Here is a 55,734-nt window from a genome sequence, read left to right on the forward strand (position 1 = left end):
CAACTTTGATCCCTCCCACTTCATCTGGCAGGACCTGGATCCGGTGATGTTCCTCCAGGACTTCGCGGACAAGATTTTCCATGTCCACGTCAAGGAATCGGTCCGCCAGCTCAATGGCCGGAACGGCCGGCTTGGCTCGCACCTGCCGTGGGCCGACCCCCGACGCGGCTGGGATTTTGTCACAGCCGGCCATGGCGATGTCGCTTGGGAACCGATTTTCCGCACGCTCAACGCGATCGGCTACGACGGACCTACCAGCATCGAATGGGAGGACGCCGGAATGGACCGGCTGGTCGGTGCCCCCCAGGCGTTGGCCATGGTCCGGGACCTAGCCACGATCCAACCTCCGGCGGCGGCTTTCGATGCCGCTTTCGCCACGCGATAGACACCAACGGATACGCCCCGAAACGAAGGAAACCATGACAAACAACACCAAGAGCTCCCTGGTGGTCCGCGGCGGCTGGGACGGACACCAGCCCGTCGAGGCCACCGAACTCTTCATCCCCTACCTGGAAGCCCAGGGATTCGAGGTCCGGGTGGAAGAGTCGCCAAAGATCTACGCCGACCCCGACTACATGGCCTCAGTGGACCTGATCGTGCAGTGCATGACCATGTCCACCATCGAAAAGGACGAGTTCGAGGGCTTGCGGACGGCGGTAGAGAACGGCACCGGACTCGCCGGATGGCACGGTGGAATCGCTGATTCCTACCGGAACAACTCGGACTACCTCCACCTGATAGGCGGCCAGTTCGCCTGCCACCCGGGCAAGCACCCGGACGAGCGGATCGGCGAACAGTTGGACAATTACGTCCCGTACACAGTGAACCTGCTGCCGGCCGCCGCGGAACACCCCATCACCGCCGGCCTGTCCGACTTCGACCTGGTCACTGAGCAATATTGGGTCCTCGCCGACGACTACATTGACGTCCTGGCCACCACTACCCAGAAGGTCCGCGAATGGGACCCGTGGAACCGCGAAGTCACTTCACCCGCCATCTGGACCCGCCGGTGGGGCAAGGGCCGTATCTTCGTCTGCACCCCCGGGCACCGCGTCGAAGTACTCCAGGACACCAACGTCCGCACCATCATTGAAAGGGGCATGCTGTGGGCAACCCGTTGAACAGCAGCAAAGACCTGAACGTCGGCATCATCGGCTGCGGCAAGATCGTGGAGCAATACCTCACCAACTTCCGCCGCCTCGAGTCGATCAACCTGGTGGCCGTGGCCGACCTCGATTCCTCCCGCGCCCAGGCCGTGGCCGACTCCTACGACGGCGTCCGGGCAATGTCCGTGGAAGAGCTTCTGGCAGCAAATAACATCGACCTGGTGCTGAATCTGACCGTCCCGGCAGCCCACGCAGAGATCGCACTGAAGGCCATCGCCGCCGGGAAATCCGTCTACGGAGAAAAGCCCTTGGCTGCCACCACCTCCGAAGCGCGCCAGGTCCTCGAGGCCGCCCGCGCCGCGGGCGTGGTGGTGGGCTGCGCGCCGGACACCGTCCTGGGTACAGGCATCCAGACGGCCCGCAAGGCGATCGACGACGGCCTCATCGGCGCCCCGGTTTCGGCCACCGCCACCATGGCCACACCGGGCCACGAGCGCTGGCACCCGAACCCCGACTTCTACTACCAGCCCGGCGGCGGACCACTCCTGGACATGGGCCCGTACTACGTCTCGGCGCTCGTGACGCTGCTCGGTCCCGTCGTCTCGGTGCTGGGCGCGGCCAGCCACACGCGGACCGAGCGGACCATCGGTTCCGGTCCCCGCGAAGGCCAGCAGGTTCCGGTGAACATCGATTCGCATGTGACCGGGGTCCTGGTACACGCTTCCGGTGCTTTGTCCACGCTCTTCATGAGCTTCGACGCGGTCAAAACCAAGAGTCCCAACATCGAAATCCACGGCGAAAAGGGGTCGCTTGTGGTGCCGGATCCCAACCATTTCGACGGCGAAGTGCAACTGTTCGCACTTGGCGCCGAGGATTGGGAGACGCTGCCGGTCTCGGCCGGCTATGTGGATTCGGGCCGGGGCTTCGGGATCGCCGACCTCGCGGCAACGCCTGCCGGGCAGGAACCCCGCGCGGGCGGCGAATTGGCCTTCCACGCACTGGAGGTCATGGAATCCGTCCTGGAGTCCGCCAAGTCCGGCCAAGCAGTTTCCATTGGCAGCACGGCCCACCGCCCAGCCGTTGTCCCCCTGACAGAGCTGGCGACGGCGGTACGCGCCTAGCGCCCACACACCACGCCGAGATGGCATTTAGTGGCAGTGTTTCCGCGAAACATTGGCATTAAATGCCATCTCGCGGTGGGTTAGCGGCCTGCCCGGCGAAGCACTGACTCGGCGTGCTTGAGGATAGGCCCATCGATCATCTTGCCCTTGAACTGGAACACTCCTGAGCCTGCCGCCGATGCTGCTTCGAGCAGCTCGGCGGCTTGGGCTGCGGCCTCAGCCGTGGGCGCGTAGGCCTCACGGACCACAGCCACCTGGTTCGGGTGGATGCACGCCTTCGCTCCAAAGCCACTGGCCACGGCGTCCAGGGACTCGGCACCGAGCCCCTCAAGGTCCGGGATGTTCACGTACACAGCGTCGATGGCTTCCTTGCCTGCAGCCTTCGCGGCAAGCAGCACAGCGGAACGGGAGTGCAGCGCAACCGCCCGGTACCCGCCGTCGTCGTTCCTGCTGGACAGGCCACCCAACGACGCGAGCAGGTCTTCGGCACCCCACATGAGTGCCACGACGTTCGGTTCCGCAGCGATCGATGGCGCATTGACGACTCCGGCCGCGGTTTCACACAAGGCAATCACCTGGTAACCCTCGAGGGCCTTTAGTTGCGCGGCGCTCTCCGCCTTGGCCAGCATGACGGTTCGGTAGGGCGTCCCCGCCAAAGCTTCGAGGTCGAGCCCGAACTCGGGCGAACCCACCGGATTGACGCGAACAATGGTCCGGGACGGCTCCAGGCCGCCGGTGCCCTGCTGCGCAAGAATTGCCTCCCGTGCACGCAGCTTGTCCGCCTGTGCCACGGCATCTTCCAGGTCAAGGATCACGGCGTCCGCACGGTCGGCGGCTTTGCCGAAGCGTTCAGGGCGGTCCGCCGGGCAGAACAGGAGGGCTGGGCCCATGGTGAACGGAGGCTGCATGAGGTTCCTTGCTGCTCGAGGATCAGTGACCGGAAACGTGGGACGCGTGGGCGTCCCTGGTCCACATCAGGCAGGTCCTGGTTGCCAGGGCCACCACGGCGCCGTCCTGGTTGCGGCCAGTGTGTTGCATGGTCACCAAGCCTTGGCCCGGACGGGATGAGGAGAGCCGTTTGCCGGTGACCACCGTTTCCGTGTACAGCGTATCCCCGTGGAAGAGCGGGTGCGGGAACGTGACGTCCGTGAGGCCCAACTGCGCAACGATGGTTCCTTGCGTCAATTGCGTCACGGACTGACCCACCATGGTGGACAACGTGAACATCGAGTTCATGAGCCTTTGCCCGAACGGCTGAGTTGAACTCCACGCAGCATCCAAGTGGAGGGCCTGGGTATTCATGGTGAGGGTCGTGAACAGGACGTTGTCCGCCTCTGTCACTGTCCGGCCGGGTTTGTGGGCGTAGACAACTCCTTCCTCCAGCTCGTCGAAATAGAGCCCCCGCTGCTCGACCACCCGCGGATTGGTGTCCGTCATACGGTCAGTTCCTGGTCCTCTTCGAACAGCTCAGCCCCTGTGGCGGCCAGAACGTCGTCGAGCGTCACGTTCGGCGCCAGTTCGCGGAGCACCAACCGCGGCTCTCCTTCGTCCTTGACGACGTCGATCACCGCAAGGTCCGTGATGATGCGGTCCACGCAGCCCTTGCCGGTCAACGGCAGGGCACAGTCCTGCACGATTTTCGGCCGGCCGTTACGGTCCACGTGCTCCATCATCACGATGACCTTTTTGGCGCCGAACACCAGGTCCATGGCCCCGCCCATGCCCTTGACCATCTTGCCCGGAATCATCCAGTTGGCGAGGTCGCCGTTGGCCGCCACTTCCATGGCGCCCAGGACCGCCACGTCCACGTGCCCTCCCCGGATCATGCCAAAGGAGGACGCCGAGTCGAAGAAGGCGGCACCGGCGTTGGTGGTCACGGTTTCCTTGCCCGCATTGATCAGGTCCGGGTCAACCTGGTCCTCGGCCGGATAAGGACCCACGCCCAGGATCCCGTTTTCCGAGTGCAGGATGACTTCCACACCGTTCGGAATGTAGTTCGGGATGAGGGTTGGCATGCCGATCCCCAGGTTCACGTACTGGCCGTTTTCCAGTTCCTGGGCAACGCGGGCGGCCAGTTCGTTGCGCGTCCACCCTTTCGCCTCGTGGTGCTCGACGTCGGCACGCCGGTATTCGTGCCGCACGGCTTCGGGACGGGGCGGTACATCCTGCAGGCTGTTCATTTCCATGGCTACGCTCCCGCCTGGTTGGTCTGGGCCGTGGTGGACAGGGCCACCGTTCGTTTCTCGATCCGTTTCTCCGACGTCGGCGCGAGGACCACGCGTTGGACGAAGATACCGGGGGTGTGGATGTGCTCCGGGTCCAGTTCCCCTGGCTCCACGAGCTCTTCCACCTCAGCGATGGTGGTCCGCGCCGCCATGGCACAGAGCGGATTGAAGTTCATGGCCGCCGCGTGGAAAACCAGGTTTCCGTGGCGGTCCCCCTTCCAGGCGTGAACCAGCCCGAAGTCGGGTGTCAATGATTCTTCGAGCACGTAGTCGGCGTCGTTGAAGGTGCGCACCTCCTTTGGTGCGGACGCGATTGCAATGGTTCCGTCGGCGTCGTACTTTTGCGGAAGGCCACCTTCGGACACCTGGGTTCCCACGCCGGCCTTGGTGTAGAACGCCGGGATGCCCGCACCGCCGGCCCGTAGCTTCTCGGCGAGGGTGCCTTGTGGCGTGAGCACAACCTCCAGTTCACCGGCGAGGTACTGGCGGGCAAATTCCTTGTTCTCGCCCACGTAGGAGCTGATGGTCCGGCGGATGCGGCCATCCTTGAGAAGGATGCCAAGGCCCCAATCGTCCACGCCGCAGTTGTTGCTCACGGTTTCCAGTTCCGTGGTCCCTTGCTGGTGGAGCGCGTCAATGAGGGCTACGGGAATGCCACACAGGCCGAACCCGCCTACTGCGAGCGACGCGCCGTCCGGGATGTCCTTCACCGCTTCCGCGGCGCTGGCAACAACCTTGTCAATCATCCTTGATCCTTCCCCTGCGGTTACAGACCCAGCTCGCGGGCGATGAGCATCAACTGGACTTCCGTGGTGCCTTCCCCGACTTCCAGGATTTTGGAGTCACGGTAGTGGCGCGCCACGGTGAACTCGTTGATGAAGCCATAGCCGCCGAACACCTGGGTGGCGTCCCGCGCGTTGTCCATGGCTGCCTCGCCTGCGACCATCTTAGCGATGGCCGCTTCGGTCTTGAACGGCCTGCCCGCCAGCATCCTGGCCGCGGCGTCGTAGTACGCCAGGCGTGCCGTGTGGGCCCGGGCCTGCATGCGGGCAATCTTGAACTGGATGGCCTGGTACTTGGCGATGTTCTGCCCAAAGGCGCTGCGTTCCTTGGCGTATTTCACCGAAAGATCCACGCAGCCCTGGGCCGCGCCCGTGGCCAAAGCGGCGATCGCGATGCGGCCTTCGTCGAGGATGGACAGGAAGTTGGCGTAGCCGCGGCCGCGTTCGCCCAGCAGGTTGGCCTCGGGGACACGGACGTTGTCCAGGGTCAGCGGATGGGTATCGGAGGCGTTCCACCCCACCTTGTTGTACGGCTTTTCGGCTTTGAACCCGGGCGTCTCCGTGGGGACCAGGATGGTGGAGATCTCCTTCTTGACGCTGCCGTCCGGGCGTTCTTCCTTGCCTGTCACGGCCGTGACGGTGACCAGGGCGGTGATGTCCGTTCCGGAGTTGGTGATGAATTCCTTGTTGCCGTTGATGACCCATTCGCCGTGCTCAAGATGGGCGTGCGTCTTTGTTCCGCCGGCATCCGAGCCGGCCTCCCGCTCCGTGAGGCCGAACCCTGCGAGCGCGCTGCCGGATGCAAGCTGGGGCAGCCATTCCTGCTTCTGTTCCTCGGTCCCAAAGCGGTACACCGGCATGGCGCCCAACGAAACGCCGGCTTCCAAGGTGATGGCGACCGACTGGTCCACCCTGCCCAATTGTTCCAGGGCCAGGGCCAAGGCGAAGTAGTCCCCGCCCATGCCGCCGTACTCCTCGGGGAAGGGCAGGCCAAAGAGGCCCATCTCCCCCATCTGCTTCACGATCGCGTAGGGGAAGCTGTGTTCTTCGTCGTGCTTGGCGGAGACGGGGGCCACCACTTCGTCGGCGAATTCCCGGACGGAATCGCTGAGGTCCTGGTATTCCTCGGAGAGGTCAAAAGTGCTCATGGCTGGACTTCCTTGTCTGTGGCGGCCGCCGGATCTTCGGCGGGTGCCGCACTGTGGATCGTGGCGAGGACCTGGTCTGCTTTGACCTGGTCGCCGGTTGTGGTGGTCAGGTGGACTGTGCCGGACACGGAGGCCACCAACTGGTGCTCCATCTTCATGGCTTCGACGGCGAGCAGCACTTGTCCTTCCTGGACCGGGTCGCCGTCCGCCACTGAGACGGAAACCACTGTTCCGGGCATCGGCGAGCGCACCTCGGGATCGGCGGTGCCTTCTTCACGCTGGATTCCGGCGAGCATCCGCCGAAGCCTCTCGGCGCGGTCCAGCACCTCAAGGCGGCAGGACCAGCCGTCGTTGCCGAGGAAGAGGGCACCATCCGCGGCGCCGAGGGCGAAGGTAACGTGGACGCCGTCGATCTCCAGCTCCAGCCGGTCTGCACCGTGGTCACGTACGGTCACCGGCGCGGCGGCGCGCCCGACGCCAGCACCGGCGTCGACCCTGACGCTCAATTGCCCCTGCTCTTCGGTGACCCAGGCGGTAGCAGTTTCCCCGCCAGGCAGGCCGAACGTGGCGCTCCACGCAGCTGGGGCACCGAGGCGCCAGGAGTCCGGGCTGGCCCACGCGCGTCCGGCCTGAAGGAAACCGGTTCGCCCCAGCCACCGGGCCACCCCGGCGGCCGTCACCTCGTCGGCACCGACGTGACGAAAGGCCATGTCCGGCAGTTTGCGCTCGATCAACCCCGTGTCCAGGTGGCCGGCGCGCACCTCGGGATCGTTGATGAGCAGGCGCAGGTATTCGACATTGGTGTCCACTCCCAGGAGCGTGTATCCAGCCAAGGCGGCATCGAGCGCGTCCAGGGCTTCCGTGCGTTCCGGACCCCAGGCGATGACCTTGGCGAGCATGGGATCGTAGTCGCCGGTGATCTGAAGCCCGCCCCGCATGGCCGAGTCGATCCGGACCCCCGGGTCCGTGCCGCCTTCGTCCAGCAGCTCCACCCGACCCATGGACGGCATGAAGTTCCGCTCCGGCACCTCCGCGTAGACGCGCGCCTCCACTGCGTGGCCGTCAAGCACGACGTCGGACTGCGCCACTGTGAGCGGCTCGCCGGCGGCGATCCGCAACTGCCATTCCACGAGGTCCATGCCCGTCACCATTTCCGTGACCGGGTGTTCCACCTGGAGCCGCGTGTTCATCTCCATGAAGAAGAACTCATCCGGGTGCTCATCGGAGACAAGGAACTCCACTGTGCCGGCGCCACTGTAGTTCACGGAACGCGCCGCATTGCAGGCTGCTTCCCCGATCTTGTCCCGTTGCGCTTGCCCGTCCGGAAGCGAATCGAACAGTGCCGAGGGAGCTTCCTCGATCACCTTCTGGTGCCGGCGCTGGAGAGAGCATTCCCGCTCGCCGAGGTGGATGACGTTGCCATGGTTATCGGCCAGGACCTGGACTTCGATGTGGCGGGGCGTGCTGACCAACCGTTCCAGGAACAATGTGTCGTCCCCGAACGCGGAGGCTGCCACACGGCGGGCTGTGCCAAGGATCGCGGGAAGGTCCTCCGGCCGCTCCACCACATGCATGCCCTTGCCGCCGCCACCTGCGGAGGGCTTGATCAACAGGGGGAAGCCCACGCCCGGGGCGGCGTCAATGAGGTCCTGGTCCGTGAGGCCGGGACTCGCGATGCCCGGCGTGCACGGGACGCCAAAATCCATTACGTGGTTCTTGGACCGGATCTTGTCCCCCATCACTTCGAGCGCCTCGACGCCGGGGCCAATGAAGGTGATGCCTGCAGCGCCCAGGGCCTTGGCGAAGTCCACATTCTCGGACAGGAATCCATAGCCGGGATGCACGGCTTCTGCACCGGTCCGGCGGCAGGCATCGATGATGGCGTCGATCTTCAGGTAGCTCTGGGACGGGGCCGTGCCGCCGATGGCCACGGCGGTGTCCGCGAGCTCCACGTGCTTGGCGTGCTTGTCCGCCTCGGAGTACACGGCCACGGAACGAATCCCCATGTCCTTGAGGGTCCGGATCACGCGGCAGGCGATCTCCCCGCGGTTGGCGACAAGGACTGTGGTGAAGGGTGGGGTGCTGGCCCTGGTCAGTGGCTTCGCAGTGGGTGCTGGCAGTGTCATGGTCACATCCTGAAGAGGCCGAAGGAGGTCTCGGGCAGTTGCTGGCGGGACACCACGTCCAAGGCCATGCCCAGGACCCGGCGAGTGTCCGCGGGATCGATGATGCCGTCATCCCAGAGCCGGGCCGTGGAGTAGTAGGGACTCCCCTGGTCCTCGTACTGCTGTTTGATGGGCGCTTTGAAGGCTTCTTCCTCCTCGGCGGACCATTCCTCGCCGCGGGCCTCGTATTGTTCGCGCTTGACGGTGGCCAGGACGCTGGAAGCCTGGTTGCCTCCCATCACCGAGATCCGCGCGGCCGGCCACATCCACAGGAACCGCGGCGAGTAGGCGCGCCCGCACATGGAGTAGTTTCCTGCCCCGAAGCTGCCGCCGATCACCACGGTCAATTTGGGCACCCGGGCCGTGGCCACTGCGGTGACCATCTTGGCCCCGTTCTTGGCGATGCCGCCCTGTTCGTAGTCCTTGCCCACCATGAAACCGGAGAGGTTCTGCAGGAAGATCAACGGGATGCCGCGCTGGTCGCAGACTTCAATGAAATGCGCGCCCTTCAGGGACGATTCGCTGAACAGCACCCCGTTGTTGGCCACAATCCCCACAGGATGTCCGTGCAGATGGGCGAACCCGGTGACCAGGGTGGAGCCGTAGTCCTTCTTGAACTCGTGGAATTCCGAACCGTCAACGAGCCTGGCGATGACTTCCCGGACGTCGTACTGGGCGTTGACATCCGTGGGAACCACGCCGTAGATCCCGGAAGGATCGACGACGGGCGGCAGGACGACGTCGAGCACGTTCCATACCGGCGCAGCGGGCTTGGGCAACGTCGCCACAATGTCGCGGACGATCTCCAGTGCGTGCTGGTCGTTCTCGGCCAGGTGGTCTGCCACACCGGAAATTTTGGCGTGGACCTCACCGCCGCCAAGTTCTTCTGCAGTGACGATTTCACCGATGGCCGCCTTCACCAAGGGCGGGCCGCCCAGGAAGATGGTGCCTTGGTTGCGGACGATGACCGTCTCATCACTCATCGCCGGGACGTAGGCTCCGCCTGCGGTGCACGAACCCATCACCGAGGCTATCTGCGGAATCTTGGCGGCGGACATTTTGGCTTGGTTGTAGAAGATCCGCCCGAAGTGTTCCTTGTCCGGGAAGACCTCGTCCTGTTTCGGCAGGAACGCTCCCCCGGAATCCACGAGGTAGATGCATGGAAGCTTGTTTTCCAGGGCAATTTCCTGCGCCCGGAGGTGCTTCTTGACGGTCATCGGATAGTAGGTGCCGCCTTTGACCGTGGCGTCGTTGGAGATCACCAGGACGTGGCGTCCGTGGACCAGCCCGATCCCGGCAATGACCCCGGCGCCCGGGGAATCGTCGTTGTACATGCCGTTCGCGGCCAGGGGGGCGATTTCCAGGAACGGGCTGCCCTCGTCCAGCAGGTAGTCGATGCGCTCGCGCGGAAGGAGCTTGCCGCGGGCCACGTGCCGTTCCCTCGACTTCTCCGGTCCGCCCAGGGCCGCCCTGGCTAGCCGCTCCTTCAAGTCCTTCACGAGCGCCGCTTGGGCTTCCTGGTTGGCGTGGAAGGAGCCTGTTGAGGCACCTGCCGTGCTGGCGATTGTCTGCATCGACCACTGATCCATTCCCGGCCCGTTTCTGAGGTGCGGACCATTTCGGTTAGTGCCACGTAACTGAAATTTAGGTTAGTCTGTATTAACTGTGATGTCCAGCACAGCCCCGCGGGGCGGCCGGTGCCAAGGAGGAAAACGTGGTTGGAACGCCCCCTGCCGAGGTGGATGGCACCCGTGCCGCCACCACGCAGCGAAGCCAGGCCAAGGAGGAACGGCGCCTGGCGTTGCTCTCAGCAGCGGCCAGCCTCTTCGCCGACAACGGGTTCAGCAGGGTCTCGCTCGAAGACCTCGGGGCTGCCGCCGGGGTCAGCGGCCCAGCGGTGTACCGGCACTTTCCGGGCAAGCAGGCAGTGCTGGCGGAATTGCTGCTCAGTGTCAGCCGCGACCTGTTAAGCGGTGGGCAAAAAGTCATTGCGGAGGCCGATGACCCATCCTCGGCCTTGCGGGGGCTGATTGCATTCCACGTCGACTTCGCATTGAAGAATCCCGATGTGATCCGTGTCCAGGACCGGGACTTCGGAAGCCTCGGCGAGACCGACCAGGCGGAGGTCAGGTCCCTGCAGCGCTCCTACGTGGAAACGTGGGTCAAAGTCCTGGGGCAACTCCACTCCGGCATAGACACCGCAGACCTGCGCGTCCGTGCCCACGCCGCCTTCGGCTTGATCAACTCCACCCCGCACTCTGTCCGCCAGCACGGCCGGAGGATCGCGGCAAAGGCCGCCCGGCCGATCCTGGAGCAGATGGCGTTCGCTGCGCTGATGGCTGCGGGGCGCGATGATCCAAGGTTGTCCACATAGGGCAGAGTCGGGCTGCTGCTGGCCTCAGCCAGCTGAAAGACTTAAGGCATGGACGGAGCTCAACTGCTACAGGCGACAGACACCGAACAGTCGTCGCCTGCCCCTGAGTACGCTCGCGTCCTGACAACAGGGGTTGAGCCACTTCACGGCCCGGCAGCAGACCCCACCACCGCGCAACTCCTCACAGCTATTGGCATGCTGCAGATTGCAGCAGACAGCAAAATCATGGTCGATCAGTTGCGGGCTCTTGAGGACATGAAGTCGGCGATCTCCGCCTTGCAGGCCAAGATCGCGGTGGCGTTTGACCTGGCACAGCGGCAGGAACAAGCCAACGCCGGGGTCCCGGCCAGCGAGCAGGGCCGCGGCGTGGCCGCCCAAGTAGCCCTGGCCCGGCGCGAATCACCCAGCAAAGGCTCCCGCCTCCTGGGCCTGGCCAAAGCACTCGTCACCGAAATGCCCCGCACCCTGAAAGCCCTCGAAACAGGACAACTCAACGAATGGCGCGCCACCCTCCTCGTAAAGGAAACCGCGTGTCTCTCCGCCGAAGACCGCTGCGCCGTCGACGACGAACTCGCCCCGGACACCGGCACCTTCAACGGCGCCGGAGACAAAACCATCACCGCCGCCGCCAAAGCCGCCGCCTACCGCCGCGACCCCCGCTCCATCACCCAACGCGCAGCCCACGCCACCACCGAACGGCACGTCAGCCTCCGCCCCGCACCCGACACCATGACCTACCTCACCGCACTCCTGCCCGTGGCCCAAGGAGTCGCCGTCTACAAAGCACTCACCAACGCAGCCAGCACCGCACGCTCCAACAGCGACACCCGCACACGCGGCCAAATCATGGCCGACACCCTCACCGAATGCATCACCGGCACCCGCCAAGGCTTCACCGGCATCGACCTGCAACTCGTCATCACCGACCGCACCCTCCTCCAAAGCGACTCCGAACCAGCCCGCCTGGACGGCTACGGCACCGTCCCCGCCGAATGGGCAAGGCAACTCCCCACCAGCAACCCCGAGCTCAACATCTGGCTCCGCCGCCTCTACACCGCACCAACCACCGGCGAACTCCTCGCCATGGACTCACGAGCCCGCTTCTTCCCAGCCGGAATGCGCCGCTTCATCCAAACCCGCGACAACCTCTGCCGCACCCCCTACTGCGACGCCCCCATCCGCCACCACGACCACATCATCCCCTGGTCACAAGGCGGCAAAACCACCCTCACCAACGCAGCCGGACTCTGCGAACACTGCAACCACACCAAAGAAAACCCCGGCTGGAGCACCAAACCCGAACCAGGCAACAGACACCAACTCAAAATCACCACCCCCACCGGCCACACCTACTCCTCCACCGCTCCGCCACTACCCGGGAGTGCAGACAGGAGCCAACGGCAACCACCAAGCCTTGCCTACGCCTGAGCCGCCACCCGCGCCCGCGCTTGGCATGGACTGTCTTTCCTAGGACGCACAGGACCACTTTCGGGGGCTGTCACCGGGTCCGTGTCCACCTAGGCTGAAGTGCAGCGGTTTGAAACGTCACACCTCGGTCCAGGAAGGTCCAGGAAGGGAGCTCATCATGAAGATTGCCGTCACCGGTGGAAGTGGAAAGCTGGGCAGGAGCGTGGTCCGCCGGCTGGGGCAGGATGGCCACACTGTCTTCAACCTTGACCAGGTGGGCCAGCGCAGCCAAGGCTTCGTCACGGTGGATCTCCGGAACTACGGCCAGGTAGCCGACGTCATCCACGGATTGGACGACCGGCACAACGGACTCGACGCTGTGGTCCACTTGGCGGCCATCCCGGCCCCTGGCCTGGCGCCGGACGCAGCCACGTTCGAGAACAATATGCTGTCCACCTACAACGTCTTCCAGTCCGCCCGCCGGGCCGGGATCAAGAAGCTCGTCTACGCCTCCAGCGAGACCGTGCTCGGCCTGCCGTTCGATACCCCGCCGCCCTACATCCCGGTGGACGAGGAGTACCCGGCACGTCCTGAGAGCACGTACTCACTGGTGAAGCACCTGGAAGAACACATGGCCATCCAGCTCACCCGCTGGGACCCCGATTTGAGCATCACGGCACTGCGCTTTTCCAACGTCATGGATCCGGAGGATTACGACGCATTCCCCTCCTTCGACCAGGACGCCAATCTCCGGAAGTGGAACCTCTGGGGCTACATTGATGCACGCGACGGCGCGCAGGCCGTTGCCCGGGCCTTGGAGACCGCCGCTCCGGGCTTCGAAGCGTTCATCATCGCGGCCGCGGACACGGTGATGAGCCGAAGCAGCGCCGAACTGGCCGCCGAGGTGTTCCCCGGCGTCGACGTGGTCAAGGAACTGGGCCAGCACGAAACCATGCTGTCCATCGACAAGGCGCGGCGGATCCTTGGTTTCGAACCCGAGCACAGTTGGCGGCACGTGCATTCCAACCGGACCACGCCCACGGAAGACTGAACCCGCCGGACCAGCAGAACCACCGCACCAGCAGAACCCGCCGACCCGCCCTAGATCATGGTCATGACCATGGCGGGATCGGACAGGATCGCACCCAGGTCCGCGAGGAACCGGGAGCCTTGTTCGCCGTCCACCAGGCGGTGGTCGAAGGACAGGCTGAGGGACATGACCTGACGGACTGCCAGTTCGTCGTCGACCACCCAAGGAGCTTTCCTGACCGCCCCCAGGGCCACGATCGCCGCTTCTCCTGGATTGAGGATGGGTGTGCCCGCGTCGATCCCGAAAACACCGATGTTGGTGATGGAGATGGTCCCACCGGAGAGTTCGGCGGGCGTGGTCTTTCCGGCGCGGGCGGTTTCCGTCAGCTCCGAGAGTTCGGTGGCGAGCCCACGAAGTGAAAGCCCGTGCGCGTCCTTGATGTTGGGCACGGTCAGCCCCCTGGGCGTCGCCGCGGCAATGCCGAGGTTGACGTAGTTGAACTGGACAATCTCCTGCCGTTCCTCATCCCAGCGCGAGTTCAACGTGGGGTTGTTCCGCAGCGCGATCAACACAGCCTTGGCCGCGATGGTGAGCGGCGTCAGCTTCACGCCCTCGAAAGCCTTGCTGCCTTTGAGCCGAGCCAGCAGTTCCATGGTTGCCGTGACGTCAACGGTGAGGAACTCCGTGACATGCGGTGCAGAGAAAGCACTCTGGACCATGGCCGCTGCGGTGAATTTACGGACGCCCTTAATGGGAGTGCGCGTTTCACGGTCGCCGCTCGGAGCTGGCGTTGCGGAAACAGCATCCCCGGACGGCTTCGCCAAGTTCTGGACATCCTCACGCGTGATGAGGCCGCGCGGACCGCTTCCGGCCACGTCTTCGAGGTTGATGCCGAGGTCCCGTGCCAGCTTTCGCACGGGCGGGGTGGAACGCGGCCGCTCTCCGGCTTCGTGCTCCACGACGGACTGTTCGACGGCGGGCTGTTCGACGGCGGGCTGCTGCACGACGGGCTGCTTCGCGGCGGCCGGGGCAGCAGGTGCCGCTGTTTGGGCTTCGACGCGGTCCTGCGGCACGGGCGTCATGGCCTGGCCGCGGACCCGCCGAGTGGGCCGTCCGGTATGTTCGACGACGGCGCCGTAGCCCACCAGGTTCGGCTCGCGTTTGGCGGGGGTTGCCGGAGCCGTGGTTTCCTCAGTTGGGGCGCCGCCGCCGGCCGGCTTGCCGCCGGAGGAACCGGCACCGCTCGTGGAACCAGCACCGCTCGTGGAACCAGCATCGTCCACTTCGAAGGAGACGATCGGCTTGCCGACTTCCACTACCGTGCCTGGCTGCTCATGCAGCGCCGCCACCACCCCCGCGAACGGCGAGGGCAGTTCAACCACGGCCTTGGCCGTTTCCACCTCGGCGATGACCTGGTTCAGCGCCACGGTGTCCCCCACGGCTACTTTCCAGCTGAGGATTTCCGACTCGGTCAGTCCTTCACCAAGGTCCGGCAGCCTGAATTCCTTGATCATGGTGGCGGTCATCCTTCCAGTCCACTCAGTGAGTTGGGACGTCCCAGGGCGCGGTCAACGCCGTCGAGAATCCTGTCCAGGTCCGGCAGGTGGTGCATCTCCACCTTCGAGTAGGGGTACGGAACATCGAAACCGGTGATCCTGACCGGCGCGGTCTCGAGGTAGTTGAAGCAGCGTTCGGTAATACTCGCGGCAATCTCCGCGCCGAGTCCGCCGGACTGCCCGGCCTCATGCGTGATCACCAGCCGGCCGGTCTTGCGGACGGAAGCTTCGACCACCGGATAGTCGACGGGCGCCAAGGACCGGAGATCAATGACTTCCACGGACGTGCCCTCATCGGCCGCGGCCTGCGCAGCGTCCTTTGCGGTCTTCACCAGCGGTCCGTAGGCAACCAAAGTGACGTCCGTACCGGCATTGACCACCGCGGCCTTGTCCAGGGGCATCGCCATGGACAGGTCCAGGCCTTCGTCCACATCACCCTTGTCGTGGTACCGGCGCTTGGGCTCGAAGTACAGCACGGGATCATCGGAGGCGATGGCCTGCTGGATCATGGTGTAGGCGTCCTGGGGGTTGGACACGGCGACTACCCTCAGCCCGGAAGTATGCGTGAAGTAGGCTTCCGGCGATTCCGAGTGGTGCTCCGGCGATCCGATCCCGCCGCCGAACGGAACACGGATGGTGATGGGCATTTTCACCCGGCCCTGCGTCCGGTAATGCATTTTGGCCACTTGGCTGACGATCTGGTCGAAGGCGGGGTAGATAAAGCCGTCGAACTGGATCTCGCAGACCGGGCGGTAGCCGCGGTAGGCCAGACCGACGGCGGTGCCGATAATGCCCGACTCAGCCAGCGGGGAATCGATCACGCGGTGCTTGCCGAAGTCTTTCTGCAGGCCATCGGTGACGCGGAAGACGCCGCCGAGCGTGCCGATGTCCTCACCGATGAGCACCACTTTGGGATCGTTCTCGAGGGATTTGCGGAGGCCGGCGTTGATGGCCCGGGCGAAAGTGAGCTTGGACATCAGAGGGCACCTTCCTCGACTGTTTCGTTGAAGCTGTTCAAGTAGCGGGAATAGTGGTCCTTCTGCCGTTCAATCCACGGGTTCGGGGTGCTGTAGACGTGGTTGAAGACGTCCAGGGGTTCCGGGTCCGGCATGGTGGTGCAGCTGGTGCGGAGTTCGGCACCGACGGCATCGGCCTTGGCCATGACCTGGGCTTCAAGTTCCCCGGTGAGCAGCCCCTTGGCCTCCAGCAGTCTTCGCAGGCGCAGGATAGGATCCTTCGCGGCCCAGTCTTCAAGCTCATTGGCATCCCGGTAGCGCGTGGGATCATCGGCCGTCGTGTGGGGGCCCATTCGGTAGGTCACGGCCTCGATGAACGTCGGTCCGCCGCCTTTGCGGGCCCGGTCCAGTGCTATGCGGGTTGCAGCCATGACCGCCAGGACGTCATTGCCATCCACGCGCATGCTGGGAATGCCGAATCCGGTGGGCCGGTCAGCAAGCTGGATATGGGATTGGAGCCGAACGGGTTCCGAGATGGCCCAGTGGTTGTTCTGGCAGAAGAACACCACAGGTGCCTGGAAGCTGGCGGCAAAGACCATGGCCTCGTTGACGTCGCCCTCGCTGGTTGCCCCGTCCCCGAAGTAGGCAAGGACCGCCGTGCTGGCGCCGTCAAGCTGGACGCCCATGGCATAACCGGTGGCGTGCAGGCTTTGCGAACCGATGATGATCTGCGGAGTAGCCATGTTGATGCGCTGCGGATCCCAGCTGTACAAGGCATTGCCACGCCAGACCTTGGCGATTTCGGAGAGATGGGCGCCGCGGATGTAGGCCACTCCGCTCTCCCGGTAGCTGGGGAACACAAAGTCGTCGTCGCGCAGGCAACGGCTGGAGCCGATCTGCGAGGCTTCCTGTCCCAGGAGGGGCGGCCACAGGGCCAGTTCGCCCTGGCGCTGGAGTGCGGTCGCCTCAGTGTCGATGCGCCGGATAACGGTCATGTCCTCGTAAAGGGCACAGAGCTGCTCGTCGCCGATGTCCTTGATCCACAGATCGAACTCCGGGTGGCTGATCCGCTCACCGTCGGGGGATATCAACTGCAGCAGATTGCCGCCAGTCCGCAATGGATGATGCGCTGTTTGTTCCGGGTCCGGAGTGGCTTGGTCCACTCCCTTTCCCGCCTTATCCGTCAACACAGGTGATCGCGACCTTCCGGCTCGTGTTCGTCGGCCCTCGCCGGACTTGTGATCCAGCCGCAGACCGGCCCCCTGGCACCTTCGCCCGGGTTATTTGTGACCCTACTCACAACGGGCATCGGGTACAACTACCCACGCCGCCATTGAGCATCCTGCCCTGTTTGGAGCGTGCTGCCCGTGCTAATCTTGCGCATTATGCAACCCTTGGATGGCACTGACACCCGGCTGCTTTCGGCGATGGCCAAGGATCCCCGAGGGACCGTAGTGGCTTTGGCACAGAGGCTCGGACTCTCCCGCAATACTGTGCAGGCGCGCATGGCCCAGTTGGAAAAGAAGCACGCTTTCCTATCCTTTGAGCGACGCATCAATCCCGTAGCCCTGGGTTATCCGCTGACGGCGTTCATCAGCGTCCATGTCCAACAGCAAAAGCTCGCCAGCCTGGCGCGGGAACTGGCCGACATTCCCGAAATCCTGGAGGGGCACGGCTTGACCGGTTCCGCGGACCTGCTCCTGCGCGTTGTTGCCCTGGACGCCGAGGACCTTTACCGGATCAACGGCAAGATCCTGGCGTGCGACGGAGTTGAGCGGACGGACACTGCCCTGGCCATGCGGGAAATGATTCCATACCGCGTGCAGCCGCTTCTGGGCAGGCGTTCCGAGGCCTAAGCCGCGCCGGAGTCCTCTTGCCCGGGAACGCAAGCATGCTGTTTGATTCAGATGGACGCATCGGGGGCCGCGCAAAGGCCCCGAACAGGTGGTGGCGCGGCCGCAGGCTGCTGAAAGGGGCACTGTAGTGAGCAACCCGCAAGAACCGAACGGGCGCGAGGACATCCCGCGCAATCCCAACCAACCCGGGCAGTATCCACCCCCACCCGTGCCGCCGGCACCCGGCAAGGGACCGCAGGCGGACGACCCCCACCAAGCTGGACAGCCACAGCATCCCGGGCAGACACAGTACCCCGGACAGCCCGCAGCGCCGCCGCAGTGGCAACAGCCGCCGTCGTACGCCGGTTCCCAAGCCGGCAACCCGCCCTACAGCGGACCCCAAGACACCAACCCCGGCACCCAGAACCCCTACCCACAAGGCCAGTCCGCGCCGGGACAGTACCCGCCCGGCCAATACCCCTATGGCCAGCAGCCCACGCAGCCTGCAAAAAAACGGAAGGTCCTGTGGATTGTGCTCGGCATTGTTGCGGGCGTGATCGTCCTGGCCGTGGTGGGCGTACTGGTGCTGGTGAACGTGGTGGGCAATGCAACGTCGAAGGCGCGGTCGCTGGCGGATGAGTTCACCAACCTGGTGGTCGCCGGAGATACGGAGCGGGCCTACGACAACTACCTGCAGCAGGAACTCAAGGACCAGCTGGACAAACAGTCGTTCGTGGATGGCATCGCCGGCCTGGAACTGGATAGTTCCTGCAAGCCCAATTACAGTTCCGTCAACGTCAACAACACCAACGGCAGGAACACAGCGGACATCTCGGGCACGCTGCAATGCGATGGCAAGAGCATCGACCTCCGGTACGTCTTCGAGGGCACCAACGACCTCAAGATGAGCAGCATCCGCCTCCGGCCGTAGGACCCCACGAAAAAACTTCCAACAATCACCCATCCACCTGGACGCATGGTCCGAACAACCCGTGAAAGCTCCACCCGGAGCTTCGCGACAAAGCCGGAAGCAACCGGCTACCACCGAAAGGTTCGGACCATGCGTACTTCGCCCAATCGCTTGATCGCCACCATCTTCGGAGCCGTGTACCTCCTGGTAGGCGTGCTCGGTTTCTTCGTCACAGCAGGAACCGGGTTCTTTGCCACCGAAGGTGCAACCCTGATCATCTTCGCCGTGAACCCCCTCCACAACGTGATCCACCTGGCCATTGGAGCCGCCTTGCTCTACGCCGGGCTGAACAGCGTCACGTTGTCCAAGACCGTGAACACCACGGTGGGCGGCGTCTACCTGCTGGTAGGCATCCTGGGCCTGTTCCTTGTGGGCAGTTCCTTGAACATCATCGCCCTGAACGGCGCCGACAACGTCCTGCACCTGGCCAGCGCCGTGGTCCTCCTCGGCGTGGCGCTCTCCCAGGACAAGGTCACCGCCGCCTCTGCCCGCGCCTGATCCACGTGATGCAGCCCCACATCGCCCGCCAGGACCAGGAACGCGAGGAGGCCAGCATGGCAGGACAGGACCATCCGACGCTCAAGGCAGCAACCCTGCTGTTCGTCTACTTCGCAGCCATGGCCGCCGGAATGGTGGACTTGTCCCTGTCTGCCGGGTATCTCGCCTCCTCCGGAACCGGCCCGTTACTCGGAGGCATTGCCGCCCTGATGGCCGGACTGGCGTTCCTGGCGTGGTCGTTGTGGGGGTTGCACCGCAATACGCTCGTCTTTCCACGGCTGGTCATTCCAGCCCTGGCTGCAGCGGCAGCCATCCATGTCGCCATGCTGGCAGTGGGCCTCACCTCTCCGGCCCGAACACTCGACATCAGCCACCTGGCCGCCTTGGGGGTAACCCTCATGGCACTGGCCGGCGCGGGCTGGCTGCGGCGACACCTCAAGACCAACGGCGGCGGCACCCACGGCCAGCCAAGGACCGGGCGGCTTCTGGCAGCCGCGTTCGGAGCCGCCGTCGTTGTTGCCTCAGTAGCGACTCCGGGACTGGCCGCCTCGATGGCCGGCCAGCACGCCGTCCCCCACGGAGAACACGGCCAGGCTCCGTCAGAGGGCGTGAACCCGGCGCTCAATCCAAGCCACCACCACTAAGGGTCGCAGGCCCGAAGAGGCTCACCATCAGCCGCGCCCTGTTGATGGTGGGCCTCCTTCGTGGAGGATAGAGCCATGGATCCCGTTGAGGCGCTCGATGAAATCTCCTTCTGGCTGGAACGCAGCCTGGCTCCCACCTTCAAAGTCCAGGCCTTCCGCAAAGCCGCCGACATCGTCCGGCAGCTTCCGCCCGGTGAGCTGCCCCGGTTGGTGGCGGCCAACCGGCTGACGAGCCTCAAAGGCGTAGGGAACCGCAGCGCCGAGGTGATCGTCCAGGCCCTGGAGGGTGGTGTTCCCGATTACCTGGAGGACCTCCGGGAGCGCGGCGCCCAGCCGCTCGCGGCCAACGGCCACCACCTCGCATCCGCCCTCCGCGGCGACCTCCACAGCCACAGCAATTGGTCCGACGGCGGATCACCGATCGAAACCATGGTGGCGGCTGCCCGTACCCTTGGCAGGGAGTACCAGGCCCTTACGGACCACTCCCCCAACTTGACCATAGCCAACGGCCTCAGCGCCGAGCGGCTCGACGAACAACTGGGAATCGTGGACGGCATCAACGCCGGCCAGGACGGCTTCCGGTTGCTCAAGGGCATCGAAGTGGACATCCTGGAAGACGGCACCCTGGACCAGACACCGGAAATGCTGGACCGGCTGGATGTGGTTGTTGCCAGCGTCCATTCCAAGCTGCGCTCCGATCACCAGACCATGACCAAAAGAATGCTCGGCGGCATTTCGGATCCGCACACCAACGTTTTGGGGCACTGCACCGGCAGGCTGGTGCAAGGTTCGCGGGGCACCCGGCCGGAGTCCGAGTTCGACGCGGCGAAAGTGTTCAAGGAATGCGCGGAGTGGGGCGTGGCGGTGGAGATCAACTCACGGCCGGAGCGGCAGGACCCGCCCGAGCGGCTCATCAAGATGGCCCTCGACGCCGGCTGTCTCTTCAGCATTGACAGCGACGCCCACGCCCCGGGCCAACTGGATTTCCTGCAGTACGGCGCCGAGCGTGCGGAGGCCGCGGGCGTCCCCCGGGAACGCATTGTCACCACCTGGCCGCTGCAGCAGTTGCAGGAATGGCTGGCCCTGAAAAAGTAGGCCACGCAAAAGAGCCCCCGCCGCCGGTGGCGGCAGGGGCTCCCGTTCGTGGACGGCTTAGTGGTTCACCGCCTTCTCGGCGCCGACGCCGGTCAGCGAGCGCACTTCCATCTCGGCTTGCTTGGCCGCATCCTCCTTGCGCTTGTCCAGCACGGTTCCCAGCCAGCCAAGGAAGAAAGCCAACGGGATGGAAACGATCCCAGGGTTGCTCAGCGGGAAGAACGCGAAGTTGGCTCCTTGGATCATGGAGGTCTTGGCGCCCGAAACAACAGGCGAGAAAGTGATCAGCAGGATCGCCGCGGCGAGGCCTCCGTACATGCTCCAGATCGCGCCCTGGGTGGTGAACCTCCGCCAGAACAGCGAGTAGATGATGGTTGGCAGGTTGGCTGAAGCGGCGACGGCGAAGGCGAGCGCAACGAGGAACGCAACGTTCTGGCCGTTGGCGAAGATGCCTCCAAGGATGGCCAGGATGCCGATCACCACCACGGTGCGGCGGGCCACCTTGACCTCGGTGGTTGCGTCCGCCTTGCCCTTGGAGATGACATTCGCGTAAATGTCGTGGGCGAAGGACGCCGCCGCGGTGATTGTCAGGCCGGCCACCACTGCCAGGATCGTGGCAAAGGCGACGGCGGAAATGAAGCCCAGGAGCAGCGGTCCGCCCAGGTGGAAGGCCAGCAACGGAGCTGCCGAATTAACGCCGCCGGGGGCCGACTTGATGGTCTCGGCACCTACCAGCGCGGCAGCACCGTAGCCGAGGACCAAAGTGAAGAGGTAGAAGAGCCCGATCAGCCAGATGGACCATACTACGGACTTGCGTGCCTCCTTGGCGGTGGGAACGGTGTAGAAGCGCATCAGGACGTGCGGCAGGGCGGCGGTACCGAGGACCAGGGCCATGCCCAGGGACATGAAGTCCAGTTTGGACGTCTCGGTCTTGCCGTACTGCAGGCCAGGGTTGAGGACTGCGGGGTTGTTGGCGGTTTCGGCAGCGGAGCCGAGGAGGCTGGACAGGTTGAACCCGTAGATGGCCAGGACCCAGGCCGTCATGACAGCTGCGCCGGCGATGAGCAGGATGGCTTTGATGATCTGCACCCAGGTGGTGCCTTTCATGCCGCCGATCAGGACGTACATGATCATGAGGGCGCCGACGACGATGATCACCAGGGCTTGTCCGCCCCAGTCGCTGATGCCCAAGAGGAGCGAAATGAGGCTTCCCGCGCCGGCCATCTGGGCCAGCAGGTAGAAGAAGCAGACAGCCAAGGTGGACAGGGCGGCAGCGATGCGGACCGGGCGTTGCCGCAAGCGGAAGGAAAGGACATCCGCCATGGTGAACTTGCCGGTGTTCCGGAGCAGTTCGGCCACCAGCAGGAGCGCAACGAGCCACGCCACAAGGAAGCCGATGGAGTAGAGGAAACCGTCGTAGCCGTTGATGGCGATGGCACCCGTGATACCCAGGAAGGACGCCGCGGACAGGTAGTCGCCGGCGATCGCCGTTCCGTTTTGCGACCCGGTGAAGGACCGTCCTGCTGCGTAGTAGTCGGCCGCGGTCTTGTTGTTCCGGCTCGCCCGGAAGACGATCACCATGGTGACCGCGACGAAGAGGGCAAAGATACCCATATTCAGGAGGGTGGAGTCTTTCAGGGCAGAAACTTCCACTGCGGGGACCATGGTGTTCATTGGGCTCCCCCGCGGGTCATGGTGCCGGACTTGTCGAACTCGTGGCCTTCGATCTCATTGCGGATTTCGGCGGCGATGGGGTCCAGCTTCCGGTTGGAGTAGCTCACGTACCATGCGGTGATGCCGAACGTGGTGACGAATTGGAGCAGGCCCAGGATCAGGCCGACGTTGATGTTGCCCCAGACCTTGATGGACATGAAGCCCACCGCATAGTCGGCCAGCAGGACGTAGGCGAAGTACCACAGCAGGAACGCTGCCGCCATGGGGAAGACGAAGGTCCTGTGCCGCTTCCTCAGTGTCTTGAACCGTTCCGTTTGCTGGACTTCCTGGAAGTCCACGGACGCCGCGGCGTCCTGGGGTTGGGCTTCGTTACCCATGGGTTCCTCCTGGTTGTGGTGTGTCCACATCGGCACCGTCTGCGTTACAAGCTCCTGCACGCCAATGTGACTCCACTCACTATCGAACGCCGTCCGAGGCTGGTTCCAGCACCCAGGACCAAGCCGTCGCTCAGCGGTCCCGCTCCTGCGCCGAACGGCGGGAGGCGGGTGCCGGCGTCGTACTTTGGCCTGATTGGCTACGCTAGGCTCCATGCCCGATTCCCCGCTCTTCACCGCGGCCGCAATAGCCGTGATCGTGCTGGCCGTCGCCGTGGTGGTGGGTGTTGGCCTGAAAGTGGTGCGTTCCTTCCGGGACCTGGGAACCGATGCCGAGCGCGCCACGTACAACACCCTCCATGCAGCGTCGCGCGCCGGACAGCACCTCCGCGGCGGGTTGACGGAAGCGGGGGCCGCCAAGGCCAGCAAACAGTTGCGGACCCTCCTGGCCTGTGATGCGCTGGCCATCACGGACACCGGGACGGTACTGGCGTGGGACGGGGTGGCAGAAGACCTGAAGCCCCATCTGATGGGCCTTGCCACCAGCGTCCTTACGAGCGGGCGGACGGCGGTTGTCCCGCACGCAGCGAACACCCCGGGAAGCTACAGCGCCGTCATCGCCCCGATTCGTGCCGGTTCCCGCGTGGTGGGCTCCGTCGCGGCGTTGGCACCAGCGGCCGGCGCAGGCCTGGTCCGCGCCACCAGCGAGGTGGCGGACTGGATCGGCACGCAGCTTGAGCTGGCCGAACTGGAATCCTCCCGGACCCTCCTCATGGAGGCCGAGGTCCGCGCCTTGCGTGCCCAGATCAGCCCCCACTTTATCTACAACTCGCTGAACGCCATCGCGTCCTTCATCAACACCGATCCCGCCCGTGCCCGGGAACTCGTGGTGGAGTTCGCCGACTTCACCCGCTACTCGTTCCGACGCCACGGAGACTTCACCACAGTGGCCGAGGAGCTGCGGTGCATTGACCGCTACCTGCTCCTCGAACGGGCGCGCTTCGGTGAACGGGTCCAGGTCAGCTTGCGCGTGGCCCCCGAAGTTCTGAGCACTGTCATACCGTTCCTCAGCCTGCAGCCACTTGTGGAAAATGCCGTCCGGCACGGCCTTGAGGCAAAGGAAGGGCCGGGCCACATCACCATTTGCGCCAACGATTCGGGGGCCTTCGCCGAGGTCACCATCGAGGACGACGGCGTGGGGATGGATCCCGAGCACCTGCGGTCCGTCCTGGCCGGACACATTGACGGGGACCACGTGGGGCTCCGGAACGTCGATGCACGGCTCCGTCAGGTCTACGGCGACCAGCACGGTTTGGTGATTGAAACCGCCCCCGGCGAGGGCACCCTGATCACCATGCGGGTGCCCAAATCCCAACCGGGCCATGATGCGTGAGGCTAGTCTTTAATCATGATCAACGTGCTCGTCGCTGATGACGAACTGCCCGCAGTGGAGGAGTTGGCCTTCCTGCTGGGGCGTGACGGCCGGATTGGTGCCATCCACCGGGCATCATCCGGCGCCGAGGCCCTCCGTACCCTCGAGAACGAGTCCGTTGACGCTGTGTTCCTCGACATCCATATGCCTGCTTTGTCCGGCCTGGACATCGCCCGCGCCATTTCACGCAGCAGCAACCCGCCCGCCGTCGTTTTTGTCACCGCGGACGAAGACTGTGCCCTGGAGGCTTTCGACCTCGCAGCGATCGACTACCTGCTCAAGCCTCTCCGGGCCGAGCGCCTGTCCCGTTCCGTGGACCGGATCAGCGAGCTCATCAAGGATGGTGCCCCGGCTCCGGAGATGATCACGGTGGACCTCGGCAGCACCACCCGGATGATCCGCCGGGACGACGTCAGCTACGTCCAGGCCCAGGGTGACTACGCCCGGCTCCACACGGCCGAGGCGAGTTACCTGATCCGCGTGCCGCTCAGCGACCTTGAACAACAGTGGGCGCAGGCGGGCTTCATCCGGATCCACCGCAGCTACCTGATCGCACTGACCCACGTGGGACACCTGAAGCTGTCGGCGACCAGTCCCAGCGTCACAGTGGCGGGCGCCGAACTGCCCATCAGCAGGCGGCACCTGCCCGCCGTCCGTGACAAGCTGCAGGCCACCCGCCCCCGGCCGCAAGGATGACGCGCGTTCGGGTCACGGCGCCACGGCAGGCGGCCAGGACGGCCCCCGGAAAGTCCCTTGATGCCGCAGAGGACTCCGATGCCGGGCAGGTCTTCATCCGTTCCCTGGTCCGTTCACAATTGCGCCTGGCCTTGGTGGTGGGCTGCGGCTTCCTCCTGATCCTGGCCGCCTTTGCCATCTTGCTGGTGTACGGACCCGGCGTGGCGGGGACCCGCGTGTTCGGGATCCCCCTCGACTGGCTCCTGCTGGGGGCAGGCATCTACCCGGTGATCGGCCTCAGCGCCTGGCTGTTTACCCGGGCGGCCGCAAGGAACGAGGCCCGGTACCGCGATCTTGTGGAGGACAAGTGAATCCTGTGGTTGGCTTGACCGCCTTCGTTGCCGTTTCACTGGCGACGGCGGCAATCGGCTTCTATGGGCTGCGTATCTCCCGCACCACGGGAGACTTCTATGTTGCCTCCCGAACAGTGCGGCCGTGGTGGAACGCTTCGGCCATCGGTGGCGAGTACTTGTCCGCCGCGAGCTTCCTGGGAGTGGCCGGCCTCATCCTGCTGTCCGGGACGGATGCCCTCTGGTTTCCAGTAGGCTACACCGCCGGCTATCTGATGCTCCTGCTCTTTGTGGCCGCTCCCCTGCGGCGTTCGGGCGCCTACACCATCCCAGACTTCACCGAGTCCCGCCTCGATTCGAAAGCCGTCCGCCGGGTCACCAGCCTGGTGGTGGTGGCCGTCGGCTGGTTGTACATCGTTCCGCAACTGCATGGCGCTGCCCTCGCCATCCGCATCACCACCGGACTGCCGTCGTGGGTCGGTTCGACGGCGGTGGTACTGGTTGTGTGCCTCACGGTCGTGGCAGGCGGCATGCGGTCAATCACGTTCGTCCAGGCCTTCCAATACTGGTTGAAACTGACTGCCCTGGCGGTTCCCGTGGTTTTCGTCCTGCTGGTGCTCGCGGGAAACGGCACCTCGCCGGAGGCTCCGCTTCCCGTCAATCCAACCGGCCAGGCTGCCGCGAGCGGGTACCAGAACATCTCGTTGATGGTGGCCCTGCTTTTCGGCACGTTGGGGCTCCCCCATGTCCTGGTGCGCTTCTACACCAATCCGGATGGGCAGTCCGCCCGGCGCACCACCCTGATCGTGCTCGGCCTGCTCTCCGTTTTCTATCTCTTCCCCACGTTGGCCGGGGCCGTGGGCCGTGTGTTTGCCCCCGATCTCGCCCGGGCCGGGCAGTCGGACGCCTTGGTGCTGTTGCTTCCCGGAAGGCTGGTGGGCGGTCCTGCCGGCGACCTTTTGTCCGCGTTGGTGGTGGCAGGGGCTTTCGCCGCCTTCCTGTCCACCACTTCAGGACTGGTGGTCTCGCTGTCCGGGGTCATCAGCCAGGACCTGTTTGGAGGCAGCGTCCGCGGTTTCCGCCTCGCAGCGCTGCTGGCCGCCGTCGTTCCCTTGGGTTTTGCCCTCATGACGGACACCTTGGCACTGGCCGGAAGCGTGGGCCTGGTGTTCGCGTTTACGGCCTCAACCATTTGCCCCGTCCTGCTTCTGGGGATATGGTGGCGCGGACTCACCGACGCGGGAGCCATAGCCGGCATGGTGACCGGTGGGCTGCTGTGCGGCGGCGCCATGGTGGTGGGAACCGCGCTGGGTGCGGCGGTGGCTCCTGCCTGGCTGGCCCAACCTGCAGCCTGGACCGTCCCGGCCGCCTTCGCTGCAACCATCGGCGTCTCCTTGTCCACCAAGGGCAGAATCCCGTCGTCAGTGAACCGCGTGATGACCCGGCTCCACGTCCCCGAACGGCCCGTGGCCACAGAGCGGCCCTGACCGGCACCCGTTGTCCGGGGACCGTACAAGGTGGACAATGTGGCCATGTCCCAACAGCCGGGACCGGCCGAAACCGAACCGCCCGCCGCCCAGCCCCTGTCCTCGCCCAGCATCAGGGCCCAACTGCTGGCCACGGAACACTGGAGCCTGCTGGCTTCCCGAAGCACCACCCAGGGCGAAGTCCTCACCCGCATCAGCATGTTCCTCACCTTCACCTCGGCGAGCCTGCTCAGTGTTGCTTTGGTGGGCAACGCCACCCAGTTCTCGGACGCCTTCCGGGCCTTCGCGCTGACCATCCTCAGCATCGATGTGCTGGTGGGGTTGCTCACCCATATCCGCGTCATGACCGTCGGCATGGAAGACCTCATGTACGTCATCGCCATGAACAGGCTTCGGGCGGCCTATGTGGACCTGGAACCCGGTATCGCACCGTACCTGATGGCCTCCTACACCGACGACGAAGCGGGCGCCCGGCGCACCTATTACTTCCTGGGGGCGCGCAGGGACTTCACGCAGGTTGCCGGAAGCAGCATGGTGTTCATGGGCACAGTCAATGCAGCCCTCATCGGATTGCTGGTGGGGTCTGCACTGCTGATTGCCGGGGTGGCCATGCCACTGGCTGTTGGAATCGCCATCATTGCGGCCCTGGCGTTCTTTGCCACGTCACTGCTGCGTGGAAAGCGGCGGTACGACGAGGTGTGGCGGAACAACCCGCCGATCGCACCTGGTCGAATAAATTAGTCGATGGCGGCCATCAGCTCGACCACGCGGTCCAGGAAAGCATCCACCTGGGCTTCCTCGTAGCCGGCGTCGCCCTTGGCTGCGCGGAACACGGCACGGCGGACGGTATCCACGCTCAAGGCTTGGTCGTTTTCCAGATAGCCGATGAGCTGCATGCAGAGGGCGTCGACGTCCTGGACGTTGTAGCTGCGGACCTTCTTCCGGGCGGGCCGCCGGAAGCGTTCACCGTCCGGCCGGTGCAGGCGGCCCCGGAGCACGCCAGATAGCTTGCCGATCTGTCGGAGCCAGGCTTCCTCGCCCTGCTGGTTGATCAGGTCATCGCGTTCCCTGCGGGCAAAGGCATCTTCGAGGCGGTCCAAAGCGGCATCAACGCTGTGGGCGTCATAGCCGCCCTTGACGGGATCGAACGCTACATCGCGTACATCGCTGCTGGCCACGTGCTCCGCAGCTCCAACGGAATTCTCGAACGAGTTGCGGGCGCGGTTCAGGAACGCGTCCACCTGCTTGGCGTTGTAGCCGTACTTGCTCCGCTCCACGCGGTCGAACGTTGCGGGAATCTGGCGTCGAATATCCAAAGCCATCAATTATCCTTCGTTGGTTGTCAGACGCCGCTGAGCAGCGCGAACAGAATATAGGCCACAGGGGCGGCGAACACTATTGAATCCAGGCGGTCCATTACACCACCGTGGCCCGGGAGGATGCTGCTCATGTCCTTGACGCCGAGTTCGCGCTTGACCATGGATTCGGCGAGGTCACCGGCCGTGGCAGCGGCAACCATGCCGATGGCCAGCACCAAACCAACCCACCACGGCTTGTCGAGGATGAAGAGGCAAGCCAGCACGCCAATCACCATGGCGCCACCAACAGAACCCGCGAAGCCCTCCCAGGATTTCTTGGGGCTGATCTTCGGGGCCATGGGGTGCTTCCCGAACGACGCGCCCACAATGTAGCCGAAGGTGTCATTGGCTACGACGAGCAACAGCATGGTGGCGATCTGCCAGGCCCCGCCGGGAATGCCCTCGGGCCAGACTCCCACCGGGGTGGCGCCGCCGCTTGAATGCAGCGGCAAAGCGGCGAAGCTGATCAAAAACGGCACCCACGCGAGAGTGAAGACTCCCGCGAAAACACTGCGCGGCGCACCGGCAGCGCTTTCGATGGACCGCCACAGGAGCACGGCCACGCAGCTCGCCACCATGGTGAAAAGCAGGCCTTCGAGGCCACCAAAGAACGCCGAAACAGGCAACGCGAGGGTGCCCGCCATCACCGGAACCACGGGCATGCGGGTGCCTTGGGCTTCAAGCGCGCGGAAAACCTCCCACACACCCAACACGGCGAATGCCGTCACCAGGAGGACAAAACCGAGGGGCAGGAACAGCAGTCCCCCCAGGACGGCGATGAGCATGGCAAGTCCGACGCCGATGGCGGCCGGCAGGTTGCGGCCCGCCTTCGGCGTGGGGTTCCCGCGCGAACGCCTTGCGTCCTTGCGGGTTTCGCGTGTCGGGGCCCGCTCAGCGGGCGCCGGCTCTGCCTGGTTCATCAGACCTCGAGCAGCTCGGCTTCCTTGCGCTTGAGCAGTTCGTCGATGCTGTCGACGTGCTGCTTGGTGAGGGCGTCCAGTTCCTTCTCCGCACGTGCGCCCTCGTCCTCGCCGGCTTCGCCGTCCTTCACAAGCTTGTCCAGGGAGTCCTTGGCCTTGCGGCGGATGCTGCGGACAGAAACCTTGGCGTCTTCACCCTTGCCCTTGACGATCTTCACGTATTCCTTGCGGCGCTCCTGGGTGAGCTCCGGGATGGTCACGCGGATGACATTGCCGTCGTTGGACGGGTTGGCCCCAACCTCGGAATCGCTGAGGGCTTTTTCGATATCGCGGAGGGCGGACTTGTCGTAAGGGGTGATCAGGATGGTCCGGGCATCCGGCACTGCGAAGGAAGCCAGTTGCTGCAGCGGAGTGGGCGTGCCGTAGTATTCCACGATCACTTTGTTGTAGAGCCCGGGGTTGGCCCGGCCCGTACGGATCGAGGCGAAATCCTCCTTGGCTACCTCAACCGCCTTGTCCATCTTTTCGCCGGCTTCGAGCAAGGTTTCTTCGATCACGGGGTCTCTCTCCTCAAATAGTCGCTGCCCGGCTTCGGGCGGCCATGCACAGTAAAGTTCCGCCACCAAGGGCGGATGGTCCTGGAAATATCCTAGCCGCTGCTACGGAGTAACCAGCGTTCCGAGCGTTTCTCCGCGGATGGCGCGGGTAACGTTGCCCTCGCCTTCCATACCGAACACCACCATGGAGAGCTTGTTGTCCTTGCACATGGTCATGGCAGTCTGGTCCATCACGCGGATGTCGCGGCGCAAGGCGTCCTCGTAGCTGAGGACGTCGAGTTTCTCGGCGGCCGGGTCCTTCTTGGGGTCTGCGGTATAGACGCCATCCACACCGCTCTTGGCCATCAGGACCACGTCGGCGTGGACCTCGAGGGCACGCTGCGCCGCAACGGTGTCCGTGGAGAAGTAGGGAAGTCCTGCGCCGGCACCGAAGATGACCACGCGGCCCTTTTCCATGTGGCGGATGGCGCGGCGGGGAATGTAGGCCTCGGCTACCTGGCCCATGGTGATGGCGCTCTGGACGCGGGTCTCGACGCCGGCCTGCTCCAGGAAGTCCTGGAGGGCAAGGCAGTTCATGACCGTACCGAGCATGCCCATGTAGTCGGCTCGGGAACGGTCCATCCCGCTCTGCGAGAGTTCGGCGCCGCGGAAGAAGTTGCCTCCGCCCACCACGATTGCGACTTCGACGTCGGAAACTGCGGCGGCGATCTGCTTGGCAATGGCACGTACGGTTTCGGGATCGACGCCGAGCTTGCCTCCGCCGATGACCTCGCCGGAAAGCTTCAGAAGTACACGGCGGCGGGTCTTCTCGGGCTGGATTGCAGTGTTGTCGGTTTCCATGGTGCCTTCCCGTTGGTGGACTTTGGCTAGATTACAGTGCTGTGGGTCCGTACAGGTACTTGCCGGACGGGTGCATGAAAAAGGGGCGGCCACCGAAGTGACCACCCCTTTTCATGACTTGCTAGTTTCCGACGCGGAAACGGGTTACTGCGGTTGCCTTGACGCCGGCCTCTTCGAGGACCTGTGCAACGGTCTTCTTGGAGTCCTTGGCGAATGCCTGGTCCAGCAGCACTTCACCCTTGTAGAAGCCGGTCACGCGGCCTTCGACGATCTTGGTGAGGGCGGCTTCCGGCTTGCCTTCGGCCTTGGCGGTCTCTTCGGCGATGCGGCGCTCGGACTCGACGAGCTCGGCCGGAACGTCCTCGCGGGTGAGGTAGTTCGGAGCCATGGCTGCAACGTGGACGGCGACGTCGTGTGCGGCAGTGGCGGCGGCTTCGCCTTCACCGTCAACAGCAAACAGAACGCCGACCTGTGCCGGGAGGTCCTTGGAGGTCTTGTGCAGGTAAGCGTCTACCGTGGTGCCCTCGATGCGGGAGATACGGCGGACGACAACCTTTTCGCCGAGGACTGCGCCCTCTTCGATAACGACGTCGGCAAGCTTCTTGCCGTCGACCTCGGTCGCGAGCAGGGTCTCGAGGTCGGCAGCGCCGGACTCGACTGCTACGTTGAGGACCTTGTCAGCCAACTGGATGAACTTGTCAGCCTTGGCAACGAAGTCGGTCTCGCAGTTGACCTCGATCATTACGCCCACGCCGCCGGTGACCTTGGCAGCAACCAGGCCCTCCGCGGTGGAGCGGCCTTCGCGCTTGGTAGCGCCCTTGAGGCCCTTGATGCGGATGATTTCGATGGCCTTCTCGGCGTCACCGTTGGCCTCGTCAAGAGCCTTCTTGACGTCCATCATGCCGGCGCCGGTGCGCTCACGCAGGGCCTTGATGTCAGCAGCAGTGTAGTTCGCCATATGAACCCCTCTGTGTAGAAATTTTTGTGTTTACGTACTGACAGGACGGCAACCCACCCCGTGGGCCGCCATCCTGTTAGTTGCCCCCGATGCGGTTGCCCGCGTCAGGGAAGGTCCAGATTTACTTGGCTTCGGCTTCGCCGGCTGCAGCCTCAGGAGCCTCGGCTGCTTCAGCGGCCGCTGCTTCTGCCTTGCTGCCTTCGAGGAGCTCGCGCTCCCACTCGGCCAGCGGCTCTTCCGGAGCCTCGGTGGTGCCGGTGGCGCGCTGGTTGCGGGCGATGAGGCCCTCGGCAACGGCGTCGGCAACAACGCGGGTGAGCAGGTTGACGGAGCGGATGGCGTCGTCGTTGCCCGGGATCGGGAAGTCGACCTCGTCCGGATCGCAGTTGGTGTCCAGGATGGCAACAACCGGGATGTTCAGCTTCTTGGCTTCGTCAACAGCAAGGTGTTCCTTCTTGGTGTCAACAACCCACAGAACGGAGGGAGCCTTGGTCAGGTTGCGGATACCACCGAGGTTGGACTCAAGCTTGGTGAGTTCGCGCTTGAGGAGCAGGAGCTCCTTCTTGGTGTAGCCCGAGCCTGCGACGTCCTCGAAGTTGATTTCTTCGAGTTCCTTCATGCGCTGGATACGCTTGGCAACGGTGGAGAAGTTGGTGAGCATACCGCCCAGCCAACGCTGGTTCACGTACGGCTGGCCAACGCGGGTAGCCTGCTCGGCAATTGCTTCCTGGGCCTGCTTCTTGGTGCCGACGAACAGGACGGTGCCGCCGTGGGCGACAGTAGCCTTGACGAACTCGTAGGCGCGGTCGATGTAGGACAGCGACTGCTGGAGGTCAATGATGTAGATGCCGTTGCGCTCGGTGAAGATGAAGCGCTTCATCTTCGGGTTCCAACGACGGGTCTGGTGTCCAAAGTGGACGCCGCTGTCAAGCAGCTGGCGCATGGTTACGACGGGCATGCCGACGCTCCTTCCGGCAGGTCATTCATGAGAGAACCCCTGGGGCTCTCTTACCCTGCCAATAGTTGACGGTTGTTCAGCCGTTGCCCGGACAGGCACGGCTCCTGGCATCCATTGCACTTCCCATCCGGCATGGGTTCATGGCCGGACCGCAGGAGGCACAATCCTCCGCAGCCTGAAGCCACAAGGCTTCGCTGGTGGAGGGCTGGATACGCGTAGTCAATCTGGGTCCCCCGCACATCTGAATGAGACATGCTCCTGAACAAGCTTGAGGGCACAGCAAACTGCTCCACTTAGTGTACTACAGCGGCCCCACTCTTTTGACCGGCCATCGAGGCCACTTGTCCACATAGGGCGCCGCAGAGATCGCTCCACACCACGGCGTGCGGAAGCCTTGGGGAATGGCCATCACCAAGCTCATTCCACTGGTCCTTGCCGCCCTGCTGGCCGGCCCCATCGATGCTCCCGCCCCGGCTCCGGCACAGCACCACTGGGCGTGGCCACTCTCCCCCAAGCCCTCCGTGCAGCGGACGTTTGATCCGCCGGACAAACCGTGGCTCAGCGGCCACCGGGGCGTGGACTTGGGAGTAACGCACGACGGCGGAGCCACCGCCGGGGCGGCGGTCACCTCTCCCGCCGAGGGCGTTGTCACGTTTGCCGGGGTGGTTGTGGACCGGCCCGTCCTGACGATCGACCACGGCGACGGCCTGCGCAGCAGCTTCGAACCGGTCCTCAGCGACTTGAAGCCCGGCGACCACGTAGCCAAGGGCGATGCCATCGGTACCGTGGCAACCGCTTCCGGGTCAGGCCATTGCCCCGGCACATGCCTGCACTGGGGTGTCCGCAGCGGCGAGGAGTACATCAACCCCCTGGGATTGGTTCAGGACCTCCGGCCCTCCATCCTCCTGCCGCTGGACTGAATGCCTCAGACGATGGCCGAGACCCCCGTGATGGCGCGGCCCGCAACCAGGGTGTTGATCTCGTACGTTCCCTCGTAGGAGTAGATGGCCTCGGCGTCAGCGAAGACTTTGGCCATGCCGTAGTCCGTGACAATGCCGTTGCCACCAAGGATGCTCCGGCCCAACGCGACGCTTTCGCGCATGCGGGCGGTGGTAAAGGCCTTGGCCAGCGCCGACTGCTCATCCCGGGCCGCACCGGCGTCTTCCAGTTGGGCCAACCGCACCATCATGCCCATGGATGCCACGGCATTGCCCAGGATCTGGACCAACTGGTCCTGGATCAATTGGAAGGCTGCCAGTGGGCGGCCGAACTGCTGGCGCTCTACTGCGTAGCTGCGGGCAATGTCGAAGGCAGCAAGCTGCAGTCCCACTGCTTGCCATGCAACGGCCAGGCGCGTGACCTTAAGGACCTTGTTGGTGTCGCGGAAGCTGTTGGCGTGGGCAAGCTTGAAGAACTCCGGAACCACCACGTTGTCCAGGGTGATGTCGGCGTTCTGGACGGTGCGCAGCGAAATCTTGTTCTCGATCTTGCTGGCGGAGAAACCCGGAAGGGACGTGTCCACCAGGAAGGCCTTGACCTGGTTGTCCTCCACGTCCTTGGCGTAGATAACCACCCAATCGGAGAACGTGGCGTTACCGATCCAGCGCTTGGCGCCGTTGAGTACCCAGGTGTCACCCTCGCGCCGGGCGGTGGTGCGCGTACCACCGGCCACATCGGATCCGCCGAGCGGCTCGGTCAGGCCGAAAGCGCCGATCTTCTTGAGCGAGTAGATGTCCGGCAGCCAGGCATCCTTCTGCTCCTGGGAGGCCAGGGCTTCTATGGAGCCCGTGAACAGGCCGTCGTGCACGCCCATGAAGGTAGCGATCGACGCGTCTGCCCTTGTGACTTCGGCATGGAGGATACCGGCAAAGAGGTTTGAGTAACCCTGCCTGCGGACCGGGCTCACGAGGTCCAGCTCGGCAAGCTTGGGGATCAGTTCCATGGGGAATTCCGCGCGGTTCCAGCAGTCCACCGCCACGGGCTTGACCTCCCGCGCCAGGAATTCGCGGACTTCTGCCAAACGGTCTTGCTCCTTGCCGGTCAGCAGTTGCTCAAACGCATAGAAGTCACCATCGGCATACGGAAGGCTGGAGGGGTCGAAGGCGGGGTTGGGCATGTTCTCTCCTTCAGAGGTGGTCAGCAGTGACCACGTCAGGGGCAGCAAAGTTACCGGTGAGTAGATGTTACTGATGAGTAACTTACCGCACCTGTGCCGGCCACCGCAACGCCCTCCCGCGAAACACCCTGCCCTGCGCAAGAAGCACCCGCCTGAAACAAGTAAGGAGCCGTGGTCGACGTTCAAACGTCAACCACGGCTCCCTTGATGTAGGGCTACTCGGACTTGAACCGAGGACCTTAGGATTATGAGTCCCGCGCTCTAACCAGCTGAGCTATAGCCCCGTGGATGCCCGGGAAACCGCCGCGAAGCAGCTGTTCCGGGCAAAGCACTCCAGCAATTCTAATGGCTGTGAAGGAGTGCTTTGGTCACACCACCTTGTCCTCGTAGCTGGCCCCGCGGTACAGGTCCTCGAACGTCTGCAAGGTGCCGTTAATGCTGTGTGGCTCAACCATTTCGCGGCTGACTTTACCCATGGCCTTCAGCTGGTCCTCCGGCAGTTCCACGAGCTTGGTGATCTTGGCGGCCAGCTCAGTGCTGTCGTTCGGCGTGAACAAGTACCCGTTCTCACCGTCACGGACCAGGTGCGGCAGGGCCATGGCATCGGCAAGCAGCACAGGCGTAGAGGCTGACATCGCCTCAAGTGTCACCAGCGACTGCAGTTCAGCCGTGCCGGGCATGCAGAAGATATCAGCCTTGATGTAAGCCGCCCGCAGGTCTTCGTCGCTGGCAAGGCCCAGGAACTTGACCCTGTCGCCCAGTCCCAGCCGGGCCACCTGGGCTTCGAGCGCGGGCCTGACTTCGCCGCCGCCGACGATTTCCAAGTGGACGTTGAGTTCCCGGGGCGTCTTGGCCACGGCATCGATCAGCACGTCAACGTGCTTCTCCTCGGCCAGGCGCCCGGCGAAGAGGACCGTGGGGTGGGGATGCGGCTCCATGGTTTCCCCTTGCTGGAGTTCGTAGGCCGCGGAATCGATGCCGTTGGACAGGGGCAGGACCTTCCGCAGGAACGCGTGCTGGTGCATGGCCTTGGCCGCAAGGGGCGTAGGCGTGGTGACAACGTGGGCCTGGCCCATGACCTTGCCCATGTCCTTCCATGAGATCCGGCCAATGATGTTCTTGAACCATTGCGGGAAAGGCAGGAACGGGTTGAGGTTTTCGGGCATGAAGTGGTTGGTGGCCACAATGCGGATGCCACGCTTCACGGCCTCGTACAGGACGTGCTCGCCGATCATGTAGTGGCTCTGGATGTGCACCACGTCCGGTTGGACCTTGTCGAAGAGGAGGCTGATTTCCTTCTTGATTTCCCACGGAAAGCAGATCCGGAAGTACTCGTGCGTTGGGACGCTGTGCGAACGGAGCCGGTGGACGGTGGCCTCATCACGGAATTCCGTGAAGCTCTTGCCCGTGTCCTGTCGGCAGGCCAGCACGTGCACGTTGTGACCGCGCGCCGTCATTCCCTTGGCCAGGCGGTAGCCGAACTGCGCGGCGCCGTTGACGTGCGGCGGGTAAGTGTCCGCCGCGATCAGGATGTTAAGGGGTTTGTTGGTGTCGGGAATGGTCACGATGGAGAACTCCTGATGGTCACGGTGCGGACAGCATGAGTGGTGGCAATGCTGCGGTGTCGCCGGTTTGCCGGGCCGCCGAGGCGGTGGCGCAAGGTGCTGCACTCCCCTAGGCCTTCCGGTGTGGTACCTTCGCGTCCTTCTTGCGCTTGGTGACTTCCGGGTGGTGGCGGCTCAGGGCAATAACCCCCACGATAGCAAGGACAGCCGCCGCGGCCATGGCGATTGCCATGACGGCGTGGACATCGGGACGTAGCTCACCCAGGATGACGATGCCGATCGCAATGCCCACCATGGGGTCGATCACGGTCAGCCCGGCGATCACCAGGTCCGGTGGGCCGCTGGAATAGGCGCTCTGCACGAACCACGAACCCAGGCCACCGGCCGCGGCGATGGCAATCAGGGTGTACCACTGGACGTTGAGCAGGAACAGTCCGTTGGGATCCAGCAAATGCTTGCCGATAATGCGGGTCAGGACGGCGACGAAACCGAACAAAACGCCCGCGCCGAGGATGTACACGAACGCGCTCATGCGGTGCTTGAAGAGTACGGCGAGGGTGCCGAACAGGCCTACTGCCAGCGCCAGGAGCAGGACGATTGTCAACTCGTCCTCACCGCTCACATGGTGGTTTTCCTGCGTCACGTTCACGGCCAGCAACACGAACAAGGCGGAGCCGGTGACGCAGGCGGTAATGGCAACCACCGTGGCGCGGTTGATGCTGAGCCCTTGGTCCTTGGCGTTGACCACCGTGGTGATGACCAATGCGATGGCGCCGATCGGCTGGACCACCGTCAACGGCGCAGAGACCAGGGCGATCGCGTTCGCCGCCATGCCCAGGCACAGCAGCAGGAGCCCGAACATCCAGCGCGGATTGCGGAGCAGCCGGAGGAAGCCGTTGGAGCTGAGCGCCAGGCCGCCGGTATCGGCCTTGACCGCACTGCCTTGGCGCTGGGCGCCGACGGCCAGGAAGAATGCGCCAAGCACCGCAAGGAAAACGGCAAGCCACACCATCAGCCGCGTCCGCCGTCGTCGTTCTGCAGTTCCTTGCCTTTCCGCAGGATGGCCCAGAAGTAGTTGTAGGCAGCGATCCAGTGCCCCACCAGCCCCATTCCGAGGAACGTCCAGGCGGCAACAAAGTACACGTCCGTGAAAGGCAACGGCAGCTTGGACAGCACCAGCAACGGGGTGCCCAACAGCAGCAGGGCCGTGCGGATCTTGCCAACCACGCTGACGGGCAGGTCCGGGTGGTTCCGGAAGTAGATCAGTGAAGCTATGGCCAGGACTGCGTCCGGAACTACCAGCGCGGCCAGGTACCACCACTGCACGACGCCGGCAATCGCCAGGGTGACCGCCACGGCTATGAGGGCGGCACGGTCCGCCATGGGATCCAGGATCCTGCCAAGTTTGGACGTCTGGTCGAAGCGGCGGGCGATGTACCCGTCAACCCAGTCCGTGCTGCCCATGACCACCAGGACCAGGACGGCGAAACCGTACTCCTTCTGGGAGAGGACCAACCAGACGAAGAGCGGGACGCCCATGAAACGCAAAACCGTCAGGACATTGGGAACCGTGAAAATGAGGTCGTGATCCACTTGGGGACGGTCAGGGCGTGATCCAGCACCGATCAGCCTCATGATGTCCCCCTTCCCCTCGTTTTCAGTATGTGCGGTGCGTCAGAGTGCTATTTCTTCAGCAACTTGCGCAAGGCAAACACAAAAACGGCTGCGGCTGCTCCGAATGCGGCCAGGTCCTTCCAGCGGGCCTTGATGCGCCCGGCGAGGTCCTCGGGGACGGATTCGCTGACGCCGGCGAACCTGACGGCGGCGAACTCCCGTCCTTCCTGAAGCTTCTGGTTGGCGCTGTCCAAGAGGGCCTGGCCCTGCTTCTTGACATCCAACTGTTCACCGAGCTCATCACGGACGCCCGTGAGGTGCTCACGGCGCTTGTCCAGCCGACGGCGCAGCTCGGCCTCCGTGGGTGCCTTGACCGCATCAGCTTCCTTGGCAGCTTCCTTGGCTGCTTTCTCTGCCTTGGCCTTTTCAGCCGCAGCCTGTTTCGCGGCCTTGGCCGCCTTGGCTGCAGGCGAGTTGGGATCAAGGATGGATTCGTCGAAGGCCGAACCTTCCTTGGCAATGCCAAGATCATGCTTGATGCCGCGGATGGTGTCCTCGGGAACCAACGGCATGGCCTTCTTGAACTTGGCGACCCCTATCAAGGCACCGAGTGCCACGATCAACAGGAAAACGGCGGAAACGATCAAAGCGGCCAACCAGCCCGGCATGATGGTTGCCAGGCCGAGGATGGCGGCCACCACCAGGGCGATGACCAAAAGTGCCAGGAACACCAGCGCGACACCAAAGAAGGCACCGGCAACACCAACCTGCGTCGCCTTGCGTTTAAGCTCAACCTTGGCCAGCGCGATCTCGTCGTTGAGTTGCCGTGGGGCCAACCGCGCAACCAGCTTGAGGGTTTTCGGCAAAGTACGGATGGCCGGACCTCGACCTGTCCGGCTGGTGTGACGTCCACTCATGGGTTCCGCCTAACTGCTTCCTCTGGGCTTCGTGATGGGCAAACGCGGCTAAAAAGCAGGCCGCGGGCACCTGTCCTCAAAACTATCATTCAGGTTCCTGCTCACCTTCCGCGTGTCAGTCTGCGGCGCGCCCCTCATGGGCTAAAAAAATCTGATGTTTCGGCCATAGGATAGATGATCGTGACGAACCCCATAGCCCCGGGCGATTCCCTGAGCCGACGCGAAAAACTTGTCTACATACTTCTGCTGGGCGCGCTCACAGCATTGGGCCCTTTTACGGTGGATCTCTACCTGCCTGCTTTCCCTGCCTTGGAGGACAGCTTTGGCGTGTCGGCAGCGGCGATCCAACTGACGCTGACGGGTACGACGGTGGGCTTTGGACTGGGCCAGTTGGTGGTGGGCCCCTTCAGTGACAAATTCGGGCGGCGCCTTCCTTTGATCCTTGCCACGGCCCTCCACATCGGCTCCTCCCTGGGCGCAGCGCTGTCCACGGACATCGGACTCCTTTCCTTGTTCCGCGTGCTCATGGGCATTGGCGCTGCCGGTGGCGGCGTGGTGGCCATGGCCATGGTGCGTGACCTGTTCCATGGCTATGCGATGGTCCGGATGTTCTCCCGGATGTCACTGGTGAACGGACTCGCGCCGATCCTTGCGCCGATCATCGGCTCGCAACTGCTGTTGGTATTCCCGTGGCCCGGCATTTTCGTCTTCCTGGCCAGCTACGGAACGCTGGTGATCGTGGCGGCCGTCTTCTTCATCAAGGAGACGCTGCCGGCCGAGCAGCGCGGTAAATCGGACGTCACAGTGGGCCAGCGGTACAAGAAGGTCCTGACGGACCGTGTCTTCGTGGGCATGCTGATGGTGGGAAGCCTGAACTTCGGTGGCCTGTTCGCCTATCTCTCAGCATCGACGTTCCTGTTCCAGAACATCTACAACTTCTCCGCCCAGGAATACGGGCTGCTCTTCGGCGTCAATTCCCTGGGCATCGTGGCCGGCGTCCAGATCAGTTCCCGGCTGATCAAACGGGTGGCACCCCAATGGATCGTCGCGGGAGCCACCCTGTTCCTCCTCCTCATGGCCGGCCTGATCGTGGTCCTGGACCTGCTGCACGTGGGCCTGTGGGGCATCCTCATCCCGTTGTGGTTCTACATTTTTGCCACCGGGTTCATGTTCCCGTGCGTCCAGGTGCTCTCCTTGGCCAACCACGGCGCCCAAGCCGGAACCGCGGCTTCCATGCTTGGGGCTGCGCAGTTCCTCATGGCAGGCGTTGTTCCCCCGGTGGTGGGATGGTTGGGCGTCAGCTCTGCCGTTCCCATGGGCACGGTCCAGGCTGTGTGCATCGCGGGCGCCATCGCGGCCCTTTGGCTGGTGGTCCGTCCGCGGACGGTTCCCTCAATCCACTGATCCGGCCTTCGAGGACCAGGGTTACAGGGATCCGGCGCCGTAGGCTGGGACCATGACGAAGAAACCGCACCGCAACGGCCGGGGACTGTTCCTCGGAGCCCTGCTTGGCGCCGTCGTCGGAGCCCTGCTCGGCCGCATGGCCGGAAGCGCACTCTTCGGCGCGGTCCTTGGCGCGGTGATCGGGGCTGCCCTGCTGTACCGGGTCAACCCCGGCCCTTGGAACCGACAGTAGCCACACCTCCCCATCCGGGCGTCGGCAGGGCAGAATGGTGGCCAGCCGGGGTTACCCGTGCAACACCTGTGAAGGGGACATCACATGAGTGCGGCTGTGGGTTTGAGGGGTACGGTACGCGGCGCGGCTGCCTTGCGAAGGCTGCCGCTGACGCTGGGACTCATCGCAGTCCTCTGGATCATCGGGGCAGCAACGGGCAGCGTGCTGGCCGGGCCAAGCGAGCCGCTCCTGGAGCAGGTGGGCCTGGGCCTGGCCGTTGAACCTGGACCGTGGTGGTCCGTTTTCACCTCAGGTTTCTTCGCGTCAACGCTGCTGGACTACGTGGCTTGCACCGCGATGATCCTGGTTGGTGTGGGAATCGCCGAACGCACCATGGGCGCCTGGCTGGCCCTGGCCGCTTTCGTGGCAGGAACCGCGCTCAGCGCCTTGGTGGTGGTCGTCCTGGTGGAGTTCGGCACGGACAACAGCGACCAGTGGCTCAGCTTCCTGGGCGGCGAATACGTGGTGGGTGCCTACGGTGGAGCGGCGGCGGCCCTGGGATGCTCGACGGCGGCACTTGACGCCCTTTGGCGGCGGCGCCTCAGGACCTGGTTGCTTGCCGCCACGCTGATGTTCGCGTTGTTCGTTGGCGTGGCCCAAACGCTCCAGGCCTTGGCCGGTGCCGTGATCGGCATCCTGGCAGGCTGGGGCATCCAGTCCCTCGTCCTGCGGCGCAAGGCAGGCTCCTTCCATTCCTCGAGCCTTCGCGAAACCCGGTTCCTGGTGGGCACCGTGGTTGGCGTCTTCGCGTTGGGGCCGCTGCTGACCCAAGTGACGGGTACGTTGGAAGTGGGGCCGCTCTCCGTGGTGTCCCAGGTGATGTTGCAGGCCAGTCCCACCATGGACGAAGTCCAGGAAGCCTGCGACAACGACAAGAGCTGCGTCACCCTGCAAAGCGTGGTGGGCGTCCAGAGCTTCGGGGCAACCATCCTCACAGTGATCCCCGTGTTGCTGCTTCTCGTGTGCGCGGAAGGTCTCCGCCGGGGACGCCGCCTGGCCTACAGGCTGACGCTGGCCATCCAGCTGTACCTGGCCGCGGTAACAACGTTCACCATCCTGCAGTACGTCAGCGACCCCGAAGTGACACTGGGCAGCGACGACATTGGATTCCTGCTGCTCTATGCCGTACCGGCCATTCTCGCGCCGCTCGTCATCGCTTCCCTGCTGCTCGGCAACCGGCACAAGTTCCGGGTGGAATCCAGCGATGCATCCTACCGGGTCCTGGGCAGGACCACCTTGGCCATGGCGGCTGTTGCCGTGGTCCTCTATGCGATGTTCTGGTTCCTGGAGGGCAACCCGGACCGCTCCACGCCGTGGGACCTCCTGGGGCAGTTGACGCACATCCTTGTCCCGTTCCCGGTCCCCTTTGTCACCGAGCTCCCCCAAGGGCTATTGAGCACCGTCCTGTACGGGCTTGGAGGGGACGTCATCTGGCTGTGTATCCTGCTGCTGGTCCTGAACAACTTCCAGCGGTTCAGGACGCTCGCCACGGATCCGGCCGCGGACCTGGGGCATGCCCGCGAACTCATTCACGACGGCGGCAACTCGCTTTCGTGGATGGCGCTCTGGGACAACAACCAATACTGGTTCACTCCCGACCGCAAAGCAGGCCTTGCCTACCAGGTCCACAACGGCATAGCCCTCACGGTTGCCGGTCCGTTCGGAGGCAAGGAGCACCAGTCAAGCGCGGCCACCGGGTTCTTGTCGCACTGCGCAGCCCTGGGCCTCACGCCCTGCTTCTATTCGGCTACCGATGAGCTGGACGCGGCGCTCCTGCCCCAGGACTTCCGCAAGCTGGAGGTGGCCGAGGAGACGCTGCTGAACGTACAGACCATGACCTTCAAGGGGAAGGAGTGGCAGAACGTCCGGACGGCCTTGAACCGGGCAGAGAAGCTCTCCATCAAGGACCACTGGCACCACTACCACCTCATGCCGCCCGGAATCCGCGCGCAGCTGGCGGAGATCTCCGAAGAGTGGGTGGCTGACAAGGCCCTCCCGGAGATGGGCTTCACCCTGGGCGGCCTCGATGAACTGAAGGATCCCGAGGTGCTCTGCTGCGTGGCCGTGGACGACGACGGCCTGGTGCACGGCGTCACCAGCTGGTTGCCGGTCTTCAGCGATGGAGTGGTGACCGGCTGGACCCTGGACTTCATGCGGCGCCGTACCACAGGATTCAAGGGCGTCATGGAGTTCCTGATCGCATCGGCCGTGACCCACTTCAAGGAGGACGTTCCCCAGATCTCCTTGTCCGGCTCGCCCCTGGCCAACACGGGCTCCGCACCGGACGACGGCGACCACAGTGCACTGGACCGCGTCCTGGCACTGCTGGGCAATGCCTTGGAACCGATGTACGGCTTCAAGTCCCTCGCGGCCTTCAAGTCCCGCTTCCAGCCGAACACCGCACCCTGTACATGTACTACCGGGATCCCCTGTCCCTGCCGGCGATTGGTTTGGCGGTGGGCTCGGCCTATCTCCCCGGCCTCTCCCCTGCCCAAAGCGCCGGATTGCTCCGCCAGATGGTAGCCCGGGAGGCCGCTGCATGAGCAAGGGACGGACGCAGCCGCGGTGAACGACCTCCTGAAAATCGAGATCACCGGCCCCGTGGTCATGACCATCGCCGTTGTGGTGGGCGTGGGCATGTTCCTTCTGCTGTTCCTCCGGCCGTCATCACGGTGGGCCATGACCGCCGTGCTGGGCATCAGCGTTGCCGCCCTGGTGGGCTGGCTGACGGTGTGGCTGGTGGAGGACGTCATGGACGTCTTCCACGTTGGCCTCACGCCGAGGGTTTGGTTCTGGGTCATCACCGGCTTCGCGGCCCTGGGGCTGGCGATTGTCACTTTCCGCCATAGTCCCCGGTGGAGGAAGGTGGCAGCAGCCATCTCCATTCCCGTCTTCCTGCTGGTGACGGCCCTGGGCGTCAATACCGAGTTCGGCCTGAACAACACCCTCGGTTCGGCACTCGGCATTTCAACGGAAAGTCCCATCCAACTGGAAAAACCGAACCCCGATTCCTCCATCCCCGCGGGACCACTCTGGCAGAGCTGGAAACCGCCGGCCAACATGCCTTCCCAGGGCAAGGTGGGAACCCAGGTCATACCGGCTACGGAATCCGGGTTCAACGCCCGCCCTGCCGGGATCTACCTGCCTCCAGCGGCCCTGACGGACAATCCGCCCAAGCTCCCGCTGTATGTGCTCATGATGGGCCAGCCGGGCTTGCCGGACCCCCAGTACGTGTCCGCTGCACTGGATGACTTTGCGGCGAAGAACAATGGCCTTGCCCCGATCGCGATCGTGGCCGACCAGATCGGCCCGGACCAGGACGACACCCTCTGCCTCGATACAGCCACCTACGGCAACGTGGAGAAGTACATCAACGTGGACGTGGTCAAGTGGGCCAAGCAAAACCTGAACATCCTCCCGGACCGCGACCACTGGACCATCGCGGGCTACTCCAACGGCGGCCAGTGCGCCATTTCCTTCGCGGTGAAGTATCCAAAAATGTGGGGCAACGTGGTGGATATCTCAGGTGAAGAATTTCCTGGCGCCGAGGACCCGGCCGGGAACCTAACCGAGATCTTCCACGGCGACCAGGCCGCCTATGACGCGCAGAAGCCCATCAACATCATGAAGGGCAAGCAGTTTCCGGACACCACTGCGGTTTTCACGGCCGGCTCGGACGATGTTGTGTACGTTGCCGCTGCCAAGGCCGTCTCTGCCGCGGCGAAGGCCTCCGGGATGACGGTGACGTACTACGAGGTGCCCAACGGCGGACACGTCGGCATTGCCTTGAACGCCGGGCTGGTCAAGGGTTTCGAGGTCCTCTACCCGCGCCTGGGATTGTCGCCGTAGGGGCTGCGCCTCTGTTGTGGCCGGGATACGGACGATAAAGTTGAGGTGTGCCACATTGGCAAGAGCTGCAGCCGCTACCGGCACCTTGGCAGCGTCGGGATGAGCGCATCCTGCCGCTGTGGTGGGACCGGCTGTGCTCCGTGACGAGTCCCCAATCAGCGGCCCTCTACGCTGCCGGCCTGTTCACCGACGATCGCCGCCGCCCCATCGCCCAGTGGTTCAATCCCGAGGCCGATGCCGCGCTGCTGGTGGCTCCCGAGACGTCACCGGAATGGCCAGTCCAGCGTTTCGGTATTTTCTATGCCCCTCCGGGTGGAGGCTTCACGCGCGTCTACTCCGCACCGCACGAGTGGCACCCACGGGAGCCGAGGACTCCGCCTACTGAGCAGGAAGCCTTCCTGGCCGCGGTGGCCGAAGCCTCGCGCTTCCTCCAGGTGGAGATGGACTTCGTCTAGGCAAAAGTGGACCCCGCAACGGCGTGAAGCCGGTACGGGGTCCGTGCGCTCCTCCGACTGGACTTGAACCAGTAACCCTTCGATTAACAGTCGAATGCTCTGCCAATTGAGCTACGGAGGATTGAAGCGGTAATTAGCTTAACAGGGCCCAGCCGAAAAGCGAAATCGACGTCGCATACCCCCTGGGGGTATAAAAATACCCCCGTTCCGGAGATCCGAAACGGGGGTATGTGCGCGCTCCTCCGACTGGACTTGAACCAGTAACCCTTCGATTAACAGTCGAATGCTCTGCCAATTGAGCTACGGAGGATTGAAGCGGTAATTAGCTTAACAGGGCTCCGCCGAAAAGCGAAATCGAGCCTCAGGCCTCAGCCCGCAGTGCCCGGCGCTCCATTTCCAACTGCATCAGCTCGCGGTTCAGCCGCTGGAATTCCTCCGGATTCGCTGCGGCATCCAGGCGCTGCAGCTGGCCCATCTTGTCTGCCTTGATGCGGGTGATCTGCAGCTCGAACAGCCTGGCGAGGATGTCGCGGCAATACCGCTGCATTGCCTCCGGCGTGCTCGCCGGCAACGGAGTCACCGCCAGCTCGGACACCAAGGGCCGCAGCGGCTCGGGAACCTCCTGGCGGACCTTCTCCACCCAGGCCACGGGATCGCCCGCCTGGGCCACTCCCGTCGCCCTGATGGCCGCATGGAGCGCCGCATACGCCGGAGTGGCAAAGTAGGAGGCCTCGAAACGCTCCCAGTTTCCCTCGCCGAGGACTCCCGGCTCCTGCAGTACCACTTCCAAGGCCTGCCGCTCCATCCCGGCTACGGGGTCGCGCGGGTCGGGACGGTTGAACGCCGGACCGTTCGACGGCGGTGCTGCCGCCGTCGTCTGTTGTTCGGGCGACCCCGATGGGCTGCCACCGGAGGCGGCCCGCTTGGCCGCTGCCCCGACATATCGGCTGACTTCCTCGATGGGCATGCCGAGCCATCCCGCGAGTTCGCGGGTATAGGCCGGACGGATTCCTGAGTCCCTGATCTGCGCCACCACGGGCGCAGCTTCCCGGAGGGCAGCGACGCGGCCCTCCACGGTGTCCAGGTTGTGCTTGCGCAACGAGGCACGGATGGCGAACTCGAAGAGTGGTTTCCGGCTGGCGATGAGCTCGCGGACGGCCGGATCGCCCTTGAGTTGGCGAAGATCACACGGATCGGCGCCTGTGGGCTCCACGGCCACGTAGGTCTGGGCCTGGAACCGCTGGTCCTCTTCGAAGGCCCTGAGCGCAGCCTTCTGCCCGGCGGCATCGCCGTCGAACGTGAAAACCACCTCTCCCCCGGTGCCGTCGTCGGAAATCAGCCGGCGGGCGATCTTGATGTGTTCGGTTCCGAACGCCGTTCCGCAGGTGGCCACCGCCGTCGCAACGCCGGCCAAGTGGCAGGCCATGACGTCGGTGTAGCCCTCCACCACCACCAATTGACGGTCCTTGGCGATGTTCCGCTTGGCGAGGTCGATGCCGTAAAGGACCTGGGACTTCTTATAAAGCGTGGTCTCGGGTGTGTTGAGGTACTTGGGGCCCTGGTCGTCCTCGAAGAGCTTGCGGGCACCGAAGCCGATGGTGTCCCCTGCGATGTCCCGGATAGGCCAGATGAGCCTGCCGCGGAAACGGTCGTAAATCCCGCGGTTGCCCTCGGAGAACATCCCCGTGAGCTTCAACTCCGCGTCGGTGAAGCCACGGCCCCGCAAGTGCTTCAGCAGCGAGTCCCAGCCCTGCGGCGCGTAGCCAACTCCGAAATGTTCGGCGGCGGCCCGGTCGAAGCCACGTCCATCCAGGAAGTTACGGCCTTCTGCGGCCCCCGGGGTCAGGAGTTGGGCCCGGAAGAACTCATCGGCGATCTTGTGGGCATCCAGCAGCCGTTGCCGCTTGCCCACTTCCTCCCGGCTGGGACCCGTGCCGCCGTCCTCGTACCGCAGTTCGTAGCCGATCCGGGCAGCGAGTTTTTCCACGGCTTCGTGGAAGGAGCTGTGGTCCATCTTCTGGATGAAGGAGATCGCGTCCCCGTCTTCGCCGCACCCGAAGCAGTGGTACCGACCTACTTGGGGACGGACGGTAAAGGAGGGCGAGCGCTCGTCGTGGAAGGGGCACAGGCCCTTGAAGCTGCCCAGTCCGGCGCTCCGGAGCGTGACGTAGCCGTCCACGACTTCCTTGATGTCCGTGCGCTGGCGTACTTCATCGATGTCTTCACGTTTGATCAGGCCAGCCACTAGACCATCCTAGTCCGGCAGGATGGGCGGGAAACTACCACAGCGACGGCAGGCTCCCCACCAAACGCTCGTACATCGCCAGGGCCGAACCGTCGGTCAGCGAGGCCACTTGGTCGATCACCACGCGGAGGCGGGCGCCATCGTCGACGGCGGCACGCCAGTCCGCAGCGAACATCGGCTCCAGGTGCCGGTCGCCGGTGGCGTTGAGCACGCCCACCAGGGCGTGCAGGACTTCGCGCTGGCGCTCATAGACCGGCTGGCGGTGGTCCGTGGAAATGACGAAGGTGGTGGCCAGGCCCTTGAGCACGGCGATCTCCGTGACCGTCTCCTCGGGCACCATAAGCTCGGCACCGTAGCGGGTCAGGTTGGACGGGCCGAAGTGCGCGCGGGTGGTTTCCATGGCGCTCTGGCAGAAGCGGCCAATCAGCTGGCTGGTCATGTCCTTGAGCGCCGCCATGGACTTCCGGCTGCCGTCGGCCTCGCGGACCCACACCGTGGTGGCTTCAAGCCGGGCCAGGGCAGCGTCGATCTCTGCAGGCTCGTTGTGCGGCAGGTACCACTGCTTGGTGTAGCCCACCACGCGTGCCCTGTGGTCCGGGTTCTCCATCCACTTCAACTGGAAATGGCCGGCGACGATCGCGTCTTCCACGTCGTGGACGGAGTAGGAGATGTCATCCGCAAGGTCCATGACCTGCGCTTCGATGCAGGAGCGGTTGCCCGGGGCGCCTTCGCGAAGCCACTCGAACACGGGGAGATCATCCTCATAGGCGCCGAATTTGCTGGTGCGGTGCCCATGGATCACCGGGGCGTCCAGTGCCGACCACGGATACTTGGAAGCAGCGTCCAGGCTGGCCCGCGTGAGGTTGAGTCCGGCGGGGCGCCCGTCCTCGGTGAGGACTTTGGGTTCGAGCCTGGTCAGCAGCCGCAGGGTTTGGGCATTGCCCTCGAAGCCGCCAATGGCGTGGGCTACCTCGTTGAGCGCCGATTCGCCGTTGTGGCCAAACGGCGGGTGTCCGAGGTCGTGGCTGAGGCAGGCGGTATCCACCACGTCCGGGTCGCAGCCCAAGGACCGGCCAAGCTCGCGGCCTACTTGCGCTACCTCCAGGCTGTGGGTCAGCCGGGTCCTGACGAAGTCGTCCGTGTCCGGCGCCACCACTTGGGTCTTTGCACCGAGCCGGCGCAGGGCCGAGGAGTGCAGCACCCGCGCGCGGTCGCGTTCAAAGTCCGAGCGGTACGTGTTTTTTCGCGGCTCTTCGACCCAACGTGCGGAGTCCGCTTCGGAGTAACCGGGGATCGCCTGCGCATACTCGTGCGCAGTTCCGGCACGGCCGATCGTTGCTTCGGTTCCCATGGGTTTCTGCCTCCTTCGTGCGCCGTCCTCTGGTGCCTCTTGAGCCAGTCTTACACGCTGGAAGCTAGCCGCCCGAAACGTCCAGCTCCGCTGCCGCGATGTCGGCGCTTTGTTCCGCGTTGAGCTGGCGGCTGTCCAGCCAGTCCTTCGGCAAAGCGGGCCGCTTGGGAGATCCTGCGCGGCCTCTTGGGCCTTCGGAGTCCACACCCGGGTACGGCAGGTCCAGGTCCAGTTCGGCCAGCAGCTCCCGCAGCACCTCAAGCGTGGGAACGGTGGCCAACTTGGCCCGGAGCTCCCCGCCAACCACGTAACCCTTGAAGTACCACGCCATGTGTTTGCGGATTTCGCGGAGGGCCTTGTACTCGTCGTTCCCGAAAGTCTCCACCATGAGCTCGGCGTGACGGTAGACGCCGTCGGCCACTTCGCGCAGGCCCGGACGGTGCCGCTCATCGCTGCCCTCGAAGGCGGCCTGCAGGTCGCCGAACAGCCAGGGGCGGCCTTGGCAGCCGCGGCCCACCACAACACCGTCGACGCCGGTCTCCCGGACCATGCGGACAGCATCCTCGGCAGACCAGATGTCCCCGTTGCCCAGGACCGGGATGTCCGGGAGGGCTTCGCGCAAGCGCGCAATGGAAGACCAGTCGGCTTGGCCGGAGTAGAACTGCGCCGCGGTGCGTCCGTGGAGCGCGACGGCGGCCACACCGGAGTCGCGGGCAATCCGGCCGGCATCGAGGTACGTCAGGTGGTCCTCGTCGATGCCCTTGCGCATCTTGATGGTCAGCGGGATGTTGCCCTTGGACGCTTCCTTGACGGCGGTCTGGACAATCGATGTGAAGAGGTCGATCTTCCACGGCAGCGCCGAGCCACCGCCGCGACGGGTGACCTTGGGCACAGGGCAGCCGAAGTTCAGGTCAATGTGATCGGCCCGGTCTTCTTCGACGAGCATGCGGACAGCCGCGCCCACGGTCACCGGGTCCACGCCGTAGAGCTGCACGGACCGGACTTTCTCGTCCTCATCATGCGAAATGATCCGCAGCGATTCGGGCGTCCGCTCCACCAAGGCACGTGAGGTGACCATCTCCGCCACGTAGAGTCCGCCACCGTATTCGCGGCACAGCCGGCGGAATGCGGAGTTGGTGATGCCCGCCATCGGGGCGAGGATCACGGGAGTGTCCACGGTGATGTCGCCGAGCTGCAAAGGCGGGAGCTCGAGCTTGGGAGTGGGAGGGGTTGCTACTGCAGTCACCTATCCATTGTTGCAAATCGGGGCAAATCGGCCGGCTTGCCAGATCCACCACCCGGCACTCCTAGCGTTGTCACCAGTCAGCGATGACAAATGTCATGCCTATTCCTTGTGACGCTCGGCTTCCCGACGGGCGCGGCGGCTTCCGGGACGCGCGGGTCCGGCGCCGCCGGTGCGGTCGCCGGCGTCGGGCCTTCCGTCCCGTTCGGAACCCACGACGGCGGCGGCCGCCGCGAGCGCCCCGGTATCGGCGATGTCGTCAGGACCCACGGTGGCGGCCGCAGCGCCCCGCTTCAGCCCGGTCGCCTTGACCACGAGCACTGCGATGAACGTTGTGACGGGAATGGCGAGGACCAGGCCAATGGAACCAACCAAGGTCCGGATGACTTCCTCGGACAGTTCGGCGCTGGTCAAGGCCTCGGCCAGGGGACGGTCGTAGAGCATCACGATGATGAGGATGGGCAGCGCTGCACCCGCGTACGCGAAGGCGATGGTGTAGACGGTGGAGGCGATGTGGTCCCGGCCGATCCGCATGGCGGAGGTGAAGAGCTTCCTGGCACTGGTATCCGGTGCCAGTTCATAGAGCTCCCAGACAGCAGACGACTGTGTAATGGTGACATCGTTCAGGACGCCCAGTCCGGAAATGATGAGGCCGCACAGGATGATGCCGGAGATGGAGATCTTGTCCGACATATTAATCAGCGTGGCGGCGTCATGGTTGCCAACGCCCGCCAGGTTGGCTGCGTCCGTGGCCCAGGCGGCCAGCAAGGCCGTGATGCCAAGCCCGAAGATGGTTCCGAGCAACGCCGTGGACGTCCTGGCAGAGAAGCCGTGTGCGAAGTAGAGCACCCCGATCATGATCACCGTGGATCCCACCAACGCCAGCAGCAGCGGAGGCTTGCCTTCCACCAGGCCGGGAAGGATGAAGCTGACCAGGACCGCGTAAGCTCCCACCAGACCAAGGAGGGCCCGGAAGCCACGCCACCGCGCAACGGCGATGACCACTACCGCGTAGAGCACGGCCAGCAGGGCGATGGGAACGTTCCGCACGAAGTCGACAAAGACGTACGACGGCGAACCGCTCTCTGCCTCTGCACTCTGGACACCGGAGAGGTTGAGGTAGCGGATGGAATCACCCACATCCACGCCATGGGACTTGGCAACGTCCGGGTTGATGACCACTTTGACGGGTTCGCCGCCCTTGTCCGGCTCGGTGAAGGCGAAGGTGCACTCGGAGCCTGAGGGGGTGTCCTGGTTTTGGCCGGTGTCCGTTGGGCTTGTGCTTGTCTGGCCCGTTTGGGTGCAGCTTTCCTGGACGACCCGCTGAATCTTTCCGGTATCGAAGGTGACCCCGGGGGCAGCCTGGTAGGGACTCGCGAACGAAATCCCTTCGCGGCTGCCCGAGGGCCACAGAACCATCATGGCAACGATCGTCAGTACGCCCAGCGGCACCAGCACGGCTGCCAGGAACCAGTTGGCCCTTTTCCGGGACGCAATCGCCTCGGGCGTCGGCTCGGAACTGTCAACGTGGGAGTGACCGTGACCCATCAGCAGCTAAACCTCATGCCTCAACCCTACGCGGCCCAAGCCACGGGCACTCGACGCGCCCGGCGCTATCCCCGCCTCAGGCAGGTTTGATGTTCTGGTTCACGTGGAAGAGGTTGCCGGGATCGTACTTTGCCTTGATCTGCACCAACCTGTCCCAGTTGGGACCATAGTTGTCGCTGACCCGCTGCTGGTCCTCGGAGTCCATGAAGTTGATGTAGCCGCCCGCCTCGGAGTGCGGTGCCAAGGCCTCGGCGTACCCCCGCGCCCAGGCAATGTTGGCCTCGTTCTCAGCGGGATCCACCCACTGGGTGGCGATCACCGGCGAGAACTTCATGTCCCTGTTGGCGAAGGCCGTGTCCTGGACTCCCACCCTGGAGACGGCCCCGTCGATCGGGTAGACGTGGACCGAGGTGTTGACGCTGGTGACCGTCGAGCCGAACGTGGCGTGCGCCCCGATGGCGCCGTCATTAAGTTCGCGCAGGAAGTTGGCCTTCCAGTAGCCCTGCATGCCTTTCTGGTTCAGTCCATCAAACGCCACGTTCAAGGCCGGGTAGGGCATGGGGCCAACCATTGACCCGGCCACGGGTGCGGCGTCCAGGAAGGGCTGCCAACGCGAATCCCCCTCGGCCGGGTCTCCGGTCCACATTCCCACCACGACGCACACTGGCTTGCCATGCCATTCCTCCGGAAGGAAGGGTACGGGTGGCCCTTGGTGGAAGCCCAGGAACGCACCAAACTCCTCCGGTGCCGCGGCAATGTAGTCGCGGTAGAACCGTGCCACGGTGTCGATGTGCTCAGCGCCATACAGGACGATTCCGGCATGGACCATGTCCACCGGATGGAGTTTGAACTCGAACGAGGTCACCACGCCGAAGTTGCCCCCGCCACCTCGCAGGGCCCAGAACAAATCCTCGTTGCTCTCTTCGCTGGCGACGAGGAACCTGCCATCAGCCGTAACAACATCAGCGGAGACCAGGTTGTCACAGGAAAGCCCGAACTTCCTGGCCAGATAGCCGATGCCACCGCCCAGGGTCAGGCCCGCCACACCGGTGGAGCCCACGATGCCGCCCGTGGTGGCCAGCCCAAAGGCGTGCGTGGCGAAGTTGAAGTCCGCCCACGTTGTTCCGGCCTCCGCCCTCGCCGTTCCGGCTTCCGGATCCACGCGGACGCCTGTGCGGTTCACGAAGTCCAGCACCAGGGCGTCATCCCAGGTCCCGAACCCGGGTGCGCTGTGCCCGCCGCCACGGATGGCCAAAGGCATGGCGTTGTCCCTGGCGAAGTTGACGCCCGCAATGACGTCGGCCACCTGGGCCACCCGGACGATGCCCGCCGGGCGTTTGTCCACCATCGCGTTGAAGACGGACCGCGCAGAATCGTAGTCGGGATCTTCCGGAGTGATGAGTTGGCCGCGCAACTGTTCCCGCAGCCCATCAAGGGCCATTGCATTCATTTGTCCACCACCGATGAAACATGTGAGACCGGGATGTTCCCACGCCGGTTCCCTCCAGCTACGGCGGCGCGGGGTTTACGTCGTCATGCCTACTCCTGCGCTGTGGCGGCGTCAAGCATCTTTTGCTTGCCACCTACCGGGCGTTAAACAGCGGATCCCGCCGGCGCAACGAAGTCGTGGTGCCGGCGGGATCCGCAATCCGCGCGATAACCGTTCAGTCGCTCACAATGAGCGTGTCCGCGCCGCGCACGTGGGCCTTGCCGGACTCCAGCAGGGGCTTCAGGACACCGCGCAACGCGGCCATGGACTCGTCCACTTCCAGGAGCACCGGGTGCTGGTGGGCGATCAGGGCCAACAGGTCCCGCACGGCGGTTTCCGCGTCATCCGGCGCCAGCTGGGGATCATGCCCCAGGAAGACGTCGGAGGGCTCCTCGGTGTTGCCCTGGGCATAGCTGATGGCGAACGCCTGGATCTTGCCCTTCCTGGATGCCGGCACGCCCTCACCAAAAGCACTGGCCTTGGGGGCGCGCAGGACAATCGCACCGTGGGCCCCCGTGAGGTCATGCAGGAAAAGACGCTGCACCGTGGCGATGCTGAGCTCCCCCGGGCTGTCCCAGTGGTGCACGGCGGAGTAGTAGCGGCCCACGACGTCGCTCAGTTCCACAGACCCGGTAGCCAGATCCTCCACGCGCTCGGCGGCAGCTTCCTCGGAGCCGTCGCCGAACCTCGGCAGCTTCAGCGGCTCGGGGTCCACCACCACCAGTTGTGAACGCTGGATGGGTCCCAGCCCTGCCGCCTCCGCGAAGGCGGCACCCGGCGTGCCCGGCTCCACCTTGCTGCGCAGCGCGGAAACGCCCGACGGCGCGTTCCCGGCTTCCGCGCGCAGCATGGCCAGGAGGGTGGCACCGATTCCGCTGCGGCGATGATCCTTGGCCACCTCGATGTAGGCCCAGAGCCGCTCCGGATGGAGGGAGGCCTCGTGGACCACACCGGCCGCCACGGGGATGCGGACACCGTCCACCACATCCTCTGCCACGATGCACCGGCGCCACGGCTGGTTGCCGGAAGGCGCCAAGGCAGCACGGAACTGTTCCGCAGGGAGGGTCTCCGGGTCGCCCCAGATCTCCAGGAGGGCGAGGTCGTCGCCTTCCTTCCATTCGCGGTATTCCAGTGCCACGCCTAGGCGCCGATCAGACGGGCCGCCAAGTACGCTTCCACCTTGTCCAGGGAGACGCGCTCCTGGCTCATGGTGTCGCGCTCACGGATGGTGACGGCCTGGTCCTCGAGGGTGTCGAAGTCCACGGTGATGCAGAACGGCGTGCCGATCTCGTCCTGGCGACGGTAGCGGCGGCCGATTGCGCCGGCGTCGTCGAAGTCGATGTTCCAGTTCCTGCGCAGCTGCGCACCAAGGGCCTTGGCCTTCGGGGACAAGTCCTCGTTGCGGCTCAGCGGCAGCACGGCGGCCTTGACCGGCGCCAGGCGCGGGTCCAGCTTCAGGACCGTACGGACATCCACACCGCCCTTGGCGTTGGGGGCTTCATCCTCGGTGTAGGAGTCGATGAGGAACGCCATGAAGGAGCGCGTCAGGCCGGCCGCGGGCTCAATGACGTAGGGCGTGTAACGCTCGTTGGTGGCCTGGTTGAAGTAGCTCAGGTCCGTGCCGGAAGCCTTGGCATGGGTGGAGAGATCGAAGTCGGTACGGTTGGCGATGCCCTCAAGCTCGCCCCACTCCGAGCCCTGGAAGCCGAAGCGGTATTCAATGTCCGTGGTGCCCTTGGAGTAGTGGCTCAGTTTCTCCAGCGGGTGTTCGAAGAAGCGGAGGTTCTCTTCGCGGATGCCAAGGCCCGTGTACCAGGCCATGCGCTCCTTCATCCAGTACTGGTGCCATTCTTCGTCCGTGCCGGGTTCGACGAAGAACTCCATCTCCATCTGTTCGAATTCACGAGTGCGGAAAATGAAGTTACCGGGCGTGATCTCGTTGCGGAAGGACTTGCCGATCTGGCCGATGCCGAACGGCGGCTTCTTCCGGGACGTGGTGAGGACGTTGTTGAAGTTCACGAAGATGCCCTGCGCAGTCTCGGGCCGCAGGTAGTGCAGGCCTTCTTCGCTGGCTACCGGGCCGAGGAAGGTCTTCAGCAGTCCGGAGAACTCCTGCGGCTCGGTCCACTGGCCACGGGTGCCGCAGTTGGCGCAGGCAATATCCGCCAGGCCGTTCTCGGCAAGGCGGCCCTTCTTCTCCTCGTACTCTTCCTCGAGGTGGTCCGCACGGTAGCGCTTGTGGCAGGAAAGGCACTCCACCAAGGGATCGGAGAAGACCTCCACGTGGCCGGAAGCTTCCCACACCTGGCGGGGCAGGATCACGGAGGAGTCCAGGCCAACCACGTCTTCGCGGCCGCGGACCATGCTCTGCCACCACTGGCGCTTGATGTTTTCCTTCAGTTCCGCGCCGAGGGGGCCATAGTCCCACGCGGAGCGGGAGCCACCATAGATTTCACCGGCCTGGAACACGAATCCCCTCCGCTTGGAGAGGGAAATGACCTGGTCGAGGACGGATTTTGCTGCCATGGGTACTCCATATTTCTACAGGGCCGCTGGGTGCGGTCCGCGGTGGTTTGAACTGTGCAGGAAGCTGCGTGTCCTAGCCTACCGGCCTTTGGCGGCCGACCTCCCGGCAAAGGATCCTTTGGGCCATGGGAGCGTGGCCACAATGATGGCCGCGAGCGTCAGCAACGTACCCAGCACCGTGGGCAAGGCGACCACCGTCCCGGACGTGGGGATCACGACGTCGAGCATCAACGAACCGACCAACTGGCCGGCAATCATGCCCAGCCCCGTGACCAGGACGCCGAGGCTGCGGACCAGCAGCGCCGCGAGGCCGATCGCCACGCAACCCAGCGGGCCGCCAAGGTAGTACCACCATTGCGCGGGCAAAGGATTGCCGGCCCCGGCAACCGCAACCTTGACCAGCCAGGCGATCCACAACACCACCGAACCGGCCAGGAAGTTGACCAGGGTGGTGGCCAGGGGTGTTCCGTAGTGCACCGTGGCTGTTCCGTTCATTGCCTGCTGGAAGCTCATCAGGAAACCCGCCAGGAGCGGCAGGAGAACCGGCAAAAGCAGCGATCCGACGTCGGACGAGCCGCCAAAGTGCGGCGAAACGGCCCACACAACGGCCGCGACGGTGAGCACGCTGCCCAGGACCCGCAGCCCT

At 64.4% G+C, this 55,734-nt stretch carries 53 protein-coding genes and 3 tRNA genes (2 of these 56 only partly in view); 22 read left to right on the top strand and 34 right to left on the bottom strand.

The window, feature by feature from the left end:
• The 3 genes in view from ACIPV6_RS13460 to ACIPV6_RS13470 are tightly spaced (at most 34 nt apart) and all read left to right on the top strand, a layout consistent with a single transcriptional unit that may run on beyond the window.
• Positions 1 to 385 carry the 3' portion of a sugar phosphate isomerase/epimerase family protein gene (locus tag ACIPV6_RS13460; protein ID WP_400271356.1) on the top strand. The gene continues 620 nt to the left of window position 1, outside the view, so only the last 385 of its 1,005 coding nucleotides appear in the window; its start codon lies off the left edge, out of view; its stop codon occupies positions 383 to 385.
• Positions 386 to 419: 34 nt separating this feature from the next.
• Positions 420 to 1,121, top strand: a complete 702-nt coding sequence (locus tag ACIPV6_RS13465; RefSeq protein WP_400271357.1) for a ThuA domain-containing protein — start codon at positions 420 to 422, stop codon at positions 1,119 to 1,121.
• Positions 1,106 to 2,227 carry a Gfo/Idh/MocA family protein gene (locus ACIPV6_RS13470; RefSeq protein ID WP_400271358.1) on the top strand — a complete coding sequence of 374 codons (1,122 nt, stop codon included), beginning with the start codon at positions 1,106 to 1,108 and terminating at the stop codon, positions 2,225 to 2,227. The genes ACIPV6_RS13465 and ACIPV6_RS13470 overlap by 16 nt, the downstream gene beginning before the upstream one ends.
• A gap of 80 nt (positions 2,228 to 2,307) precedes the next feature.
• Here ACIPV6_RS13470 and ACIPV6_RS13475 read toward each other — a convergent pair whose 3' ends face one another.
• Genes ACIPV6_RS13475 through ACIPV6_RS13505 form a run of 7 tightly spaced genes read right to left on the bottom strand, consistent with a single transcriptional unit; the run spans position 2,308 to position 10,121 of the window.
• Entirely contained in the window at positions 2,308 to 3,135 is an 828-nt protein-coding gene (locus ACIPV6_RS13475) for an HpcH/HpaI aldolase/citrate lyase family protein (RefSeq protein WP_400271359.1), read from the bottom strand.
• Between the two features lie 22 nt (positions 3,136 to 3,157).
• Positions 3,158 to 3,664 carry a MaoC family dehydratase gene (locus ACIPV6_RS13480; protein ID WP_400271360.1) on the bottom strand — a complete coding sequence of 169 codons (507 nt, stop codon included), beginning with the start codon at positions 3,662 to 3,664 and terminating at the stop codon, positions 3,158 to 3,160.
• Entirely contained in the window at positions 3,661 to 4,413 is a 753-nt protein-coding gene (locus tag ACIPV6_RS13485) for a CoA transferase subunit B (protein ID WP_400271361.1), read from the bottom strand. Before ACIPV6_RS13485 ends, ACIPV6_RS13480 begins: the two co-directional genes overlap by 4 nt.
• A 2-nt stretch (positions 4,414 to 4,415) precedes the next feature.
• A complete protein-coding gene (locus ACIPV6_RS13490) occupies positions 4,416 to 5,198 on the bottom strand; it encodes a CoA transferase subunit A (RefSeq protein WP_400271362.1) in 783 nt (260 codons plus the stop codon).
• Between the two features lie 20 nt (positions 5,199 to 5,218).
• Positions 5,219 to 6,382, bottom strand: a complete 1,164-nt coding sequence (locus tag ACIPV6_RS13495) for an acyl-CoA dehydrogenase family protein (protein ID WP_400271363.1) — start codon at positions 6,380 to 6,382, stop codon at positions 5,219 to 5,221.
• Complete coding sequence (locus ACIPV6_RS13500; protein ID WP_400271364.1) at positions 6,379 to 8,508, bottom strand: acetyl/propionyl/methylcrotonyl-CoA carboxylase subunit alpha; 2,130 nt, start codon at positions 8,506 to 8,508, stop codon at positions 6,379 to 6,381. Before ACIPV6_RS13500 ends, ACIPV6_RS13495 begins: the two co-directional genes overlap by 4 nt.
• Before the next feature lie 2 nt (positions 8,509 to 8,510).
• On the bottom strand, positions 8,511 to 10,121 hold the full coding sequence (locus ACIPV6_RS13505) for a carboxyl transferase domain-containing protein (protein WP_400271365.1): 1,611 nt from the start codon (positions 10,119 to 10,121) through the stop codon (positions 8,511 to 8,513).
• A gap of 140 nt (positions 10,122 to 10,261) precedes the next feature.
• On the opposite strand from ACIPV6_RS13505, the gene ACIPV6_RS13510 reads away from it, so the two are divergent.
• From ACIPV6_RS13510 to ACIPV6_RS13520, 3 genes are all read left to right on the top strand, one after another.
• A complete protein-coding gene (locus ACIPV6_RS13510) occupies positions 10,262 to 10,921 on the top strand; it encodes a TetR/AcrR family transcriptional regulator (RefSeq protein ID WP_400271366.1) in 660 nt (219 codons plus the stop codon).
• Between the two features lie 195 nt (positions 10,922 to 11,116).
• Positions 11,117 to 12,349, top strand: a complete 1,233-nt coding sequence (locus tag ACIPV6_RS13515; protein WP_400271421.1) for a DUF222 domain-containing protein — start codon at positions 11,117 to 11,119, stop codon at positions 12,347 to 12,349.
• A 157-nt stretch (positions 12,350 to 12,506) separates the two neighbouring features.
• Positions 12,507 to 13,379, top strand: a complete 873-nt coding sequence (locus ACIPV6_RS13520) for an NAD-dependent epimerase/dehydratase family protein (RefSeq protein ID WP_400271367.1) — start codon at positions 12,507 to 12,509, stop codon at positions 13,377 to 13,379.
• A 50-nt stretch (positions 13,380 to 13,429) separates the two neighbouring features.
• Here ACIPV6_RS13520 and ACIPV6_RS13525 read toward each other — a convergent pair whose 3' ends face one another.
• The 3 genes from ACIPV6_RS13525 to pdhA are packed head-to-tail and all read right to left on the bottom strand — an operon-like array spanning position 13,430 to position 17,060.
• Entirely contained in the window at positions 13,430 to 14,884 is a 1,455-nt protein-coding gene (locus tag ACIPV6_RS13525; protein ID WP_400271368.1) for a dihydrolipoamide acetyltransferase family protein, read from the bottom strand.
• Positions 14,881 to 15,891, bottom strand: a complete 1,011-nt coding sequence (locus tag ACIPV6_RS13530; protein WP_400271369.1) for an alpha-ketoacid dehydrogenase subunit beta — start codon at positions 15,889 to 15,891, stop codon at positions 14,881 to 14,883. The genes ACIPV6_RS13525 and ACIPV6_RS13530 overlap by 4 nt, the downstream gene beginning before the upstream one ends.
• Entirely contained in the window at positions 15,891 to 17,060 is a 1,170-nt protein-coding gene (pdhA, locus tag ACIPV6_RS13535) for a pyruvate dehydrogenase (acetyl-transferring) E1 component subunit alpha (RefSeq protein ID WP_400271370.1), read from the bottom strand. Before pdhA ends, ACIPV6_RS13530 begins: the two co-directional genes overlap by 1 nt.
• Positions 17,061 to 17,255: 195 nt before the next feature.
• Between pdhA and ACIPV6_RS13540 the strand changes: the two genes are divergently transcribed.
• From ACIPV6_RS13540 to ACIPV6_RS13560, 5 genes are all read left to right on the top strand, one after another.
• Positions 17,256 to 17,726, top strand: a complete 471-nt coding sequence (locus ACIPV6_RS13540; RefSeq protein ID WP_397323932.1) for an Lrp/AsnC family transcriptional regulator — start codon at positions 17,256 to 17,258, stop codon at positions 17,724 to 17,726.
• A gap of 127 nt (positions 17,727 to 17,853) precedes the next feature.
• Positions 17,854 to 18,636, top strand: a complete 783-nt coding sequence (locus tag ACIPV6_RS13545; protein ID WP_400271371.1) for a hypothetical protein — start codon at positions 17,854 to 17,856, stop codon at positions 18,634 to 18,636.
• Positions 18,637 to 18,765: 129 nt separating this feature from the next.
• On the top strand, positions 18,766 to 19,173 hold the full coding sequence (locus ACIPV6_RS13550; protein ID WP_397323928.1) for a DUF4383 domain-containing protein: 408 nt from the start codon (positions 18,766 to 18,768) through the stop codon (positions 19,171 to 19,173).
• A gap of 8 nt (positions 19,174 to 19,181) precedes the next feature.
• Positions 19,182 to 19,817, top strand: a complete 636-nt coding sequence (locus ACIPV6_RS13555; RefSeq protein ID WP_400271422.1) for a hypothetical protein — start codon at positions 19,182 to 19,184, stop codon at positions 19,815 to 19,817.
• Positions 19,818 to 19,892: 75 nt separating this feature from the next.
• A complete protein-coding gene (locus ACIPV6_RS13560; RefSeq protein ID WP_400271372.1) occupies positions 19,893 to 20,912 on the top strand; it encodes a PHP domain-containing protein in 1,020 nt (339 codons plus the stop codon).
• Between the two features lie 57 nt (positions 20,913 to 20,969).
• Here the strand turns inward: ACIPV6_RS13560 and ACIPV6_RS13565 are convergent, their stop codons facing one another.
• Complete coding sequence (locus tag ACIPV6_RS13565; protein WP_400271373.1) at positions 20,970 to 22,586, bottom strand: cation acetate symporter; 1,617 nt, start codon at positions 22,584 to 22,586, stop codon at positions 20,970 to 20,972.
• A complete protein-coding gene (locus tag ACIPV6_RS13570) occupies positions 22,583 to 22,963 on the bottom strand; it encodes a DUF485 domain-containing protein (RefSeq protein WP_400271374.1) in 381 nt (126 codons plus the stop codon). Before ACIPV6_RS13570 ends, ACIPV6_RS13565 begins: the two co-directional genes overlap by 4 nt.
• Positions 22,964 to 23,174: 211 nt before the next feature.
• Here ACIPV6_RS13570 and ACIPV6_RS13575 point away from each other — a divergent pair, with 211 nt between their 5' ends.
• From ACIPV6_RS13575 to ACIPV6_RS13595, 5 genes are read left to right on the top strand one after another with little or no spacing between them, the layout of a single operon-like run.
• A complete protein-coding gene (locus ACIPV6_RS13575; RefSeq protein ID WP_400271375.1) occupies positions 23,175 to 24,353 on the top strand; it encodes a sensor histidine kinase in 1,179 nt (392 codons plus the stop codon).
• 15 nt (positions 24,354 to 24,368) lie between these two features.
• The gene (locus ACIPV6_RS13580; RefSeq protein ID WP_400271376.1) at positions 24,369 to 25,088 is read left to right on the top strand and encodes a LytR/AlgR family response regulator transcription factor; all 720 of its coding nucleotides are present in this window, start codon (positions 24,369 to 24,371) and stop codon (positions 25,086 to 25,088) included.
• Positions 25,085 to 25,438: a hypothetical protein gene (locus ACIPV6_RS13585; protein ID WP_400271377.1), complete on the top strand. Its 354-nt coding sequence runs from the start codon at positions 25,085 to 25,087 to the stop codon at positions 25,436 to 25,438. The genes ACIPV6_RS13580 and ACIPV6_RS13585 overlap by 4 nt, the downstream gene beginning before the upstream one ends.
• Positions 25,435 to 26,904, top strand: a complete 1,470-nt coding sequence (locus ACIPV6_RS13590; protein WP_400271378.1) for a cation acetate symporter — start codon at positions 25,435 to 25,437, stop codon at positions 26,902 to 26,904. The genes ACIPV6_RS13585 and ACIPV6_RS13590 overlap by 4 nt, the downstream gene beginning before the upstream one ends.
• 45 nt (positions 26,905 to 26,949) lie before the next feature.
• Complete coding sequence (locus ACIPV6_RS13595) at positions 26,950 to 27,645, top strand: hypothetical protein (protein WP_400271379.1); 696 nt, start codon at positions 26,950 to 26,952, stop codon at positions 27,643 to 27,645.
• Here the strand turns inward: ACIPV6_RS13595 and ACIPV6_RS13600 are convergent.
• The 6 genes from ACIPV6_RS13600 to rpsB form a co-directional block, all read right to left on the bottom strand.
• Positions 27,642 to 28,226, bottom strand: a complete 585-nt coding sequence (locus ACIPV6_RS13600) for a DivIVA domain-containing protein (RefSeq protein ID WP_400271380.1) — start codon at positions 28,224 to 28,226, stop codon at positions 27,642 to 27,644. The genes ACIPV6_RS13595 and ACIPV6_RS13600 overlap by 4 nt on opposite strands.
• A gap of 20 nt (positions 28,227 to 28,246) precedes the next feature.
• A complete protein-coding gene (locus ACIPV6_RS13605) occupies positions 28,247 to 29,182 on the bottom strand; it encodes a phosphatidate cytidylyltransferase (RefSeq protein WP_400271381.1) in 936 nt (311 codons plus the stop codon).
• A complete protein-coding gene (frr, locus tag ACIPV6_RS13610) occupies positions 29,182 to 29,739 on the bottom strand; it encodes a ribosome recycling factor (RefSeq protein ID WP_397323913.1) in 558 nt (185 codons plus the stop codon). The genes ACIPV6_RS13605 and frr overlap by 1 nt, the downstream gene beginning before the upstream one ends.
• Positions 29,740 to 29,841: 102 nt before the next feature.
• Positions 29,842 to 30,579 (bottom strand): UMP kinase, encoded by a 738-nt coding sequence (gene pyrH, locus ACIPV6_RS13615; RefSeq protein WP_400271382.1) that lies wholly within the window; start codon positions 30,577 to 30,579, stop codon positions 29,842 to 29,844.
• 121 nt (positions 30,580 to 30,700) lie between these two features.
• Positions 30,701 to 31,537 carry a translation elongation factor Ts gene (gene tsf, locus ACIPV6_RS13620; RefSeq protein WP_400271383.1) on the bottom strand — a complete coding sequence of 279 codons (837 nt, stop codon included), beginning with the start codon at positions 31,535 to 31,537 and terminating at the stop codon, positions 30,701 to 30,703.
• 121 nt (positions 31,538 to 31,658) lie between these two features.
• A complete protein-coding gene (gene rpsB / locus ACIPV6_RS13625; RefSeq protein ID WP_397323910.1) occupies positions 31,659 to 32,495 on the bottom strand; it encodes a 30S ribosomal protein S2 in 837 nt (278 codons plus the stop codon).
• A gap of 401 nt (positions 32,496 to 32,896) precedes the next feature.
• On the opposite strand from rpsB, the gene ACIPV6_RS13630 reads away from it, so the two are divergent.
• Positions 32,897 to 33,415: a M23 family metallopeptidase gene (locus ACIPV6_RS13630; protein WP_400271384.1), complete on the top strand. Its 519-nt coding sequence runs from the start codon at positions 32,897 to 32,899 to the stop codon at positions 33,413 to 33,415.
• Positions 33,416 to 33,420: 5 nt separating this feature from the next.
• Here ACIPV6_RS13630 and ACIPV6_RS13635 read toward each other — a convergent pair whose 3' ends face one another.
• The 6 genes from ACIPV6_RS13635 to ACIPV6_RS13660 form a co-directional block, all read right to left on the bottom strand.
• On the bottom strand, positions 33,421 to 34,611 hold the full coding sequence (locus tag ACIPV6_RS13635) for an acyl-CoA dehydrogenase family protein (protein ID WP_400271385.1): 1,191 nt from the start codon (positions 34,609 to 34,611) through the stop codon (positions 33,421 to 33,423).
• Between the two features lie 210 nt (positions 34,612 to 34,821).
• Positions 34,822 to 34,895, bottom strand: a tRNA-Ile gene (locus ACIPV6_RS13640).
• An 84-nt stretch (positions 34,896 to 34,979) separates the two neighbouring features.
• A complete protein-coding gene (locus tag ACIPV6_RS13645; protein ID WP_400271386.1) occupies positions 34,980 to 36,176 on the bottom strand; it encodes a glycosyltransferase in 1,197 nt (398 codons plus the stop codon).
• A 109-nt stretch (positions 36,177 to 36,285) separates the two neighbouring features.
• On the bottom strand, positions 36,286 to 37,188 hold the full coding sequence (locus tag ACIPV6_RS13650) for a DMT family transporter (RefSeq protein WP_400271387.1): 903 nt from the start codon (positions 37,186 to 37,188) through the stop codon (positions 36,286 to 36,288).
• Positions 37,188 to 37,811, bottom strand: coding sequence for a CDP-alcohol phosphatidyltransferase family protein (locus ACIPV6_RS13655; protein WP_400271388.1), 624 nt, complete (start codon positions 37,809 to 37,811; stop codon positions 37,188 to 37,190). Before ACIPV6_RS13655 ends, ACIPV6_RS13650 begins: the two co-directional genes overlap by 1 nt.
• Positions 37,812 to 37,858: 47 nt before the next feature.
• Positions 37,859 to 38,707, bottom strand: a complete 849-nt coding sequence (locus tag ACIPV6_RS13660; protein ID WP_400271389.1) for a phage holin family protein — start codon at positions 38,705 to 38,707, stop codon at positions 37,859 to 37,861.
• Positions 38,708 to 38,881: 174 nt separating this feature from the next.
• Here ACIPV6_RS13660 and ACIPV6_RS13665 point away from each other — a divergent pair, with 174 nt between their 5' ends.
• From ACIPV6_RS13665 to ACIPV6_RS13685, 5 genes are all read left to right on the top strand, one after another.
• Complete coding sequence (locus ACIPV6_RS13665) at positions 38,882 to 40,111, top strand: multidrug effflux MFS transporter (protein WP_400271390.1); 1,230 nt, start codon at positions 38,882 to 38,884, stop codon at positions 40,109 to 40,111.
• A gap of 52 nt (positions 40,112 to 40,163) precedes the next feature.
• On the top strand, positions 40,164 to 40,343 hold the full coding sequence (locus ACIPV6_RS13670; RefSeq protein WP_400271391.1) for a glycine zipper domain-containing protein: 180 nt from the start codon (positions 40,164 to 40,166) through the stop codon (positions 40,341 to 40,343).
• A gap of 84 nt (positions 40,344 to 40,427) precedes the next feature.
• Entirely contained in the window at positions 40,428 to 42,905 is a 2,478-nt protein-coding gene (locus ACIPV6_RS13675; RefSeq protein WP_400271392.1) for a bifunctional lysylphosphatidylglycerol flippase/synthetase MprF, read from the top strand.
• Positions 42,906 to 42,947: 42 nt separating this feature from the next.
• Positions 42,948 to 44,231 (top strand): alpha/beta hydrolase, encoded by a 1,284-nt coding sequence (locus tag ACIPV6_RS13680; RefSeq protein WP_400271393.1) that lies wholly within the window; start codon positions 42,948 to 42,950, stop codon positions 44,229 to 44,231.
• A gap of 47 nt (positions 44,232 to 44,278) precedes the next feature.
• Positions 44,279 to 44,686, top strand: a complete 408-nt coding sequence (locus ACIPV6_RS13685; protein WP_387433762.1) for a hypothetical protein — start codon at positions 44,279 to 44,281, stop codon at positions 44,684 to 44,686.
• Positions 44,687 to 44,734: 48 nt separating this feature from the next.
• On the opposite strand, the gene ACIPV6_RS13690 is transcribed toward ACIPV6_RS13685, so the two are convergent.
• The 10 genes from ACIPV6_RS13690 to ACIPV6_RS13735 all read right to left on the bottom strand — a co-directional run.
• Positions 44,735 to 44,807, bottom strand: a tRNA-Asn gene (locus tag ACIPV6_RS13690).
• Positions 44,808 to 44,923: 116 nt separating this feature from the next.
• Positions 44,924 to 44,996, bottom strand: a tRNA-Asn gene (locus tag ACIPV6_RS13695).
• Between the two features lie 51 nt (positions 44,997 to 45,047).
• Complete coding sequence (gene dnaG / locus ACIPV6_RS13700; RefSeq protein ID WP_400271394.1) at positions 45,048 to 46,931, bottom strand: DNA primase; 1,884 nt, start codon at positions 46,929 to 46,931, stop codon at positions 45,048 to 45,050.
• Between the two features lie 34 nt (positions 46,932 to 46,965).
• Positions 46,966 to 48,282, bottom strand: coding sequence for a deoxyguanosinetriphosphate triphosphohydrolase (locus ACIPV6_RS13705; protein ID WP_400271395.1), 1,317 nt, complete (start codon positions 48,280 to 48,282; stop codon positions 46,966 to 46,968).
• Positions 48,283 to 48,346: 64 nt separating this feature from the next.
• A complete protein-coding gene (dusB, locus tag ACIPV6_RS13710) occupies positions 48,347 to 49,528 on the bottom strand; it encodes a tRNA dihydrouridine synthase DusB (RefSeq protein WP_400271396.1) in 1,182 nt (393 codons plus the stop codon).
• A gap of 99 nt (positions 49,529 to 49,627) precedes the next feature.
• Positions 49,628 to 51,073 carry a YibE/F family protein gene (locus tag ACIPV6_RS13715; protein WP_400271397.1) on the bottom strand — a complete coding sequence of 482 codons (1,446 nt, stop codon included), beginning with the start codon at positions 51,071 to 51,073 and terminating at the stop codon, positions 49,628 to 49,630.
• A gap of 76 nt (positions 51,074 to 51,149) precedes the next feature.
• Positions 51,150 to 52,523 (bottom strand): FAD-binding oxidoreductase, encoded by a 1,374-nt coding sequence (locus tag ACIPV6_RS13720; protein WP_400271398.1) that lies wholly within the window; start codon positions 52,521 to 52,523, stop codon positions 51,150 to 51,152.
• Positions 52,524 to 52,737: 214 nt separating this feature from the next.
• Positions 52,738 to 53,700, bottom strand: coding sequence for a GNAT family N-acetyltransferase (locus tag ACIPV6_RS13725; RefSeq protein WP_400271399.1), 963 nt, complete (start codon positions 53,698 to 53,700; stop codon positions 52,738 to 52,740).
• 2 nt (positions 53,701 to 53,702) lie between these two features.
• Positions 53,703 to 55,088 carry a glycine--tRNA ligase gene (locus tag ACIPV6_RS13730; RefSeq protein ID WP_400271400.1) on the bottom strand — a complete coding sequence of 462 codons (1,386 nt, stop codon included), beginning with the start codon at positions 55,086 to 55,088 and terminating at the stop codon, positions 53,703 to 53,705.
• Positions 55,089 to 55,166: 78 nt separating this feature from the next.
• On the bottom strand, positions 55,167 to 55,734 hold the 3' portion of the coding sequence (locus ACIPV6_RS13735; RefSeq protein WP_400271401.1) for a DMT family transporter. Its footprint extends 437 nt past the window's final position; only the last 568 of its 1,005 coding nucleotides appear in the window; its start codon lies beyond the right edge, outside the window; it ends in the stop codon at positions 55,167 to 55,169.

This window comes from Paenarthrobacter sp. NPDC089988 (assembly GCF_044748465.1).
In the GTDB taxonomy this organism is placed as follows: Bacteria; Actinomycetota; Actinomycetes; order Actinomycetales; family Micrococcaceae; genus Arthrobacter.

What these genes read in the sequence shown, in the direction of transcription:
- ACIPV6_RS13465 (WP_400271357.1), top strand. Translation starts at nt 420, where the DNA reads ATGACAAACAACACCAAGAGCTCCCTGGTGGTCCGCGGCGGCTGGGAC.
- ACIPV6_RS13475 (WP_400271359.1), bottom strand. Translation starts at nt 3,135, where the DNA reads ATGCAGCCTCCGTTCACCATGGGCCCAGCCCTCCTGTTCTGCCCGGCG.
- ACIPV6_RS13480 (WP_400271360.1), bottom strand. Translation starts at nt 3,664, where the DNA reads ATGACGGACACCAATCCGCGGGTGGTCGAGCAGCGGGGGCTCTATTTC.
- ACIPV6_RS13485 (WP_400271361.1), bottom strand. Translation starts at nt 4,413, where the DNA reads ATGGAAATGAACAGCCTGCAGGATGTACCGCCCCGTCCCGAAGCCGTG.
- ACIPV6_RS13490 (WP_400271362.1), bottom strand. Translation starts at nt 5,198, where the DNA reads ATGATTGACAAGGTTGTTGCCAGCGCCGCGGAAGCGGTGAAGGACATC.
- ACIPV6_RS13495 (WP_400271363.1), bottom strand. Translation starts at nt 6,382, where the DNA reads ATGAGCACTTTTGACCTCTCCGAGGAATACCAGGACCTCAGCGATTCC.
- ACIPV6_RS13500 (WP_400271364.1), bottom strand. Translation starts at nt 8,508, where the DNA reads ATGACACTGCCAGCACCCACTGCGAAGCCACTGACCAGGGCCAGCACC.
- ACIPV6_RS13505 (WP_400271365.1), bottom strand. Translation starts at nt 10,121, where the DNA reads ATGCAGACAATCGCCAGCACGGCAGGTGCCTCAACAGGCTCCTTCCAC.
- ACIPV6_RS13515 (WP_400271421.1), top strand. Translation starts at nt 11,117, where the DNA reads ATGCTGCAGATTGCAGCAGACAGCAAAATCATGGTCGATCAGTTGCGG.
- ACIPV6_RS13520 (WP_400271367.1), top strand. Translation starts at nt 12,507, where the DNA reads ATGAAGATTGCCGTCACCGGTGGAAGTGGAAAGCTGGGCAGGAGCGTG.
- ACIPV6_RS13525 (WP_400271368.1), bottom strand. Translation starts at nt 14,884, where the DNA reads ATGACCGCCACCATGATCAAGGAATTCAGGCTGCCGGACCTTGGTGAA.
- ACIPV6_RS13530 (WP_400271369.1), bottom strand. Translation starts at nt 15,891, where the DNA reads ATGTCCAAGCTCACTTTCGCCCGGGCCATCAACGCCGGCCTCCGCAAA.
- ACIPV6_RS13540 (WP_397323932.1), top strand. Translation starts at nt 17,256, where the DNA reads ATGCAACCCTTGGATGGCACTGACACCCGGCTGCTTTCGGCGATGGCC.
- ACIPV6_RS13550 (WP_397323928.1), top strand. Translation starts at nt 18,766, where the DNA reads ATGCGTACTTCGCCCAATCGCTTGATCGCCACCATCTTCGGAGCCGTG.
- ACIPV6_RS13555 (WP_400271422.1), top strand. Translation starts at nt 19,182, where the DNA reads ATGCAGCCCCACATCGCCCGCCAGGACCAGGAACGCGAGGAGGCCAGC.
- ACIPV6_RS13560 (WP_400271372.1), top strand. Translation starts at nt 19,893, where the DNA reads ATGGATCCCGTTGAGGCGCTCGATGAAATCTCCTTCTGGCTGGAACGC.
- ACIPV6_RS13565 (WP_400271373.1), bottom strand. Translation starts at nt 22,586, where the DNA reads ATGAACACCATGGTCCCCGCAGTGGAAGTTTCTGCCCTGAAAGACTCC.
- ACIPV6_RS13570 (WP_400271374.1), bottom strand. Translation starts at nt 22,963, where the DNA reads ATGGGTAACGAAGCCCAACCCCAGGACGCCGCGGCGTCCGTGGACTTC.
- ACIPV6_RS13575 (WP_400271375.1), top strand. Translation starts at nt 23,175, where the DNA reads ATGCCCGATTCCCCGCTCTTCACCGCGGCCGCAATAGCCGTGATCGTG.
- ACIPV6_RS13580 (WP_400271376.1), top strand. Translation starts at nt 24,369, where the DNA reads ATGATCAACGTGCTCGTCGCTGATGACGAACTGCCCGCAGTGGAGGAG.
- ACIPV6_RS13585 (WP_400271377.1), top strand. Translation starts at nt 25,085, where the DNA reads ATGACGCGCGTTCGGGTCACGGCGCCACGGCAGGCGGCCAGGACGGCC.
- ACIPV6_RS13595 (WP_400271379.1), top strand. Translation starts at nt 26,950, where the DNA reads ATGTCCCAACAGCCGGGACCGGCCGAAACCGAACCGCCCGCCGCCCAG.
- ACIPV6_RS13600 (WP_400271380.1), bottom strand. Translation starts at nt 28,226, where the DNA reads ATGGCTTTGGATATTCGACGCCAGATTCCCGCAACGTTCGACCGCGTG.
- ACIPV6_RS13605 (WP_400271381.1), bottom strand. Translation starts at nt 29,182, where the DNA reads ATGAACCAGGCAGAGCCGGCGCCCGCTGAGCGGGCCCCGACACGCGAA.
- pyrH (WP_400271382.1), bottom strand. Translation starts at nt 30,579, where the DNA reads ATGGAAACCGACAACACTGCAATCCAGCCCGAGAAGACCCGCCGCCGT.
- tsf (WP_400271383.1), bottom strand. Translation starts at nt 31,537, where the DNA reads ATGGCGAACTACACTGCTGCTGACATCAAGGCCCTGCGTGAGCGCACC.
- rpsB (WP_397323910.1), bottom strand. Translation starts at nt 32,495, where the DNA reads ATGCCCGTCGTAACCATGCGCCAGCTGCTTGACAGCGGCGTCCACTTT.
- ACIPV6_RS13630 (WP_400271384.1), top strand. Translation starts at nt 32,897, where the DNA reads ATGGCCATCACCAAGCTCATTCCACTGGTCCTTGCCGCCCTGCTGGCC.
- ACIPV6_RS13635 (WP_400271385.1), bottom strand. Translation starts at nt 34,611, where the DNA reads ATGCCCAACCCCGCCTTCGACCCCTCCAGCCTTCCGTATGCCGATGGT.
- ACIPV6_RS13650 (WP_400271387.1), bottom strand. Translation starts at nt 37,188, where the DNA reads ATGGTGTGGCTTGCCGTTTTCCTTGCGGTGCTTGGCGCATTCTTCCTG.
- ACIPV6_RS13655 (WP_400271388.1), bottom strand. Translation starts at nt 37,811, where the DNA reads ATGAGGCTGATCGGTGCTGGATCACGCCCTGACCGTCCCCAAGTGGAT.
- ACIPV6_RS13660 (WP_400271389.1), bottom strand. Translation starts at nt 38,707, where the DNA reads ATGAGTGGACGTCACACCAGCCGGACAGGTCGAGGTCCGGCCATCCGT.
- ACIPV6_RS13665 (WP_400271390.1), top strand. Translation starts at nt 38,882, where the DNA reads ATGATCGTGACGAACCCCATAGCCCCGGGCGATTCCCTGAGCCGACGC.
- ACIPV6_RS13670 (WP_400271391.1), top strand. Translation starts at nt 40,164, where the DNA reads ATGACGAAGAAACCGCACCGCAACGGCCGGGGACTGTTCCTCGGAGCC.
- ACIPV6_RS13675 (WP_400271392.1), top strand. Translation starts at nt 40,428, where the DNA reads ATGAGTGCGGCTGTGGGTTTGAGGGGTACGGTACGCGGCGCGGCTGCC.
- ACIPV6_RS13705 (WP_400271395.1), bottom strand. Translation starts at nt 48,282, where the DNA reads ATGGGAACCGAAGCAACGATCGGCCGTGCCGGAACTGCGCACGAGTAT.
- ACIPV6_RS13715 (WP_400271397.1), bottom strand. Translation starts at nt 51,073, where the DNA reads ATGGGTCACGGTCACTCCCACGTTGACAGTTCCGAGCCGACGCCCGAG.
- ACIPV6_RS13720 (WP_400271398.1), bottom strand. Translation starts at nt 52,523, where the DNA reads ATGAATGCAATGGCCCTTGATGGGCTGCGGGAACAGTTGCGCGGCCAA.
- ACIPV6_RS13730 (WP_400271400.1), bottom strand. Translation starts at nt 55,088, where the DNA reads ATGGCAGCAAAATCCGTCCTCGACCAGGTCATTTCCCTCTCCAAGCGG.